We start from the raw sequence: 56,665 nt of genomic DNA on the forward strand, positions 1-56,665 counted from the left end.
AGGGGGAATATATGATGCCTGCATCGAACATCGTGATCGCCTGCCTGCTGTTATCAATTTGATTATATTTGGTAGTCCCTCTCTTTTTCGAAAGCGGGAGGTGAAATGGAACGTCAATTGCTGAATTCTTTCAAGGGGAGTGACAATGCATGAATGTGTTAAACCGCCGGCAAGCCTTGCAGCGAGCGTTGCTCAATGGAAAAAACAAACAGGATGCTTATCATCCGTTTCCATGGTACGAATCGATGAGAAAGGATGCGCCTGTTTCCTTTGATGAAGAAAACCAAGTGTGGAGCGTTTTTCTTTATGATGATGTCAAAAAAGTCATTGGGGATAAAGAGCTGTTTTCCAGTTATATGCCGCAGCAGTCGAGTTCTATTGGAAATTCCATCATTAACATGGACCCACCGAGGCATACGCAAATCCGTTCTGTAGTGAATAAAGCCTTCACGCCGCGTGTGATGAAACAATGGGAACCGAGAATTCAGGAAATCACAGATGAACTGATTCAAAAATTTCAGGGGCGAAGGGAGTTTGACATTGTTCACGATTTTTCATATCCGTTACCGGTTATCGTGATATCTGAGCTGCTCGGAGTGCCTTCGGAGCATATGGATCAGTTTAAAACATGGTCTGATCTTCTGGTCAGCACGCCGAAGGATAAAAGTGAAGAAGCTGAAAAAGCTTTTTTAGAAGAACGAAACAAGTGCGAGGAAGAACTGGCCGTGTTTTTTGCCAACATCATTGAAGAAAAGCGGAACAAACCGGCACAGGACATCATTTCAATTTTAGTGGAAGCGGAAGAAACAGGCGAGAAGCTGTCCGGAGAAGAGCTGGTTCCGTTTTGCACGCTGCTGCTGGTGGCTGGGAATGAAACCACGACAAACCTGATTTCAAATGCGATGTACAGCATATTAGAAACGCCGGATGTGTATGATGAACTTCGCAGCCATCCTGAACTAGTGCCTCAGGCTGTTGAGGAGGCCCTGCGTTTCAGGGCGCCTGCACCGGTTTTGAGGCGAATTGCCAAACGGGATACGGAGATCGGGGGACACCTCATTAAAGAAGGTGATATGGTTCTGGCTTTTGTGGCATCTGCAAATCGTGATGAAACGAAGTTTGACAGGGCACACCTGTTTGATATTCACCGCCATCCTAATCCGCATATCGCGTTTGGACACGGCATCCATTTTTGTCTTGGGGCACCGCTTGCCCGTCTTGAAGCAAAGATCGCGTTAACGTCTTTGATTTCTGCTTTTCCTCATATGGAAAGCGTCAGTATCACTCCGATTGAAAACAGCGTGATATACGGATTAAAGAGCTTCCGTGTGAAAATTTAATAGATAAGGAGACTGGAGATTCATGAAAAAGCACCATATTTCGATGATCAATATCCCGGCGTACGGGCATGTCAATCCTACGCTTGCATTAGTGGAAAAGCTTTGTGAGAAAGGGCATCGTGTCACGTATGCGACGACTGAGGAGTTTGCGCCCGCTGTTCAGCAAGCCGGTGGAGAAGCATTGATCTATCATACATCCTTGAATATTGATCCTAAGCAAATCAGGGAGATGATGGAAAAGAATGACGCGACGCTCAGTCTTTTGAAAGAATCACTCAGCATTCTGCCGCAGCTTGAGGATTTATATAAGGATGATCAGCCTGATCTGATCATTTATGATTTTGTCGCGCTGGCTGGAAAATTGTTTGCTGACAAGCTTAATGTGCCGGTCATTAAGCTCTGTTCGTCATATGCCCAAAATGAATCCTTTCAGCTCGGAAATGAAGACATGCTGAAAAAAATAAGAGAAGCAGAGGCTGAATTTAAAGCTTACTTGGAGCAAGAGCAATTGCCGGCTGTTTCATTTGAACAATTAGCTGTGCCGGAAGCATTAAATATTGTCTTTATGCCGAAATCCTTTCAGATTCAGCATGAGACGTTCGATGACCGTTTCTGTTTTGTCGGCCCATCCCTTGGAAAACGGACGGAACAAGATAGTTTGAAAATTGAAAAGGGTGATCACCCGCTTATGCTGATTTCATTGGGAACGGCGTTTAACGCCTGGCCGGAATTTTACAAGATGTGCATCGAGGCATTTCGAGGTTCTTCATGGCAAGTGATCATGTCCGTCGGGAAAACGATTGATCCTGAAGGCTTGGATGATATCCCTGCTAACTTTACCATTCGCCAAAGTGTGCCCCAGCTTGAGGTATTGGCGAAAGCCGATTTGTTTATTTCTCATGGCGGAATGAACAGTACGATGGAAGCGATGAATGCCGGTGTGCCGCTTGTCGTCATTCCGCAAATGTATGAGCAGGAGCTCACTGCTAAGCGTGTCGATGAATTAGGCCTTGGTGTTTATTTGCCGAAAGAGGACGTTAGTGTTTCCAAGCTACAGGAAGCAGTGCAGGCCGTATCCAATGATCAAGAGGTGCTCAGCCGCGTCAAGAATATGCAAAAGGATGTAAAAGAAGCAGGCGGAGCGGAGCGTGCAGCAGCTGAGATTGAAGCGTTTATGAAAAAATCCGCTGTACCGCAATAAATCACAAAAACCGAAATCAAAAATTAGATTTCGGTTTTTTGTTAAATATTTTTTTTCATCCCGCATCTCCGGCATTCTCTAAGAAATTTTCCGCCTTTTACAGAGCTTTTGAACAGTGTGTAATCACAGTTATCGCAGCGCCCGCTGCGGACGTCCGGATATTCATTGAATTCGTAAACGATCGATGTATCGTAGCCTTTTGTTTCATATTCTTCTTTTTTTGTTTCCATGGCGATCCCCCGTTAGCAAACGTATCTGCTGTCTATATTACAGCAAGCTTCAGGTGTATTCAAATGGATTTTAGAGGCTTGGGTTTATCTTGATTTCTCCCTTGGTTTGCGCCACAATAGCTTTATTAAACTTGTATACATAAAAAGCCTATGCAAAGAGGAGAGAAACGGGTATGGGAAAAGGGTTACATGGAAAGCGCGTGGCAATCGGGGGCTCCCGAAAAACGGAAGAAATCAGCACGATCATTGAAAAACAGGGCGGAACTCCTGTCATCCGGCCTCTCCAAGGCACGGTTTACTTAGCAGAGAAGCAGGTGGAGCCGGATTTGCGGACGTTTGTGGAGGAAAAAGCTGACTGGGTCATTTTCACGACAGGCATCGGCACGGAGACTCTTGTCGATATGGCAGAGAAAATCGGTCTGAAAGATGAGTTTCTGCAGGCCATTCGCCAAGCGAAAGCGGCATGCCGGGGATACAAAACGCTGGCTGCGCTGAAAAAGCTTGGGATCACCCCGGAAGCTTCGGATGAAGACGGGACAACAAGAGGTTTAATCCGTTCCTTGGAATCTCACGACTTTTCAGGAAAAACAGTCATGGTGCAGCTTCATGGAGAAAAAGCACCGGTCCTCATGGCATTTCTTGAAGAAAAGGGCGCGTCTGTCCTGCCGATTCTGCCTTATCAGCACATCCCGCCAGAGGAGGAAACGGTGGAGCGGTTATGCCGGGAGCTGATGAACGGTGAGATCGACGCCGTTTGTTTTACAACGGCAATTCAGGTTCGTTCCCTGTTTGATTTTGCCAAGGGGCACGGCTATATTAATGAAGTGAAGGCTGTATTCGAAGAGCGCGCCATCGCTGCGGCTGTCGGAAAAGTGACTGCTGAAGCACTGCGGGAAGAAGGCATCACGAGACTGCTTGCGCCGGAGATTGAGCGGATGGGCGCGATGATTGTTGAGCTGTCCAAGTATTATGAAGAAAAGGAATAACCAGTACAAAAAGCCGCTTTCCAAGGGAAAAGCGGCTTTTGTCTGTCATCCATTCTGCTTCAGCTGCTGATGCGCGGTGAATAATGACGGGTATGTCAGCACGCTTAAAATCACACATGTCAGCGCCGCTGACGCCATCGTTGTAAACACGATTAAGAGCTGAAAGCGAACCGCCTGAATCGGGTCCGCGCCCGCTAAAATCTGGCCTGTCATCATGCCTGGAAGCTGAACAAGCCCCAGTGTTTTCTGGCTTTCCAGCGTCGGGATCATACTCATTTTCATCGCAGAAGTAAGAATACGCTGTATAGATTGCTTCGGTGTGCCTCCAAGAGACAATATTAATTGAATTTCTTCTTTGCGAACTTCGACTTCTGAGCTGAGCCGGTTTAAAAACAGACTCGAGAGCACCATTGAATTTCCGATGACCATTCCGCTGATCGGAATGACATATCGGGCCGTAAGCGGGATGATATGAAGAGACAGCAGAATTCCCTGCGTTACAATTTCTACAATCGCTAACGCGGCGAACACTCTCCAAAACGAGCCGATTGTATTTTTCTTTCGTTTGATGACATTTTGCGCCGCCACCGCCAGCATTAACAGCACCATCAGCAGGATAAAAACGGGATGGTCTCCGCGGAAAATCAGCGACAGTACATAACCGATGATAAGCAGCTGTACCGCGGCCCGGATGGTGGCGATGATCATGTCTTTTTCTACGCCTGCTTTAAAGGATTTTGATAAAAACAAGGCGATCAAAACAAAGATCATCGTTAAAGAGAGGGAAAGGTAATCCATTACCGAGTGCCTCCCTTCAAAAAGTCTCTCGCTGCTTCATGTTGCGGATTGGAGAAAAATGTTTCGGTTGCTGCAGTTTCCAGAAGCCGTCCATCCGCCATAAACCAAATGGTATCGGCAACTCGTTTTGCCTGCTCCATATTATGAGTCACCCACATGACCGTCCATTTTTTCTCTTGATGCTGACGTTTGATCAGCTTTTCAATTTCAAGAGCAGAAACCGGGTCCAAGGCCGACGTGATTTCGTCTAATAATAGAATAGAGGAAGGATTTGCGAGCGTTCTGGCTAGTGACAGCCTTTGCCGCTGTCCGCCCGATAAGTCCTTGGCGCTTCTGTCTAACAGCTCTGGCGGGAGCCCTGTAAAAGAAGCAAGCTCTTCAGGGGAGTACAGCTGTGATTGGTGAAGCCTTTGGACCAGACTTAGATTATCACGCACTGTCCCGTCGAGGACGGGCGCCGATTGAAATGCGAGGGCTGCCGTTCGCCTCAGCTCATTGACATTCCATTCTCGGACTTCCTTTCCGTATATATTTACTTCGCCGCTGTCAGGCGTTCTCATTAAATTGCACATGGACAGGAGGGTGCTTTTGCCTGAACCGGAAGGACCTAAAACGGCCACGATTGTGCCCTGTTGAATGTCTCCGGTGACATCCTGCAATACATCATAGGTTTGTCCGTCTTGTTCATAGCTTTTTTTGACTGATCTGAAGGAGATGGCTGGTTTGTATTGTGTTTGATTGTTTGCTTCCATTACAATAATCACCTTTCAGTAAAGTAGGCTTATACTATATTTAACTATAACGTGAAACAGATGCCTTTTGGTAGCAAAAATAAAGGAGAACAGGCTTTCACCCGTTCTCCGGCAGATGCTACGCGGTCAGATTTGACTGTGTTTTCTTTTTCGGTTTTCCCGGCTGTGAAGCGAAGGTATGTAACACCATCCCCGCTATAATAATGAATAAACCGGCAAATGATAAAAGCGATGGGAAAACGCCTGACAGCAGAACAATTTCACCAAGCAGCGCGAAAATCACTTCACCGGATTGAGTTGCTTCAACGGCTGCGAGATTTTGCGGATTGTCTCTGACCATATCAGTGGCCCAGAAAAATAAAACGGTCGCAATGATGCCTGAGCTGACGGCCACGATAAAGGATTGAACGGTTTGGCCAGCTGTCGGAAGGCCGTCTGACCACCAGCCGCAAGCTGCTACTATAAGCCAGAATGGAAGGCTTGCCAAGGTCATCCCCAGCACACGCTGAAATGTATCAAGCCGGCCCCCGTATTCTTCGAGCATTCTCCGGTTTCCTAGCGGATAAGCAAAAGCCGCAATGACAACCGGCAGCACACTGAAAAGCAGCATCTTCCCAGAAAGCGATTCTGCATGCTGAAGCTGTATCAGTGCCGCTCCGATCAGGATGATCACGGAAGTGCCAAGTGAAACAAGGGGAATCTTTTGCCGAACGAGCTGCGGCCCGTCCGGCATGTCTTTTTTGACATAGAAAAATGGAGATAACAGAACACCGGCTACAATTGTGATTTGCCAGGTCCCGGCTACGAGCCAACCTGGACCGTATGCAGCTGCAAATGTGATCGGCGCGTAAAAAAGCACGAAGCCGACAAAGCTCCATTTAATCCAAAAGAACGGCTTTTTCCGCATCTCTTGTAAGAGAGGGGCGAATGTCCCTCTCATGATGACTATCAAACATAAAAACGGAACCATAAAAATAAAGCGCAGCGAAGAGCTCCAAAGCCAGCTGCCTCCGGATAACTCCATCGCTCTGTTTAAAATAAAGGTAACGGCGAAAAAGAGTGAAGCCAATATTCCGATAACGATTGCTTTCATGATATCCCTCATTCTGGCATTATTTTTTTATACTATACTATTCGATATCGCACAGATCAATGGAGTCGTGAGAAAATAAGCATGTTTTGCGAACCGCTAAGTGTGGAAGACAAAAAATGGAGGTGAGATTGTTGGAAGCAAGGACACAGACGTACTTCTTTCAGGATGACGGCAGGATTCCGAATCACCCTGATTTTCCGCTTGTTGTGTATCAAAACGCACTCAAGGACACCGGTCAGGCAGAGCGGATCGTCAACCGGCATGGCTGGTCTAACAGCTGGTCAGGGAGTGTTTTTCCATACCATCATTATCACAGCAATACGCATGAAGTCCTGATTGCAGTTAGGGGAGAGGCTGTGATTCAATTTGGGGGAGAAAAAGGGGCCGCCATTCCTTTCAAATCCGGCGACGCAGTCGTGATTCCAGCTGGAGTCGGCCATAAAAAGCTAAGCTCAAGCGCCGATTTTACCGTCGTTGGCGCCTATCCGGGAGGCGTTCATTATGATATGAAGACGGGAGAGCCGAATGAATGGGAGGAAGCGATGAAACAGATCAAGCAGGTGTCATTGCCGGCGAAAGATCCGATCACAGGAAAAAGAGAACCTCTATTGGGAATATGGGTAAAGTGAAGGGGAGAAAATTGCTGGATTGTCAATAACTAGTGTCGCAGAAATGTTATGACATGGGCTCCATATAAATTAATTTCATAATCGAAGCAATTGACGTTCAAATTTTGTTCAAAAAGTGTTATCATATAGAAGGTAATCGAATTGGAGTTTTTTGTGTTTGCTATTTTCAGAGAGAGTAAAGGATTTTTGACTTATTCAATTGTTTATTTTTGAGATAAAAATAATACTGAATATGGCAAGATGAAAAACTGGGTAGTAAACATTTATTTTTGTAAATGATTGTGCATGAATTCACAATCCTTATTCTTATGCTTTCATGCATGAGACCAGGGAGAGGCACTACCCTTTCCAAAAAAATCTGCAAACTGCTTATAGTAAAGGAGAATTGGATATGCCAGAAACAATCGATCAAACAAATGCGTCTGTCAGCCAAAGCCAGCAAGATCTTATTGATCAGCTGTTAAAGCCGGAAGTTCAAGAATCACTGACCGTTTTAGTTGACCAGCTTCCGAAGCTGACTGAGTTAGTGAATATTTTAACGAAGTCTTATGATTTCGCTCAGTCTGTAGCAACTGACGAAGTGCTAAAAAGCGACACTGTCGGTGCTATCACTGAAATTCTTGAGCCTGTAAAAGAAACAGCGAAAGAAGTAGCTGCGACTGCAATCGAAGCGAAAGACCGCGCGGATGCAAGCAACGAAACGATTGGTCTTTTCGGCCTGTTGCGCATGCTGAAAGATCCTCAAGCTCAAAAGCTGTTCCGTTTTGCTAACAGCTACCTTGAAGTCATGAACGAACGCGAAAACCAAAAATAATCTCAGATTCAAATTGATATAAAGGACGGAGGATATACGATGTCAAAACATATTGTCATTCTAGGCGCTGGTTATGGCGGAGTTCTTTCTGCTCTAACAGTTCGCAAACATTACACAAAAGAACAAGCACGCGTGACTGTGGTAAACAAATACCCAACTCACCAAATCATTACGGAATTACACCGTCTTGCAGCAGGCAACGTGTCTGAAAAAGCGGTTGCAATGCCATTAGAAAAACTTTTTAAAGGCAAAGACATTGATCTTAAAATCGCGGAAGTAAGCTCTTTCTCTGTTGATAAAAAAGAAGTTGCGCTTGCTGACGGTTCTACATTATCTTACGATGCGCTTGTTGTAGGTCTTGGTTCTGTAACAGCTTACTTCGGCATCCCAGGTCTTGAAGAAAACAGCATGGTATTGAAATCTGCTGCTGATGCGAACAAAGTCTTCCAACATGTTGAAGATCGTGTGCGCGAGTACTCTCAAACGAAAAACGAAGCTGATGCAACAATCCTTATCGGCGGAGGCGGCTTAACAGGTGTTGAGCTTGTCGGTGAGCTTGCTGATATCATGCCGAACCTTGCGAAAAAATACGGCGTAGACCATAAAGAAATCAAATTGAAACTGGTTGAAGCAGGTCCGAAAATCCTTCCTGTTCTTCCGGATGATCTTATCGAACGTGCGACTGCAAGCCTTGAAAAACGCGGCGTTGAGTTCTTAACTGGTCTTCCTGTTACAAATGTAGAAGGAAACGTGATTGATCTGAAAGACGGATCTAAAGTTGTTGCCAACACATTTGTTTGGACTGGCGGCGTACAAGGTAACCCATTAGTCGGTGAATCAGGTCTTGAAGTGAATCGCGGACGCGCGACAGTAAATGACTTCCTGCAATCTACATCTCATGAAGATGTATTCGTTGCCGGTGACAGCGCAGTTTACTTCGCTCCAGACGGCCGTCCATACCCGCCAACTGCACAAATCGCATGGCAAATGGGTGAGCTGATCGGTTACAACCTATTCGCTTACTTAGAAGGCAAAACGCTTGAAACATTCAAGCCAGTAAACTCTGGTACACTTGCAAGCCTCGGACGCAAAGACGCGGTTGCCATCATTGGTGCTAATTCTACACCGCTTAAAGGTCTTCCTGCTTCCTTGATGAAAGAAGCAAGTAACGTACGCTACTTAACACACATTAAAGGACTTTTCAGCCTGGCTTACTAATCCTTTTTGTGGACTCGGGCATTGCCAAAAGCGTTCCTTTCGGAATGCTTTCCGGCAATGTCTTTTTTTTGTTTTTCTGCTAACGTTAACATTTCATTTTCAAAAAAGAGATTGATCCTAGAGGAATATAAAGGTAAAATAAAATTAAATCAAAATGTTAACGTTAACATTTTGAAATAGAATGAAAGACGGTGAGGACATGGAACCCTTTATGGGCGAGAATTTTTTGCTGAAAAATGAAACCGCTGTCAGCCTCTATCACAATTATGCGAAAGACATGCCGATTATTGATTACCACTGCCACTTAAGCCCGAAAGAAATCTATGAAAATAAGACATTTCAAAACATTACGGAAGCTTGGCTGTATGGAGACCATTACAAATGGCGCATCATGAGAGCCAATGGGATTGAAGAGACATACATTACCGGCGAAGCGACAGATGAGGAGAAATTTATGGCTTGGGCGAAAACCGTGCCGATGGCGATTGGCAATCCGCTCTACAATTGGACTCACTTAGAACTGCAGCGTTTTTTTGGCATTTATGAGATTTTAAATGAGCAATCCGCGCCGGCTATATGGAAACGGACGAATGAACTGCTTCAAGGAGAAGGCTTCGGGGCAAGGGATTTAATCGTAAAATCAAATGTAAAGGTCGTTTGCACAACTGATGATCCTGTCGATTCTCTTGAATACCATCTATTATTAAAAGAAGACAAAGATTTTCCTGTCAGCGTGCTGCCTGGATTTCGGCCGGATAAGGGACTTGAGATCAATCGTGAAGGCTTTCCTGATTGGGTGCAGGCACTTGAAGATGCCACAGCCATATCGATTACAACCTACGATGAATTTCTAAAGGCACTGGAAAAACGGGTGCGATTCTTCCACTCAGCCGGCGGCAGAGTGTCTGATCACGCGATAGATTCGATGGTATTTGCCGAAACGACAAAAGAGGAAGCGGGACGGATTTTTTCTGACAGATTACAAGGAACAGAGGTTTCTTATGAAGATGAGAAGAAATTTAAGACGTATACGCTTCAGTTTCTTTGCGGTTTGTATGCGGAGCTCGATTGGGCGATGCAGTTTCATATCAACGCTTTAAGAAACACGAATACAAAAATGATGAAGAGACTTGGACCTGATACAGGCTATGATTCTATGAATGATGAAGAAATTGCTAAGCCTTTATATAAGCTGCTGAACTCAGTTGAGATGAAGAACAAGCTGCCGAAAACGATTTTATATTCACTTAATCCAAATGATAACTATGTCATCGCCAGCATGATCAACAGTTTTCAGGACGGTGTCACCCCGGGAAAAATACAATTCGGTACAGCCTGGTGGTTTAACGATACAAAAGACGGGATGCTCGAGCAAATGAAAGCGTTGTCAAACGTCGGGCTTTTCAGCCGCTTTATCGGCATGCTCACCGATTCCAGAAGTTTTCTTTCCTATACGCGCCACGAATATTTCAGGCGGATCGTCTGCAATTTGATCGGGGAATGGGTGGAAAACGGCGAAGTGCCGCATGATATGGAGCTTCTGGGAAGCATTGTTCAGGGAATTTGCTATGACAATGCGAAACACTACTTTCAATTTCAAGAAGAGAAAGCAAACGTGTAACCAAATGTCCGCTCAGCAACACGATCATGCGTCATCCTGAGCGGACCACTACCCGAAAATTCTTAAGACACAGAGGTGAAAGATGCGAACTGAACTGGCAAATAAGGTTGTGTCGGTCGAAACGGAGAAAAGGCTTTCGTTGAAAGAGAAAATTTCCTATGGATTTGGTGATTTTGGCAACGGTTTTATGTTTGATCTCGGCCAGATTTATTTATTAAAGTATTTTACTGATGTAGCGGGAATCCCGGCTGCGATGGCCGGCGGCATTTTTTTAGTCAGCAAGCTGTTTGCGGCGATAACAGATCCAATTGTCGGCTCATCTATTGATTATCGCAAAAATATCGGCAAACGGGGGAAATTCAGGCCTTATCTATTAATCGGCAGCATCGTGCTTGCGGTGCTTACTGTTCTTATTTTTCTGTCTCCCAATGTATCAACGACCGGAAAACTCATTTATGCATATGCATCCTATATGATTTGGGGCATCGGCTATTCATTTGTGAATATTCCGTATGGCTCATTAGGGGCAGCGATGACTCAAAATTCTGAGGATCGGACCTCTATTTCGACTTTCCGCCAAATCGGATCACTTGGGGCTTTGTTTATCACAAGTGTGGCCGTGATGCCGCTGCTCGTCAAGTTTGATAATCCGAAGGTCGGCTACCCGGTGGTCATGGGCTTGTTCGCCGCACTTGGTGTGATTTGGTTTTATATTTGCTACCGCAATTGCAAAGAGCGCATTGTCATATCGGAAGCGCCAAAAGAAAAATTAACACTCTCATCTGTCGTCAAAACATTTATCTCGAATAAACCGCTGTTAACCCTTGTCCTGATGACGATTTTTTCAATTTCCGCATACAACATTAAATCCGCCATGCTAGTCTATTTCGCACAATATAACCTGGGCAATGTTGAATTAATGGCTTATATGAACTTTATTATTATCGGTTCTTCCTTTTTGGGCGTCGTATTTCTGCCAAAGCTCGTCAAGATGTTTGGAAAGAAACGAACGGCAATGATCGGCTTCGGCATCAGTGTAGCCGCGGATCTCATCAACTTTATGCTGCCATCAAACGTTTATGTGTTTACGATTCTAGCCAGTATCGCCTTTATCGGAATCAGTATTCCAAATGGCATCACGTGGGCGCTTGTCTCCGATATTATTGACTATGGCGAATGGAAATCCGGTGAACGGAAAGAAGCAACGACATATTCACTTTTTAATTTCTCCAGAAAGCTTGCTCAGTCATTGTCCGGTTTTCTCTCGGGAATCGGTTTGGGGCTTATCGGCTATGTGCCGAATGCAGTCCAGACAGCACAGGCGCTGATCGGAATCAAAGCGCTTCTGCTTCTGTATCCGGCCATTGCTTTGGCATTAGCGATGATCATTATCGGCTTTCTTTATAAACTCACAGACCAGCAGCATGCACAGATTGTTCAGGATCTTCATCAAAAGAGCTGACAACGTAATATAAAGAATATTTAAAATAATTTGTAAATATGATGTGTTTGTAAGGGTTTTCGCTTAGGGGTGCCCAAAGAACTGAAAAGAAAGAAAGGAGGCACTTTATTGAAAACGGTAACAATACCGGCTGAAGAAGCAAAGGAACTCGTTCGGGTCAAGCTGATCGGTGCCCATTTGAATGAACAAGATGCTGAAAAAGTAGCAGATGTCCTCGTGCACGCCGATTTACGCACTGTACATTCGCATGGGGTGCTGCGAACAGAGCACTATGTGAACAGGCTAAGGGCGGGAGGGATCAATCCCGAAGCACATCCTGATTTTAAAGAAACGGGGCCTGTGACCGGCGTGCTTGACGGAGATGATGGTTTCGGCCATGTAATTTGTGATATGGCGATGGACCGTGCAATTGACATGGCGAAGAAAAACGGAGTCGGCATGGTCACGGCCGTAAACAGCAGCCATTGCGGAGCGCTAAGCTATTTTGTGCAAAAAGCAGCTGAAGAAAAGCTGATCGGAATGGCAATGACACATACGGACAGTATCGTTGTTCCATTTGGGGGGAGGTCTCCTTTTTTAGGGACAAATCCGATTGCTTACGGTGTTCCGGCTAAGCATAAGAAACCGTTTATCTTAGATATGGCGACATCCAAAGTGGCCTTTGGGAAGATTTTGCATGCCCGTGAAGAGGGCAAAGACATTCCTGAGGGATGGGGGGTCGATGAAAACGGAGAAGCAGTAACCGATCCTTACAAGGTCGTCTCACTTTCAACCTTCGGCGGCCCAAAAGGCTATGGACTATCTATTGTGGTAGATGTGTTTTCCGGATTGCTGGCGGGCGCGGCTTTTGGCCCTCATATCGCCAAAATGTACAGCGGCCTTGATCAAAAAAGAAAGCTGGGACATTACGTTTGCGCGATCAATCCGTCCTTTTTTACCGACCGGGATACGTTTTTAGAGCAGATGGATGCCATGCTCGATGAACTGCAGCAGTCACCGCCGGCTGCTGGAGTCGAGAGAGTGTATGTGCCCGGCGAGATCGAGCAGCTGCATGAAGAAAGAAATAAGGAACACGGAATATCAATTGCTCGAAGCGTGTATGAATTCTTAAAAAGCAGGTGAGAAAAATGAAAGCGGTTCAAGTGCGAAAAGCGTATGATCTGGTGACTGTGGAGATGAAGAAGCCGGTTCTTTCAAAGGATGATGAAGTGCTCGTGAAAGTCAAGCGAGTCGGGATTTGCGGCTCAGACATGCACATTTATCATGGCACGAATCCGCTCGCCACCCTCCCGAGAGTCATCGGACACGAGGTAACGGGACAAGTAGAGGAAGTTGGGGCGAATGTACAGAGCCTTAAAACCGGTGACCACGTTGTGATTGAGCCGATTTCTTATTGCGGAACGTGTTACGCCTGCCGCAAAGGGCGCCCGAATGTTTGTGCCAAGCTTTCTGTGTTTGGCGTACATGAGGATGGCGGCATGCGGGAATATGTAGTGCTTCCGGAAAGGCAGCTTCACGTTGTATCAAAGGACTTGCCTTGGGAAGAAGCGGTCATGGCCGAGCCTTACACGATAGGCGCCCAGGCAGTGTGGAGGGGCCAGGTGGAAAAAGGTGATACCGTTCTGATTCAGGGAGCGGGGCCCATCGGGATCTGTGTGTTGAAAATGGCTAAGCTGGCGGGCGCTGCCGTCATGATGACTGACTTGAATAACGAGCGGCTGGCATTTGCGAAAGAAAACGGTGCCGACGCTGTCGTGAATGCCCAAACAGAAAATGTTGCTGAGCGGGTCCGGGAATGGACTGGGAATGAAGGAGCCAATGTGGTCATTGATGCGGTTTGTCTGCCGGCGACTTTTGAGCTTTCAGTTGAGGTCGTTTCTCCCGCGGGACATGTGGTGGTGCTTGGATTTGATGAAAAAGCGGCACAAATTTCTCAGCTGCCGATTACAAAAAAAGAAGTCACGATAACCGGATCGAGATTGCAGACCAATCAGTTTCCCAAGGTGGTAGAGCTTTTGAATAAAGGACGGTTAGCGCATAACGGGCTGGTGACCCATACATTTTCAGTAGATGACGTCCATCACGCATTTCAGTTTATCAAGGAGCATCCAGATCAGGTGCGAAAAGCCGTTATCACGTTTGATTAATCCACTGAATCCGGAGGTGTACACATGAATATGACATTTCGATGGTATGGCCGAGGCAACGATACAGTCACACTGGAACACGTGAAGCAAATTCCCGGAGTCAAAGGCATCGTCTGGGCTCTCCATCAAAAACCTGTCGGCGATGTATGGGAAAAAGAAGAAATCAGAGCCGAGACCGAATATATTCAATCCTATGGTTTTCATACTGAAGTTGTAGAAAGCGTGAATGTTCATGAAGCGATTAAACTCGGTAACGAAGAACGCGGCCGGTATATTGAAAACTACAAACAAACCATCCGCAATCTTGCCGAATTTGGCGTGAAAGTGATCTGCTATAATTTTATGCCGGTTTTTGATTGGACACGCACGGACATGTTTCGTCCACTGGAAGATGGATCAACCGCTCTGTTTTTTGAAAAGGCCAAGGTGGAGAGCCTTGAGCCCCAAGAGCTGATTCGGACGGTGGAGCAAGCATCTGACATGACACTGCCGGGGTGGGAGCCCGAAAAATTAGCTCGGATCAAAGAGCTGTTTGCAGCCTACAGAACGGTCGATGAAGAACAGCTATGGGACAATCTATCATTCTTTTTGCAGGAAATTCTTCCGGTTGCAGAAAGTCACGGTGTTCAAATGGCCCTTCATCCGGATGACCCGCCATGGCCGATCTTCGGGCTGCCGCGTATTATCACAGGGGAGGCAAGCTATAGGAGGCTAAGGGCGATATCGGATTCACCGTCTAATTGCATCACTCTTTGTACAGGTTCAATGGGAGCCAATCCCGCTAATGACATGGTGGAGATTGCTAAGACGTATGCCGGCATCGCTCCATTTTCACATATTCGCAATGTGAAAATTTTTGAGAATGGCGATTTTATTGAAACATCTCATCTGACGAAAGACGGTTCGATCAACATTCAAGGCGTGATGGAAGAACTGCGTAAGCAGGATTACAAAGGATATGTCAGACCGGATCATGGGCGCCATCTTTGGGGTGAGCAATGCCGCCCGGGATATGGCCTATACGATCGGGCACTTGGCATCATGTATTTGAACGGGCTGTGGGACGCCTATGAAGCAATGGCAAAAAAAGAGGTGGAAGTATGATCCCGCTGCATGAGAACCTGGCTGGTAAAACGGCTGTCATCACTGGTGGCAGCGGCGTGCTTTGTTCAGCGATGGCCCGGGAGCTTGCCCGCCATGGCATGAAGGTGGCGATATTGAATCGGACGGCTGAAAAAGGCCAAGCGGTCGTGAAGCAGATTATGGCGGCTGGCGGCACAGCTTGCTCTGTTTCTGCGGATGTGCTGGACAGGAGGTCACTTGTGCAGGCAAAGGAGGACATCCTCGGCCGATTTGGCTCTGTCGAACTGTTAATTAACGGGGCTGGCGGCAATCATCCTGACGCGATAACCGATGTGGAGACATATGTAGAAGCAGGAGAAGGCCAATCCTTTTTTGATATGGATGAGGGGGGCTTTTCAACTGTATTCTCTACCAACTTCACCGGTGCGTTTCTGGCCTCTCAAGTGTTTGGAAAAGAGCTGCTGAAGGCTGATTCACCGGCGATTATCAATCTATCTTCAATGAGTGCTTATTCACCTATGACGAAGGTTCCGGCATACAGTGCCGCCAAAGCATCGATCAATAACTTTACGATGTGGATGGCCGTTCATTTTGCTGAAACCGGACTGCGGGTCAATGCGATTGCCCCAGGCTTTTTTCTGACAAAACAAAATCATGATCTGCTGATCAATCGAGACGGAACCTTAACCGGACGTTCTAACAAAATTATTGCGGGAACACCGATGAAGCGTTTTGGAAAACCAGAGGACCTGCTCGGCACACTTCTTTGGCTGGCGGATGAATCCTATTCCGGTTTTGTCACCGGGGTCACTGTTCCTGTCGATGGAGGATTTATGGCTTATTCAGGCGTGTAACGAAAGCAGCGCAACAGAAGCTGAACCAACATAGGGGTGAGGTTGAGATGTTCTCAAAAGATAAGCTTCCCGTTATCCTTTTTTTGTTCCTGGCAGGAGTGATTAATTACCTGGATCGCTCGGCACTTTCCATTGCAGCTCCTTTTATTCAAGATGATCTCACATTATCTGCCACGCAAATGGGCTTGATTTTCAGCAGTTTTTCGATTGGTTATGCCATTTTTAACTTTCTTGGGGGCGTGGCATCTGACCGCTACGGGGCAAAGATGACCTTGTTTGTCGCCATGGTCGTTTGGTCGCTGTTCAGCGGAGCAGTCGCCCTCGCCTTTGGTTTTGTCAGCCTGCTGATTATACGCATCCTCTTCGGAATGGGAGAAGGCCCGCTGTCTGCGACCATCAACAAAATGGTGAATAACTGGTTCCCGCCGACCCAGCGGGCGTCCGTTGTCGGTGTGACCAACAGCGGAACGCCGCTCGGGGGAGCCATTTCCGGCCCGATCGTCGGCATGATCGCAATCGCGTTCAGCTGGAAGGTATCCTTCGTTCTCATTATGATTATTGGATTAATATGGGCAGTGCTCTGGTTCAAGTTTGTCAAAGAGAAGCCGCCAGTAGCGATGGGGGATGCACCGGCAATCAAAGCAGAAATGCCTCCTAGAGAAAAAATTCCGCTCACCTTTTACCTGAAGCAAAAAACAGTCCTGTTTACGGCGTTTGCTTTTTTCGCTTACAACTACATCCTCTTCTTCTTTTTGACGTGGTTTCCGAGCTACCTTGTTGAAGAGCGGGGACTAAGTGTTGAATCGATGAGTGTCATCACGGTCATTCCGTGGATTTTAGGCTTTATCGGCCTTGCAGCGGGGGGATTTGTTTCCGACTATGTGTACAAAAAAACAGCCCGAAAAGGTGTGCTGTTCTCGCGCAAGGTTGTGCTTGTCTCATGTTTGTTTTCCTCAGCGGTCCTGATTGGTTTGGCCGGGCTTGTGACAACTACTGCGAGCGCTGTCACACTTGTCGCTTTATCAGTGTTCTTTCTCTATTTGACAGGCGCTATCTATTGGGCTGTCATTCAAGATGTGGTTGATCAAAACAATGTCGGTTCTGTAGGCGGATTCATGCATTTCCTTGCTAACACGGCAGGAATTATAGGCCCGGCTTTAACCGGCTTTATTGTTGACCGAACGGGCACGTTTTCTGGAGCATTTTTGCTTGCCGGAGGGTTAGCTGTCTTTGCTTCACTAGCTGTTATTCGTTTTGTCCGTCCGATCATCGGCAAACCAGCAGGAACAGAAGCGGAGAATCCGGTGTCTTATTAATCTGGAAATATAGTGGGAGAGGCGGTATGTTTGATGATACAATATACAGTAACTAATCGCAGCCGGTATGATAAGGAAGGGAATTAGATGGTAACCATAAAAGATATCGCAAAACTCGCAAACGTATCCCACACAACCGTTTCCAGAGCACTCAACAACAGTCCTTACATTAAAGAACATACGAAAAAAAAAATACTAGAGCTCGCAGCACAGCTCAACTATACACCGAATGTAAACGCGAAAAGCCTGGCGATGCAAAAGTCACATACGATCGGGCTTTTCTTTACAAGCATCACAAACGGAACTTCACACAGCTTCTTTGCTGACACAATCAAAGGCGTAAATCAAGCCATAAGTGAGGATTACAATCTCTATGTGCGCGGCATCGATGATCTGAAAAACTATGACTCCGTTACGCCGATGAGATATGACGGCATCATTTTAATGAGCCAAAGTGACATTGATAATTCTTTTATTTATCATATTCGAGAAAAAAACATCCCGCTTGTGGTACTGAATCGCGATATTGATGACCGCAGCATCACGAATATTTTGTCCAATGACAAAGAAGGCTCTCAGGAAGCTGTAGAATACTTCATTAAGAACGGACATCAAGATATCGCCATCATCGAGGGAATCGAAGGCTTTAAATCCTCCCAGCAGCGTAAGGAAGGCTACTTAGCCGCACTGATTCATCATCATATTCCGATCAAACATGAATACAGTGTCAAAGGGCAATACGATATGGAAAGCGGCTTTCAAGCGATGGAGCGGCTGCTGGCACTGCCGAATCCTCCAACTGCTGTCTTTTGTTCGAATGATGACATGGCAATCGGAGCGATGAATGCGATATTCGCAAAGGGCCTGCGCGTTCCTGATGATATTTCAGTGATCGGTTTTGATGATATTGGATTTTCACAATACATTACGCCAAGGCTTTCAACAGTGAAGCGTCCAGTAGAGAAAATCAGCGTGCTTGGCGCGCAAAAACTATTGACGCTGATCAGCGAGCCGGAAACAAAAGCAAAAAAAATCTTGGAGAACACAGAATTCATGGTGCGTGATTCAGTCAGACGATTGACGACGTGATGGCCCGTTTTCAGCGGGCATTCTTTATACAGAAAAATGTTAACGTGTGCATAAATGAGAGAGGGAGGCAATGAAGATGCAGAAGCTAAATAAAAGTGTGTACGATCACTATACTCAGTATCCGGAAAAAATTCTCCAATTCGGAGAAGGGAACTTTCTTCGAGGATTTGTCGATTGGCAGATTGATCAATTGAATCAACACACTGATTTTAATGGGAGCGTCGCAGTTGTGCAGCCAAGAGGGTCAGAAAAAATCAAAAGGTTAAATCAGCAAGATGGTTTATACACGCTTTTTTTACAGGGAATGAAAAACGGAGAAGCGGTAAACGAGCATATGATTATCAACTCAATCAGCCGCGGAATTGATCTGTTTTCTGATTATGAAGCTTACAAAGAATTGGCTTCAAGTGAAGAGCTGCGGTTTATCATTTCCAACACCACTGAGGCAGGTATCGTATGTGATGAAAAAGATCGTTTAGAGGATAGGCCGCAAAAAACATTCCCTGGGAAATTAACGGCATTTCTCTACTTTCGCTATCAAGCTTTTAAAGGAGATCAGACTAAAGGCTGTGTCTTGATCCCATGTGAGCTGATCGAGAATAATGGCGAAAAGCTGAAGGAAACGATTCTTCATTATGCAGATCTATGGAAGCTGGAAGAAGGGTTTACACAGTGGATTCATGATGCCAACACGTTTTGTAATAGTTTAGTAGACCGCATTGTCCCGGGCTTTCCTGTCGACAGCATTGATGAGATTACTGCAGATCTGGGCTATCAAGATGAACTGATAGTTGTGGGAGAGCAGTATTATTTATGGGTTATCGAGGGGCCGGATTGGATTGGGGAAGAACTGCCTTTTGCAGCTGCCGGGCTCCATACAAAGATTGTCAGCGACCTGACCCCTTACAGGATTAAAAAAGTGAGAATTTTAAATGGCGCTCATACGGCAATGACGCCAGTTGCTTTATTATACGGCTTAAAAACTGTGCGGGATGCTGTCGAGCATCCGGAAGTGGGGCAGTTTATTAGAGAGATGATCGGTGACGACATTCTTCCTGTTTTAAAAATGGAAGGGCTTTCTCAATATGCTGATGATGTGCTGAATCGTTTCAAAAACCCGTATATTAAGCATTATCTAGAAAGCATTGCATTGAACTCCGTTTCCAAATTCAAAACGAGAAACCTGCCGACCATTCAGGAATATGCTGAACAGAAGGGACAGCTTCCTGAACGCTTGGTGTTTTCTTTCAGCGCTCTTTTGTATTTTTATCAGGGAAACGAGAAATTGCAGGATGATCCGGCTGTTCTTCAATTTTTCAAAGAGGTGTGGCATCAGGAGAATGGAGACATGCTCCGTATCGCCTCAAGGGTGTTAGGCGAAGAGCGGCTGTGGGGGGCAGATCTGAACGAGATACCGAGGCTGACTGAGAGAGTCGCTGATTACTTGAATCATATTCATGAGCTGGGAATGCAGCGGGCTCTTGAACAATGCTGCACACAAAGGGGAGAGGTACGATGAAGTCATTTATAAAGATTCATAAACAAGATAATGTCCTTCTTGCTCTGCGGGATATTGAGAAGGGAGAGCGGCTGAATGCGGATGGCATGTCGATTGAAGTGAAGGATGATATAAAAAGAGGCCACAAGATTGCGCTTCAGCCTATCAAAGAAAACGACAGCATCATCAAATACGGGTTTCCAATCGGGCATGCATCACAAGATATATCCATCGGAGAGCATATTCATGTCCATAATACAAAAACAAACCTGTCTGATATCCAAACATACAGCTATACACCGAGATTTGATGAAAATCCGTACTCAAATGAGAACCGGACGTTTAAAGGATTTAAAAGAGAAAACGGAGCTGCCGGTGTACGCAATGAATTGTGGATTGTGCCAACTGTCGGCTGCGTCAATGGGATAGCTGAAAAAATGCTCCAGCGTTTTGTCAGAGAAACGGGGGATATCGCTCCATTCGATAACGTGCTCGTGTTAAAACACCAATACGGATGCTCGCAGCTTGGCGACGACCACGAAAATACGAAGCAAATCCTGCTGAATGCCATTCGCCATCCAAATGCCGGCGGTGTCTTGGTGTTAGGGCTTGGCTGTGAAAACAATGAGCTGGCAGGAATGAAGGAAGCACTGCAGGACGTGAACCTGAATCGGGTGAAATTTCTCGAATCCCAGTCTGTGACCGACGAAATGGAGGCAGGCGTTGCTTTGCTGAAGGAGATTCATGAAGCGGCCAAAGGGGATAGGCGAGAAGACATTCCGCTGTCCGAACTGAAAATCGGGCTGAAATGCGGAGGTTCGGACGGTTTTTCCGGTATAACGGCAAACCCGCTGCTTGGCCATTTTTCAGATTATATCATCGCTCAGGGAGGGAGCACGGTGCTGACGGAAGTCCCGGAAATGTTCGGTGCGGAAACCATCCTGATGCAGCGGGCTGCCAATGAAGAAGTGTTTCATAAAATTGTCGATTTAATCAATGATTTCAAACAATATTTTATAAAACATGATCAGCCGGTGTACGAAAATCCTTCACCGGGCAATAAAGCAGGAGGTATTTCTACGCTTGAGGATAAATCGCTGGGCTGCACGCAAAAAGCGGGGATTTCTCCTGTCGCGGATGTCTTGAAATACGGCGAAGTGCTCAAGACAAAAGGGCTGACGCTTTTGAGCGCGCCTGGCAATGATTTGATCGCTTCCTCCGCATTGGCGGCGGCGGGCTGCCAAATTGTCCTCTTTACAACGGGGAGAGGCACGCCGTTCGGCACCTTTGTCCCGACAGTGAAGGTAGCGACAAACACTCAGCTGTACGAGGCGAAACCGCATTGGATTGATTTTAACGCAGGTCTTTTAGCGGAGGATGATGTGCATGAGGAATTTGTGCTGCGGGAGTTTATCCACTATATGATTGAAGTGGCCAGCGGTCAGCTTGTGAACCATGAAAAAAATGATTTCAGAGAACTTGCCATTTTTAAATCGGGTGTGACGTTATAATGAAAAAGGCTATCCTCCGGAGGATAGCCTTTTTCATTAGATCAATTTTAAGCCACTGACCAAAATGATGGACGCCATAATAAATTGCAGCGGACGCGGGGAGAATCGAGGCGAGAGATGGCTCCCGATAAGCACGCCGGGAATCGAACCGATCAGCAGGTTAGCTGCCAGCATGTAATCCACGCTTCCGAAGCTTGCGTTCAAAATGCCTGCTGCCGTAACGAGAAGAAAAGCATGCGCGATATCTGTTCCGACAATCTGTGACGCTTTCATGTTGAATAAGTAGATCATGGCAATTGCAAATAATGACCCGGAACCGATGGATGTTAATCCGACAATAAATCCAAACACAACACCAATAAAAATCGTCAGCGCCCGCTTATTTTCAAGCGGCATCAGCTGCCAGCGGTTCGGGCGAAGCTTTCTATCCAAAAACAAACGAACGATGATTGAAATGGCAACTAGCGTTAACACATAGCCAAGAGCGTGCTTAATAATTTCTTCCTGATGCTGATGAAAGGCGGGGAACAAATGCAGTATGCCAATGGCTAGCGACGCACTCGGAATACTGCCGATGGCTAAGTATTTTACTAATTTAAAGTTAATTGTTTTCTGCCGCCAATGGGAGGCAACGCCAAACAGCTTTGTGATCGAGTTATATACAAGATCCGTACCGACCGCGATGGAAGGATTAATTCCAAGCACAATTAAAAGAGGAGTTAATAAGGCCGCTCCGCCCACTCCCGTCAATCCGACTAAGGCTCCGACAAACAAACCCATCAATATGATGCTTACACTCATGATAAAGGCCTCCTGAAAACCCGACTATTTTTATCAGATTATATATGATTAGATCGCGTTAATCAATTAAATTTTTTGAATTTTTGCACGGTTAGCTGCTTGGGATTTTGGTTTGCTCAATATCTTTATTCATTTGACCTATAATGAGTGTCTGGACGAAATCTGGAAGTGAGCCGGAGGCATAAAAAAAGATACCCCTAAACAGGTATCTTTTTTCTCGTTTACGTTACATGCGCTGCTGATAGAAAGGAAGCTCTGTGTGGCCCATTTCCCGCACATAAACGAACAGGTTGCCTTTATGATGAATTTCATGCTCCATTGCTAGCTGAAGCAGGGCGCTGCCTGTGACTTTTCTGCCGAAAGCGGCTGTCAGATCAATTTCTCTGTCCAGTTGCTCTTCAGTCAGCTGTTCAAGGATAGCGGCCGTTTTTTCTGTATAAGTTTTTGCCAGAACATTGAGATCTGTTTCTGTTTCTTCCTGCTTGTTTTGAAATGGTGAAGCATTGCCTTCTTTAATGACATTTGCGAACAAGTGGAAAGACGTAAGAATGTGTTTGACCAGCTCTTCCGCTGACATTGACGTTTCAGCCGGTTTGTAGCCGTAATGGTCTTTGCTGATTTTTTCAGCAAGCTCATTGGTCACGTTTCGATGGGATAAAAAATGGCTGACAATTTGATTGGATTGGCTCAATATGATCTCCTCCATATGTAAAAATGAATGGTGCAATGAAATCCTATATCAACGGTTATCAATTCACAAGTAATATGCTGTGGGATGAAACAAAATGCTATGTCAATCGTATATATAACGTTCACAAAATATGAAATGGAGTATAAACATGACAAACATACCTTTCATTTATCAGTACGAAGAAAAAGAGAATGAAAGAGCTGCAGCGGGCTACGGCACTTTCGGTTACCTTATCACACGGATTGAAGAAACGCTTTATGATCAATACGGTATATTCTATGAGCTCTATGCCAGTGATGACCCGAACACGGAATACTGGGAGCTTCTTGTAGAAGATGTCCGCAGCGGTTCATTGGAGCCTGAGCATGTGGCATATATATTTGAAAAGCTTGAAAAGAAAACCTTTGCTTACGATGAAGATGAAAAAGAACCGGATTATACCGTCCATAAGTCTATAAGAAACAGTGTATACGCGTATCCTGAAAAGGGAGTTGCTTTTGCCAGAATTCCTTATTTTCAAGATGGGAGCATCATGAGTTTTGATTGTCTGTTTGCGGTTAACGATGAAAAGATGCGTGCATTTCTGGAGGGAGTCAGACCGCGTCTCTGGGAAAAAAGCAAGCGGAAAGTGACCGTTTTTACGGATGGAGATGGAGGAACTTCAAGAGAGCAGGAAGCGATTGTCAGAGAGGTTCAGCGGAGTCAGGTAATCATGAATCCGCTATTGAAAAAAGAGATATACAGATCAATTGATCAGTTTTTTCATAGTGATAAATCGTTTTATCAAACGTATGACATTCCGTACAAGCGCGGCATTCTGTTATATGGACCTCCTGGAAACGGAAAGACGACATTAGTGAAGTCGATCGCAGGCAGTATCGATGCACCTGTTGCCTATTGGCAAATTACTGAATTTACGTCGAGCGAGACAATAGAAGAAGTCTTTCAGGCAGCGAGACGCCTCGCTCCTGCAGTTCTCGTCATCGAGGATATAGATTCGATGCCGGAAGATGTGCGATCCTTTTTTCTCAATACGTTGGACGGCGCGACATCAAAAGAGGGGCTATTTCTCATCGGCACGACAAACTATCCCGAAGAGATCGATCCAGGTTTGATGAATCGTGCAGGACGATTTGACCGTGCCTATGAAATCGGGCTTCCGGATAAGGAGCTGCGGCTGGAATATATGAAAATGAGAGGCTTTGACATCTTTTTGAGTGAAGAAGAAATAAAAAACGCCTCAAAGCTTACAGAAGGCTTTTCCTTTGCACAGCTGGGAGAATTATATGTATCTTCAGCGCTTCAATGGCACCAAGAAGGGAATCATCATATTGAAACCATGGTGAAAGACATGACAGGAGAGCAAAGAAAAAGCCGGCAAGGAAGCTGGATGGAAAAAAACAAAGTCGGTTTTCACTAAAAGAAAGCACGGGTTTTTGAAAAACCCGCGCTTTTTTGTTGCGGTTAGCCGAAATTCGACAATTGCGGTCTTTTTGCGTTCTTCTTTTTCTTGTAAATATGATAAAATATGACATATCTCGGGTAACTCAAAAGGGGGGATTAATTGAGGATGAAGCAGACGATTCCGTCCTCTTATGTCGGGCTTAAAATTAATGAATGGTATACCCATATCCGGCAGTTCCACGTTGCTGAAGCCGAACGGGTCAAGCTCGAAGTAGAAAGAGAAATCGAGGATATGGAAGAAGATCAAGACTTGCTGCTGTATTATTCTTTAATGGAGTTCAGACATCGTGTCATGCTGGATTACATTAAGCCTTTTGGAGAGGACACGTCGCAGCTAGAGTTTTCAGAATTATTAGAAGACATTGAAGGGAATCAGTACAAGCTGACAGGGCTTCTCGAGTATTACTTTAATTTTTTTCGAGGAATGTATGAATTTAAGCAGAAAATGTTTGTCAGTGCCATGATGTATTATAAACGGGCAGAAAAGAATCTTGCCCTCGTCTCGGATGATATTGAGAAGGCCGAGTTTGCTTTTAAGATGGCCGAGATTTTTTACAATTTAAAGCAAACCTATGTTTCGATGAGCTACGCCGTTCAGGCATTAGAAACGTACCAAATGTATGAAACGTACACCGTCCGCAGAATCCAATGTGAATTCGTTATTGCAGGAAATTATGATGATATGCAGTATCCAGAAAGAGCATTGCCCCACTTAGAACTGGCTTTAGATCTTGCAAAGAAAGAAGGCAATCCCCGCCTGATCAGTTCTGCCCTGTACAATCTCGGCAACTGCTATGAGAAAATGGGTGAACTGCAAAAGGCAGCCGAATACTTTGAGAAATCTGTTTCTATTTGCAAGTCGGAAAAGTTCGATAATCTTCCGCATTCTATCTACTCTTTAACACAGGTTCTGTATAAACAAAAAAATGATGCCGAAGCGCAAAAACAGTATCGTGAAGGATTGGAAATCGCCCGTCAATACAGTGATGAATTATTTGTGGAGCTTTTTCAATTTTTACATGCGTTATATGGAAAAAACATTGACACAGAATCAGTCTCACACACCTTTCAATTTCTTGAAGAACATATGCTGTATCCTTATATTGAAGAGCTGGCGCATGATGCTGCCCAATTCTATATAGAAAACGGACAGCCCGAAAAAGCACTTTCATTTTATGAGAAAATGGTGCACGCACAAAAACAAATCCAGAGAGGAGATTGTTTATATGAAATCTAAATGGATGTCAGGTTTGTTGCTCGTTGCGATCGGGTTTAGCTTTACTCAGGTAATGGTCCATGCAGGAGAAACAGCAGACGCAGAGGGGAAAACATTCCATATTGCGGCACGCAATCAAACATGATGATGACAAAAAAGACCCTCAGGGGTCTTTTTTATTTTAGCTTCCATTCTTTTATGGTCAGCTCAGAAGATCCGCTTGCCACCAGAGGATCTGCATGTCCGATTTCCGCCGCTTCTTCCAGAGAAGCTGTTTCGATGACGTAGGCTCCGCCTGTGGCGTCGCTGAATGGCCCGAACATTTTTAAGCGCTTTTCTGCCTGTAAGCGATCCAAAAATTCATAGTGGCCGGCTACATGCTCCTGATTGAATTGATGTTCTCGTTGTCAGCATTAAGTACGTATTCATCTCATATCCCTCCTATTGAACTTCAGTTTAACACAATTATTCATATACCGGTGACGGATGATATGAGCTTTTCGTCCTACGAATGCCACCTATTTATGAAAAAGAAAAAGGAGAGATGATAGGTGAGCATTCAAGTGAAGAAAAATTTGGTTTCTGAAGCGAAATACGCGCTGAAGTGCCCCAATGCGATGTCCGCTGAATACATTACCATTCACAACACGGCAAATGATGCGTCAGCGGCTAATGAAATCAGCTATATGATTGGGAACACCAGCTCGACAAGCTTTCACTTTGCGGTGGATGATAAAGAGGTGATTCAGGGTCTGCCGCTAAACCGAAACGCCTGGCACACGGGTGACGGCACTAACGGTACAGGAAACCGCAAATCAATCGGCGTCGAGATTTGCTACAGCAAATCGGGAGGTCCAAAATATGAGGCCGCCGAAGCCTTGGCGATTTCTTTCGTGGCTCAGCTTTTGAAAGAGCGCGGCTGGGGAATAGACCGAGTGAGAAAGCATCAGGACTGGAGCGGAAAGTACTGCCCACACCGTATTTTATCAGAGGGGCGCTGGGATCAAGTGAAGGCGGCAATTGAGAAGGAGTTAAACGGAGCCGTGTCAGCGAAAAAGGTTTCAGTCTCTTCTTCGTCGTCTGAATACCATGTGAAAAAAGGCGATACACTGTCGGGGATTGCCGCATCACATGGTGTCAGTGTGAAAACGCTGCAAAGCATAAATCATATCACCGACCCTGATCACATCAAAGTCGGACAGGTGATTAAACTGTCTCAGGCGGCAACTTCTTCTAAAAGCCATGCCGCGTCTTCCTATCCGCTCCCATCGGGAGTGATCAAAGTGACAAGCCCGCTAACGAAAGGGACAAACGTAAAGCAGGTGCAGACTGCTTTAGCTGCCCTTTATTTTTACCCTGATAAAGGAGCGAAAAATCACGGCGTTGACGGCGTTTATGGCCCGAAAACAGCAAATGCCGTGAAACGTTTTCAGTCTGTCAGCGGATTAACGGCAGATGGCATTTACGGTCCGAAAACGAAAGCGAAAATAGAGGAAAAGCTGTAATCAACAAACGGAAGCAGCCAAGCTTCCGTTTTCTTCTTACATACAAACTGCGGCAAGAGCCTTTTGAATATCATAAATGCTATCGTCTTTTTTAAACTGCTTTGAGACAGCGGGAAGTTCTGCGCCGGAGATCCAAATTTTCAACTCTGAATCAAGATCAAAGCGGCCGGCAGTCTCCACGCTGAATCTAGAAATGCTTTTGTACGGAATCGATTGAAATTCCGTTTTCTTTCCTGTGATTCCCTGCTTATCTACAAGAATAAGCCGCTTGTCAGTAAAGACAATTAAATCGCGAACCAATTTAAACGCGGCACCGACATTCTCACCATCGAGTAAAATATGAGCCAGCTCTTCTTTCACCGCAGCCGTTGACAGTGTTGACGCATTGCCAAGTAATCCTTCAATAAATCCCATGATATACCTCCTAATACGTATTCTATCAAATCATACTATAAAAAAGGTTTTCATACATAGGCGAGTAGAGTAAACTGGTGCTGACTGGTAAAGGAGAGCATTCAAAATGAAAGATATGTATGACAGCTTTGCAGCCCTTTCTGCTTCTGAATCGGAGTACCGGATTATTTATGAGGAGAAAAACGAAAGTGAGCTTATCGTCCTCGGTGTCCACGGCGGCAGAATTGAGCCTGGCGTCAGTGAGCTGGTGCGGGCATTTTCCGATCAATGTTCCATTTATTTGTTTGAAGGTGTGAAGCAGCGAAACAACCGTTCCTTGCACCTGACAAGCACTCGTTTTGACGAGCCGCTGGCTTTAGAAAAAGTGAATGCCCACCATTACGCATTAGCATTTCATGGGTATCATGATCCTAAAACTCCGCATACATTGGTCGGAGGCGCGGACCGTAAAAAAGCCAAGCGCATTTGTGAGCAGCTGAATGAAGCTGGCTTCAGCGCCGAGCTCACGAGTGAGAAAGACCGGCTGGCAGGTGTCCATCCGAAAAATATTGTCAATCGGACGAAGAGGGAAATGGGACTGCAATTGGAAGTAAGCACGGCACAGCGAAAGGCGTTATTCCGCAATTTTGGCTGCCGTGATGAAAGTTACACACAAAACGATCTGTTTTATCGATATGTGGAAGCCATTAAGCTTGGCTTTTATGAATAAATATAACGGGACCTGCACGATCGGCCTATTCCTTCATACGCTGGGGTTGTGCGAAAGTGTAGGGAGGAATGAATATGTTTTATCATATAAAAGAGCTTCAATATCAAGCAAAGCCAGCACGTCCTGATCCTGTCTATGCAAAAAAACTTCAAGAAATACTGGGCGGCCAATTCGGTGAGATCAGTGTCATGATGCAATATTTGTTCCAAGGCTTTAACTGCAGGGCGGACGCCAAATATAAAGATTTGTTATGTGACGTAGGTACTGAAGAGATTGCACACGTAGAAATGTTGGCGACGATGATTTCCAGGCTTCTGGATAATGCACCAGCCGATGTACAGGAGGATGCTTATAAAAGCAATCCCGCCATTGCAGCAGTTATGTCAGGAATGAATCCTCAGCATGCGATTGTGTCCGGTTTGGGTGCAATGCCAGCAGATAGTGAGGGCTATCCTTGGAATGCCAAATACATTATTTCAAGCGGGAATTTGCTGGCGGATTTTCGCGCAAACTTAAATGCGGAATCTCAAGGACGCCTTCAGGTGACTCGGCTGTATGCGATGACCGATGATCCAGGGGTAAGGGATATGCTGTCATTTTTGATTGCAAGGGATACTTATCATCAAAATATGTGGTATGCGGCTATTAAAGAGCTGGAAGAAAGAGAACGGGATATTGTCGTTCCAACAACATTCCCGCGTGAGCTCGAAAAGCGGGAAGTGGCCTATGACCTGTTTAACTTTTCCAGAGGAGATGAAAGCTCACAGGGGAGATGGGCTCATGGCGAAGCCTTTGACGGCCGGGGAGAATTCCGGTATATTCCGGCCCCGATTGCATTCGGGCCTGCGCCTCATCTTAAACCGGCGCCAATGTGGGTGCATAATACGATGCCCCCAATGTCAAAATGCTAGTTTTTCTGCCGGGCTGAGGATATATATTCCCAGCCCGTTTTTGATCAGCTGTATTTGCCGATATGATATAACGCTTTTTCTTCAGCGACCTGCAAGTGCTGCTGATCGCCTTCCTCGTACACAATTGGCCGCTTGTGTGATAATAAGTAAGCGAGCCTCTTCTGAAATTGAATACCTGCTTTACGCCGTTCAAACATTTCAAGCCTTTTTTCAGCAAATTCCTTTGTTACCCGGAATACCCCCGCGATTGTGGCAAGCGCCTGGCTTCTCCATTGCGGCAGTTCCATCTGCAACAGCATAAAGGTTGGCACACAGAAGTGGTACATAAATTGATTCGCCTGAAATTCCTGCAGTTCCCTGAAGAGCTTGTTCATCTGAAAATGATTGCCTGCATGCTTTAACACGTGGCACAGTTCATGGCCAAAATCTTCCCATTGCTCTTCCCGTGATTTTCTCTGATTCAATACGATACTATACATGCCGTCGTATTTGACCATCATGCTCCCCATATCCTCAAAATGAACCCAAATATCCAGATCCTTTGCGATTTTCAGCATGTCAATGTGATGGGGGGAGGTGATGCCCAGCCGACTGTATAAATTTTTTACGTATTCCTCCAGATGTGATAGGTAATCGCCCAATTGAATACTCCCTTTCGAACGTGTGTTCTGTTTTTAGCGAGAAAGAAAAGCCCTTATAGGACTGAAAAGTGTGTTGAAATCTTTCCCTTTTCTTAAAAAAATAAACACTTTTTTCTTTATATCGGTCTATTTTTCATATGTTTTAGAGAACAGAGTAATATTTATTTATTTTTTGGTTTCCGATTTTTCTCTTTTTCTTTTAAATAGTTGATAAATTCAATGGCTTGCTGTTTGCTTTCTGGGGAAAAATCCTGCATATCACGGTATGCTACTTGCAAGTCCGGATCTGAGAACATATCGTCATCGGATTTTTTGTCTTTCCCTGTTAATAAGTAATCAGTCGTTACTTGAAAGTAATCAGCCAGCTTTTGGAGTGTGTCGTAATCAGGTTCGCTTCGCCCGTTTTCATAGTGGGAATATCGTGCCCTTGACACACCGATGTGAGATGCGATTTCTTCCTGTGTCCTTTTCCCTCTGAGACTCTTCAATCTGCTGCCTATCATACTATGACCTCTCTTTTTTAAACTCCCTAAGTTACTTATGATTATAGATACAATCTGTATCAAAATAAAGTTATGATAAAAAAAGTATCAAAAATAACTTGATGATACAGATCGTATCGTTTATACTTGGTAACAGTTGATACGAAATGTATCTAAAACAGATCAGGAGAGTGATCACATGTATCCAATCCAAATTGTTTTTAGTGAAAATCCCATAGATCAACGCCATCTCGGACAATCCGGCGGCACCATATCGTTTACGGCATGCGGCCTTCCGGTGTTCCACTTTGAAACGCAAGAACAGTTTCAAACATACATGATGTTAAAAGGAGAAGCGGCGTACAATGAAAACCGATAAAAGCTATCCTTTTCCTACGTATTCAGGGTTATTGAATTCAGAACATTATGACAAAATCGGTCCGGCGCTATGGCTGTTTCTCTGGTTCATCAGCGCAACAACAAAAGAAATTGAAAAAGACGGCGTATGCTGGGGAATCGTACTTGGCCATAAGCCGTTAAAAGCGAGAGAAATGGCGGCTGTTTTCGGGGTGAGTGAGAAAACCGTCAGAAGATGGCTGGAGCTTCTCGAAACCCATGAGTACATAAAGGCTGTCCGCGCGCCATACGGACTGATGATTTCTGTAAAGCATTCCAAAAAATTCAGTTTCAGATCGGACAAAATTGCACACCGGAGCATAAAGGAGCGGCCATTTTCGCCGCAGGCACCGGACACAGACGTCCGCTCAGATAAAGATAACACAAATATAAATACTGCTGCTGATGATGCAGTGGATTACATTGCGAAGCGGTTTACACAATTACGTTCGGCTCAAGAAGGACGCACCGTGTATCCTTCCTCCAGAGATTATCAAGCCATCGCCCGTATTGTTGCCATTGGCGTTCCTGTAACACAAACAATCAAATGGCTTGAGGAATGCTTTCAAGCCTTTGAAAACCGGCGGACCGCCGCTTCAGAAACAATCAAGGCCTTTCGCTACTGCTCAAAATTCATTGAAGACCGTTTTTTAGCGCAGCAGGCGAAAAACAATGCCGCAATTCAACATGAGAGGATGGAAAGACATGACAAAACGAACAATCGAGCAAATTTTAGAGGAGCTGCGAAGAGGGAGACGTCCATTACTGGCGGACAAACCGGCCGAATCAGACGCAAGCCGGTATGATTGCCCGCGATGCAAGGATCAGGGAGGCTATCTCATCCGGCAGAACGGCCTGGAAGTCTGGACAATGTGCAGCTGCATGGCAGAACGGAAAGTGAAGCGGCTGCTCGGTGCCAGCGAGATTACCCACGCCTTCAGACAACTGGGCTTCAGAGAATTCCGCACGGAGGGAAAGCCGCAGGCCATAAAAGACGCGTTTGAATGCGCAAAAGAGTATGTGGCCGATTATGAACAAATCAAGGAGAGCCGGAAAAACAGCATCGCCCTTTTAGGACAGCCCGGATCAGGGAAAACGCACCTTTTGACCGCTGTTGCCAATGAATTAATGAGAACACGCCATGTGCCGGTCATTTATTTTCCGTTCGTGGAAGGCTTTACCGATCTGAAAAATGACTTTGACCTTTTGGAAGCGAAGCTGAGCCGGATGAAGCAAGCAGATGTACTGTTCATAGATGACCTGTTTAAACCGGTTAACGGCAAACCGCGCGCCACAGATTGGCAATTAGAGCAAATGTATTCGGTACTTAACTACCGCTACTTAAATCATAAACCAATTTTGCTTTCAAGCGAGCTGACGATTGAAACACTTGTACGGGTCGATGAAGCGCTCGGCACGAGAATCTACGAAATGTGCAGCGACTATTTAGTGATTATCAAAGGAGCAGCGTACGAGCTGAATCATAGATTGGAGGGTGTCAGATAATGTGCAAGCTTTGTCAAACAAAGAAAGTCATTGTGGAGCATACCGAAATTGGAGCCGTTTTTCATCCATGTCCGAACTGCCGGTCCGGCACTGATTTAACGCCGGTCATTCGAAAGCTGGAGCAAATGTTGACAGCGGAAAAAGCGAGGCTGAATGTCCATGATTAAACAGCTGACTGCTCTTATCGCTTTGCTGTTTCGGGCAAAGCGAACAGAAAAAAACATTGAACAATGGTATAAGGATGACGGGAAGTGAAAGTGTTGGCAAAAACAAAACAAGCAGAGAAAAGCCCTGCACCGTGGCGTGCTGTCCCGTGCGGGGATACGAAACCGATCTATATTTATTCAGCGTACAGTGAAGAAGAAAAAGAAAAATTCCCATATTCAAACGGCCGGCTGATCGCCGCTGTATTTGACCTCAGCTCTTATTCGCAAAAAAGCAATGCCGCCTTGATGGCGGCTGCACCTGAACTGCTGGAAGCGGCTAAAGCAGCTCTTGATTTTCTGAAAGGGAATTCTGTTCATTCAAAGGAGCGCATTATTCAGCTATTAGAAAAAGCCAATACAAGCGCTGCACCGGAAAGGGAGGAAAAGAAACATGATCAATCCTAAAAAACTGCTAGATATTGATTCTATCACGCTGGAGAGCCAGCTGGAGGACGGAAAAATCCGCGTGATCATTGTGGATGGCATCAAGCAAGAAGCATGGATCACAGAAGCGCCGGAGCATGGAAAAACGCTCGTCGAAACGAGAAAGGGAGACCTTGCCCGCGTGGAGTTTGAAATCGGCTACAAATTAAATTAAAGCGAAAACAGAATACGTCCAAGACGGAAAGCCTGCGGACACTGATCAACTGCACAGCATTTGTGCGTTGATTGGTGTCCGTTTTTTATTGCCAAAAATGAGGAGGATCATAGAATGCAAGACTTACTATTTGAATATAAACGCACGCTAAAACAAACAAGAATACAATATAAACCGCTCGCTGAAGCAGATGAATCCGTGCTTTCAGCTGAGGAGCTGAAAGATAAAAAGATCATTAGAAATATCATCACGGATCTTGAATATATAACAGAATGGCTTGAAAAAGGAAGACAGCCTGGCATCAGACGGGCGATTGACCGGCGTGATGCCTACCAGCGGCTGATGATCAAGGACCCGAGAATCATCGAATCATTTTCAAGCACAATGATGGTTGAGCCGGACGGGCAGGTATCAGAAGAAGACAGAGAGAGAATCCAAGAAGCGTTATCCCTGTTAACGGACAGAGAAAAAGAAATGTTTTTGCTGCATAAGGTAGAGTGCTTTTCTTATGAACGGATCGCTGATCTTCTCGGTGTGAAAAAATCAACTGTGCAAACGACCATCAAACGGGCAATCGTAAAGATGCAAAGACAGCAGGAAGAAATGAATCGATCGCTTGCCTGAAAGCTTGTCATACGTTTGCCACCTATAAGTGAATAGAGCATGACACATAAGCGGCTGGCACGATCAGCCGCTTTTATGAATAGACATCCATGCTGGAGGTGGCGGTGATGCCGTAGCATGAAAACACAACAGCGCGAACAAGCATTAGCAATCTATCAACAACATCAAGGAAAGATCACAAATCGGGCGATCGCGGACACAATCGGCGTTTCCGCGAAAACAATCGGCATCTGGAAAAAACAAGACAAATGGAAAGAAGCCATGTTTTCTGAAACCAGAAACGAACAAACACAGCGCCGGATAGACAATGAGGAATTAAATGAACGCCAGCGGCTGTTTTGCCTGTATTACGTCAAAAGCTTCAATGCCACACAGTCAGCAATTAAAGCGGGCTATTCTCCGGACAGCGCCCATGTGACGGGCAGCCGGCTGTTAAAGAATGAAAAGGTCGCTGCTGAAATCAGACGCATTAAAAAAGAAATGGTCAGTGAAATGTTTATTGAAGCGATGGACGTGCTGCAGGTTTATATCAAGATCGCTTTTGCGGATATTACGGACTATGTGACTTTCGGAAAAAAAGAGGTCCAGGCTGTCGGGAAATCGGGACCGCTGTTTGATGAAGATGATAACCCGATTATGAAGGAAATCAGCTTTGTCGATGTCAAAGATTCCGGGCTCGTTGACGGCACCATTGTGACGGAAGCGAAGCTTGGCAAAGAGGGCATCGCCATCAAGCTTGCCGATAAAATGAAGGCGCTTGAGAAGCTGTCCTTATATTTTGATTTGTTTCCGGATCAATTTAAACAAAAAATTGAAAACGAAAAATTAAAGCTTGCAAAACAAAAAGCGGAGAAAACAGATGACAGCCAAGAGCCGATTGAAATCATGATCAAACGAAAAGAGGCCAAGCCATGATTGTAAAAGAAATCAACCCTCATTTCGAAGATTATGTGTTCAATTGGGAGCAGACGTACCAGTTTCTCGTCGGCGGCTACGGCTCATCCAAAAGCTATCATACCGCATTGAAAATCGTGTTAAAGCTGTTGAAGGAAAAACGGACGGCCCTTGTCATCCGCGAGGTGTTCGATACCCATCGGGATTCGACCTTTGCCTTGTTTCAAGAGGTGATTGAAGAGCTCGGCCTCACAAAGGCTGTGGCATCCCTTTCTTCCCCGCTGCAGCTGCGGTTTCAAAACGGCAGCCGGATCATGTTCAAAGGAATGGACAATCCGGCAAAATTGAAGTCAGTTCATAACATTTCATTAATATGGATTGAAGAGTGCTCAGAGGTGAAGTATGAAGGCTTTAAGGAATTAATCGGACGTCTTCGCCACCCTGAGCTGAAGCTTCATATGATCTGCACCACTAATCCCGTCGGCACCTCCAATTGGACGTACCGGCATTTTTTTCGGGATGAACGCAATAAACGGTTTGTGCTTGATGACAGCGAACTTTACGAAAAGCGGACGATTGTTAAGGGAGATACGTATTATCATCATTCCACAGCGAATGACAACCTCTTTCTCCCGAAAAGCTATGTGAAACAGCTCGACGGGCTCAAGGTGTATGATCCTGACCTGTACCGAATTGCCCGTAAAGGACGATTCGGCGTCAACGGGATCAGAGTGCTGCCGCAGTTCGAGGTGCTCCCGCATGGCCAAGTAAAAGAACGCATCGCAGCCATCAGCAAGCCGATATTTCGCACAGGCATGGATTTTGGATTCGAGGAATCCTACAATGCCGTCGTCCGGCTCGCTGTCGACCCTGAAAAAAAATACCTCTACATTTATTGGGAGTATTATCAAAACAAAATGACAGATGACAGGACGGCTGAGGAGCTTCGTGAGTTTATTGACACACAGGAATTGATCAAAGCCGACTCTGCTGAGCCGAAAAGCATCCAATATTTCCGCCAGCAGGGTTTTCGGATGGTCGGAGCCAGAAAGTTTCCCGGCTCCAGACTTCAATACACCAAAAAGGTGAAACGATTCAAAAAAATCTTCTGTTCGGACCGCTGTGAAAATGTCATCTATGAGCTCAAGACGCTAACGTATGCTAAAGATAAAAACGGCGCGCTGTTAGAGGATGAATTTACGATTGACCCGCATACGCTTTCTGCCATTTGGTATGCGCTAGATGACTATGAGGTTGCTGATATGAAAGAGACAGCACACAAACGAATCCGGCCCAACCGGGAAAGGAGGAGGTCATAAATGATGCACAATCAAACAGTCAGAGCGACTGTGTTCAAAGCCAATGCCGCCGTTCCTCAGACAAAGCAAATCTATGAAGATGACTTTTCTGAGCTGTACGGAGAGGATATTATCGCACCGCCCTACAACATCATCGAGCTTAAGACCATTGCTGAATATTCGACGATTCTTCAGCAATGCATTGATGCGTACAGAGTGAATATTACAGGTTTTGGATTCGATGTTGAGTACACGTTTGATGTTAACGCAAGTGACGTTGATCAGACGAAAAAGAAAAGAGCGGAAAAAGAATGGGCTAGACTTGAAGCCTTCTATAAATGTCTTCACTTTGACGAATCAGCCGAAATGATTTTAGGCTATGCCATCGAAGACAGAGAAAAAACAGGCAACGGTTTTATGGAAGTGCTTCGCGACGGGATGGGAAAACCGGCCGGCATTGAATATTTAGATGTGAAAAATATGCGTGTATGCGGAGCCGGTGAACCTGTTGAGGTCTCATTTGTATATGAAGAAAACGGGAAAATGAAAAGGATCAAAAGGCAAAAACGCTTCCGAAAATATGTGCAGATGATCAATGGAAAGAAAGTATTTTTCAAGGAATACGGCGATCCGCGAAAAATGGACATGCGCACGGGTGAATATGTAAACACATTAGCAGAAAAGCATCAAGCGAATGAAGCCATTCACCTCAAAATCGGAAGCGGCGTGTACGGCGTGCCCCGCTGGGTCGGCAATATCGTCAACTTATACGGAGCCCGAAAAGCGGAAGAGCTCAATTTTATGTATTTTAAGCAGGGCCGTCACGTACCCGCTGCAATCACAGTGGAAAACGGGATGCTGTCGGAAACTTCTTACCGAGAGCTGCAAGAGTATATGAATGATCTTGAAGGCGTGGAAAACGCGCATAAATTTCTTCTGATTGAAGCGGAAGGAATCGCAAAAGAGAAGGATCTCCATGGAGGCGAGGATATTACGCCAGTGTCCGTGGAAATCAAATCCTTGGCGGAAATTCTGCAAAATGACGCCTTGTTTCTTGAATATGATGAAAAAAGCAGAAATAAGCTGCGCTCGGCGTTCCGCCTCCCGCCGCTGTATACAGGCGAGGCTCAGGAATACAACCGGGCGACAGCTGATACGGCTAGAAAAATTACGGAGGAGCAGGTCTTTCAGCCGGAGCGAAAAACGCTCGTGAATAAACTGAACACGCTGCTTTTGCCGGAGCTGAATATTCATGATGTCAGGCTGACATTAAAAGGACCGGACTTTCGTGATCCGCTTGAGATTGCGAAAGTGCTCGGTCCTTTTATTACAGCCGGAGCGGTCTCGCCGAATGATTTACGCGACCTTGCCGGACGGGTGCTTGGAAAAACGCTGGAGGAGTGGCCTGAGGAAATTTATAAACGGCCTGCAGGACAGGATGCGGAAAAGACAAACCTGACTGCGCTCATGCAGGAGCTGAAAGAAAGCATCGAAGACATCAAAACGTCCTGAAGGGAGGTGAATCAAGCAGGTGGCGCGGGAATTAAGAAATGCCAAAATCAGCTTTGTCAGCTATGTGGACAAGGCGGCTAACCAGACAGAATTTTTCTTTACGAAGTCAGCCGGACCTCCGTCATTTGAAAAAAAGGTTCGGCTGTTTACAAAAAGTGAGCAGGATGAACAAAAGCTCGTGTACGGAATCGTGTATGAGCCTGATGTTCCTGATGCCCACGGCGATTTTATGACCGCTGAGGAAATTGAAAAAGCGGCGCACGGCTTTCTCGCGGAGGCACGGGAGATTGATATCAATCACAGCTTTGAGGGCGGAACCGGCGTCGTGGTCGAGTCATATGTGGCGCCCGATGATTTTATGATCGGGTCAAAGCAGATTGCAAAGGGTTCGTGGGTGCTCGTGACGAGAGCGTCTGACGAGGTGTGGGAACAGATTAAGGCTGGAATCATCACCGGCTACAGCATGGCGGGCACTGCTGATGTGTATGAGGAAGAACCGGTTGAAAAGGCGGGATTTTTCAGTGTGTTCAAGCAGATGCTGGCTGACAAAACAGGGAAGGAGACTGAAGAAATGAGAAAAGAAGACATGAAAGAATCATTCGAGCATGCGCTTTACCCTCTGCTCAAACGGCTTGAGCGGATTGAAAAAAACACAGACACGGAGGAAAAGCCGGAGCAGACGGGTGATGACGAGCGTCTGAAAAAGCTCGTTGAGGACCTGCTCGCCCCGCTGATTGAACGAATCGAGGCTTTGGAAAAAGCGCGAGGCGCGTCTAAGCAGACAGCGGACGATGCGGGCGGCAATACAGAGCAAGTTAAAAAATCAATCTGGAGCGGACTGCTGTAAACCAGTCAAAGAGGAGGAAATCAATTGAGAAATCAAGAGATCATTCGGAAAGCGGAAATGTCGCTTTCTGCTTTAAAAAGCGGGGGGCTTATGAATCCTGCGCAAGCATCGGCTTTTATCCGCATGGTGCAAAACACGCCGACCATTTTTAGTGAATCCCGCGTGATTCAAATGGAAAATGACTCGCAAAAATTTGAGAAAATCGGGTTCGGCCAGCGTATTCTGCGGGCTGCTCAAGAAGGAAAAGCACTATCAAACGACGAGCTGACAGTTCCAACGACAAGCACTGTCCAGCTGAACACGAAAGAAGTCATTGCGGAAATCAACATTACGTATGACACACTCGAAAACAATATTGAAAAAGACGGCCTACAGCAGACGATCATGCAAATTTTAGCAGAGCGCGCAGCCGTTGATATTGAAGAGCTGATTGTAAACGGCGATACAGCATCAGCTGATCCGTATCTGGCACAGCTGGACGGCATCCGCAAACAAGCGGTGTCCCACATCGTTGACATGAACGGTGAAGAACTGTCCAGAGCGACATTCAAGAAAGGCTTAAAGGCTGTTCCGCCGAAATATTTGCGTATTCCTCAAGAATTCAGATTCTATACGTCTCACGGCTTAGAAGTTGAATGGAAGGACCGTGTGGCAGACCGCCAGACAAACCTTGGGGACCTGGCTGTTCAGGGTGGTTTATCAACAGCATTCGGCGTACCGGTTAAAGGGGTATCCAATATTCAGCCGTACACAGTCGGTGAGGGAGATGCGCAATATGACGCTTCTGATATCATTCTCACACATCCGAAAAATATCATTCTCGGCTTCTCCCGCAATATCCGAATTGAAGTCGACAAAGACATCCGCTCCCGTAAATTCATTATTGTCTTAACGGCCAAGCTGGACAGCAAGTTCGAAGAAGAGGATGCCTGTGCGAAATTAATTAACGTAAAAGAATAATAGAAACGAGGTGGTCAGCTCATGCTCATTGAACCATCTGACGTAGCCTCCTATTCGGTCTATGCTCGGGTGAAAAACAGGCCGGAAGAATTGCTGGCGCAGGATATCATTGAGGCGGAAGCGGAAGCGGCTCTCATCACGGGCCACTGCTTTGAAGACAGCGTTTATGATCCGCTGCCCAACAAGGCGAAATTGGCTTTGCTGAAGCTTGCCCAGTATTTTGCGCTTGTAAATAGCGATGAATCAGCATCATCAAGCTATCAGTCTGAAAAAATGGGGGATTATTCGTACACGATTTCTGGAGAAGACGGCATTCAGCGGCCAGAGGTGTATCATTTGCTCGAAGAGTTTATCATACCGGGCTACGTCCCTGAATCTTCCAGACTGAAGGTGAGGTCTTTATGAGTTATCAGCAGATGCTCATTCACCGCTGCGACATTTATCATGAAGCGGCGCAAGCGCCGTCTGCAGGCCGATTCGGGATTCCGGCAGCCAAGCTGCAGCCGGTGATTTCATATCCGGACACACCCGATGAACAAGGTGTCCCTTGCTATTTTTCTGAAAAAAACCAGCAGCTGACCCAGGAGGAGCCGGATCAAACTGTATATCACAGCTTTCTCGTCCATTTTCCGTTGTCAGCGGACATCCGCGTGAACGATAAAATCATTTGGGAGAATCATAAATATATACTAAAGCTGCCGAAAAAGATCAGACATCATCATTGGGAAGTCATCGCGGTCAGGGATGAAAGCCTATGAAAATAGCGGGACTGAAACAGCTAAACACGTCATTAAAAAAAGCGGCATCAGGCGGCTTTTCACGTCAGGCATCCCGGTGGCTTGAGGAGTGCGGGCAAGATTTTCTGGAGATCGTCCAATCTGAACTCATCAGCACACAAACGATTGATACAGAAAAACTGCTCAGCTCGTTCGAGAAAGGCGCCGAAGACAATCTCTGGATTGTGCAAAGCGGCGGGCTATCGCTTGAGGTGGGTACACAGCTTGATTACGCCTCATTTCTTAATGACGGCCATTGGACGTCAAAACAAGATGTGAGATGGGTGCCGGGGCATTTCCAAGGCTCGCGGTTTATTTATGATCCCGCGGCTTCAACGGGAATGGCGCTCAAGAAAAAATGGATCCCGGGCACGAGCTACTGGGATCATGCGCTGCTTTTATATGAACAGCTGTTTGAAAAATCGCTGGAAAGCAAATTGCGCCATTGGCTGAAGAAGCTGTAAAGGAGGAGCAGGATGAACAGCGAAACAGGATCGATCATGGCGTTTTTGTACAGCCGGTGGTCTGTTCCCATTTATGAACGTGAGCTGCCTGATCAATTTCAGGTGCCGTCGTTATACGTCCCATCGCCATCTGTTTTCGAGGAAACAGATACGGTCTCCACATTTAAAAAAACCTACAGTCTCAATGTGAAGCTGTTTCATCATGACTCCGTTCAGGCGCTGGATGAAGCGGACAGGCTCGCGGATGCCATCAGAGAAGTGAGAAATATGGTTCCGCTGCTCAGTGAATCCGGTGAGAAGACGGGGGATATGGTTCGCGTTACCCGAATTGAGACAAGGGTAGGAGACAGGGGCGAGGCGGTCATGGTGATCAGGTGGAGCAGCCGATATTATTATCACAAAACAGAACAGCCTGTCTTACAGGATATCGACATGAACAGCGGGGTGAAATAAGCGGTGGCAAAGAACAAACAACAGAAGAAGGCTGTACATACGGAGAGCCGGGAAGCTCTTTTTGATACAGCGGATTTGATTAAGCACGCGAAGGAGCTGTTTGGCGTTAAGCCGGATATCCTTCAGGGGGCTTTATTTGGCGTGGATCAAACACGTATGACGAAATCAGAAGCCAGTCAATTGATTCAAACATTTCTAACCAAGGAGGTCATGTCATCATGAATGGCGGAACATTTACAACAGGCAAAGAAAAAGAACGTGCAGGCATTTATTTTAACTTTAAAACGACAGCGCAGGAGCGGGTGTCACTCGGTGAACGGGGGACAGTCGCACTTCCGGTTGCATCAAGCTGGGGCGAAGCGAAAACGTTCGTCTCCATTTCCAGCGTTGAGGATCTCAACAAAAAAGTGGGCCTCAGCATTGATGATCCATCTTTATTGCTTTTGCGTGAAGCAAAGAAAAATGCGAAAACGGTATTGATGTACCGTCTAACCGAAGGTGTCCGAGCGTCTGCTGATATTGCTGAAGGCGTCAAAGCCACTGCGGTATATGGCGGAACAAAAGGAAATGACATTATCATCCGCATTAATCCAAATGTGCTGGATGCTGCTTCTTTTGATGTAACAACGTATATGGATGAATCAGAGGTTGATAAACAAACCGTCAAAAAGGCTGAAGAATTAACAGCTAACGGCTATGTCACCTTTACTGGAACAGGCGATCTTTCTTCGACGATTCCGCTCACTGGATCAGAAGGAGACACTTCAGCTGAGACATTGAATGCATCTGCAGGAATCCGTTTATCCGGCGGTACGGATAAAGCTCCTGTCAACTCCGACTATACAGATTTCTTAGCCGCGGCTGAAACGGAGAACTTTGATGTGATTGTGCTGCCTGTTGCGGAAGGTGATCAGCTGAAGGCGACATTTGCTGCTTTCATTAAGCGTCTTCGCGACGGCCAAGGACAAAAAGTGCAAGGGGTCACAGCCAATTATGCAGGTGACTATGAAGGCATCATCAACGTAACGGAAGGTGTGCTGCTGGAAGATGGCACGGAAGTTACGCCAGACAAAGCAACGGCTTGGGTAGCTGGAGCGAGTGCAGGAGCAACCTTTAATCAATCACTTACATTTGTAGAGTACGAAGGCGCCGTTGATGTGTTACACCGCCTTGACCACGATACGATTGTTGAACGCCTGGGCAAAGGAGAATTTTTATTCACATTCGACGCCCGCGATAAATCTGTCAGCGTAGAAAAGGACATTAACTCACTCGTTACGTTCACAGCTGAGAAAAACAAAAAATTTGCGAAAAACAAAATCGTACGTGTCCTGGACGCTGTGAATAATGATTTAACACGCGAACTGAAAGCCTTAATTAAATCAAGAAAAGGCAGCGGAAGCGATATTCCGGCGTCTGAAGACGGACTTCAATATGTGAAAACGATGATCACGCAATATATGACAACTCTTCAGGATGCTGGCGGCATCACTGGCTTTGATTCTGATGAAGATATCACAATTTCAATGAATGAAGACCGTGACGGCTTCTTGATTGACCTGGCTGTACAGCCTGTCGACGCAGCAGAAAAATTCTACTTTAATGTGGAGGTAAACTAATATGGCATTAAAAGCACAGAACACAATCTCAGGAAAAGAAGGCCGCTTATTTCTCGATGGTGAAGAAATGGCGCACATCAAAACATTTGAAGCAAATGTGGAGAAAAACAAGTCTGAAGTAAACATTATGGGCCGCCGCATGACAGGCCATAAAACAACAGGGGCAAACGGAACTGGAACAGCAACGTTTTATAAAGTCACATCAAAATTCGTGATTCTGATGATGGACTATGTCAAAAAAGGCAGTGATCCTTACTTTACGCTGCAAGCTGTGCTGGATGATAAGTCCTCCGGACGAGGCACAGAGCGAGTCACGCTGTACGACGTCAACTTTGACTCTGCCAAAATCGCAAGCCTTGATGTCGATTCAGAAGCGCTAGAGGAAGAAGTTCCATTTACATTCGAAGACTTCGACGTGCCTGAAAAGCTTTCTGACACGTTTTAATCAAAGCTGAACGAGCCATACGCAGACCTTTCTCAGAAAGGTCTGTTTTTTACATGATGAAATCTATTAAAAGAGATAAGGGAGTTTTTTACATGAGCGAGAAGAACGAAAACGTATATGATCTTTCCTTTTTTATGCCGGGAAAAACAATTGAAGCTGAGGAAATCAAAGTGCCGATCTCAAAGCGTTTTGTTGATAAAAAAGGGAATATCGTGCCATTTATTTTTAAAGCGATTACGACGGAGCGCATTGATGAATTGGAAAAAGAAACAACAACGTATAAAAATGTCAAAGGCAGAGGCCGTGTAAAGGATTTAGACAGCCAGCGCTTTTATGCCCGAATCGCAGTTGAATCAACCGTTTACCCTGACTTCCGTTCAAAAGATCTTCGAGAAGCTTACAAAACGGCTGACCCGGTAGAAGTTGCGAAACGTGTCCTGTCTGTAGGAGGCGAATACGCAAACTGGCTCAACAAAGCGATTGAGATTAATGGATTCGAAGATGAATTAGAGGATCTGGAAGAAGAAGTAAAAAACTAATCAAGGATGGGCATAAAGAAGCCGTGTACCTCTACTATGCGATGCACGAGCTTCATTATTCTCCATCAGATTTATTAAAACTGTATGAAGCGCCCAGAAACTTTAAGGCGCTTTTGTATGGACTGATTGGATATAAGCTGGATCTCCTTGAAAAACAAGCAAAGAAGGGAGGGGCATCGTAATTGGCAAAGCTGACAGCAAGATTTGATATGGAAGACCGTGTAAGCAAAAAATTAAGAAAGATACAAAATGGATTTAGAGCGCTTGAAAAATATAGAAAAATGGCGCAGCGAAAAAGCGCTATCGATATACGAAAAGATAGTAAAACTATATTAAGAACTATTGACCGCATACAAAAATCTCTAAAGAAAAAGCTTGGTTCTCAAATGATTTCCATCTCAGCTGAGGATAACGCCAGCACTGTCATTCAGCAGGTTCAAACTCAATTGCAGGGATTGCCGGCATCCGTATCTATTAAAATCGGCGCTAGTGATCAAGCAACAGAAAGATTTGAACGATTAAGAGAGCTCGTTGCAGGTTTTAAAGGTTTTACGATCACGTTGAGTGCAGAAGATCAAGTTTCGCCGGCTGTGCAAAAAATAAAGCGTTATATGGAAACCGCACTTAAAAATGGTTACTCTGTTACAATACGCGTGATTGATCACGTCATGAAAACAGTCGGTCGCATTTCAGCCGGTATTGATGCCTTAACAGGAACAGACAACAAATTGGAGCTGGCTATTAATGACAAGGTGTCAGATAAGCTAGATTCATTGCAGAAAAGAATTGACAGCATGAGAAGCTCAGGTTCACCCGATAAAGCAACCCCTTCAGCTGGAGGAAATACAGGTGATATTGCAAGCATGTTTGATCCAGAAACGATTTTGACAGCACTGGACAAATTTGCTGCATCATTCATGGAAAAAGTGGATGAGATCGCCACAAAATTCAGCCCGGAAACAATCCTGACAGAGCTGGACAAGTTCACAACATCATTTATGAGTAAGGTGGATGAGATCGCCACAAAATTCAGCCCGGAAACAATCTTGACAGAGCTGGATAAATTTACAACATCGTTCATGAATAAGGTGGATGAGATCGCCACAAAATTCAGCCCGGAAACAATCCTGACAGAGCTGGACAAGTTCACAACATCATTTATGAGTAAGGTGGATGAGATCGCCACAAAATTCAGCCCGGAAACAATCCTGACAGAGCTGGACAAATTCACAACATCATTTATGAGTAAGGTGGATGCAATTGCGACAAAGTTCAGTCCAGAAACGATTTTGGCACAGCTGGATAAGTTTACAACATCGTTCATGAGCAAGGTGGATGCAATTGCGACAAAGTTCAGCCCAGAAACGATTCTGGCACAGCTGGATAAGTTTACAACATCGTTCATGAGCAAGGTGGATGCAATTGCGACAAAGTTCAGCCCAGAAACGATTCTGGCACAGCTGGATAAGTTTACAACATCGTTCATGAGCAAGGTGGATGCAATTGCGACAAAGTTCAGCCCAGAAACGATTCTGGCACAGTTGGATAAGTTTACAACATCGTTCATGAGTAAGGTGGACGCAATCGCTACGAAGTTCAGTCCGGAGACGCTTCTAAAACAGCTGGACAAGTTTACAGGCTCATTTATGAAGAAAGTAGACGAAATTGCAAGTAAATTCAGTCCTGAAGCCATTTTTAAGCAGCTGGACAAATTCACAGGCTCATTTATGAAGAAAGTAGACGAAATTGCAAGTAAATTCAGTCCTGAAGCTATTTTTAAGCAGCTGGACAAATTCACAGGCTCATTTATGAAAAAAGTAGACGAAATTGCAAGTAAATTCAGTCCTGAAGCCATTTTTAAGCAGCTGGACAAATTCACAGGCTCATTTATGAAGAAAGTAGACGAAATCGTAAGCAAATTCAGTCCTGAAGCCATTTTTAAGCAGCTGGACAAATTTACAGAGTCCTTTATGAAAAAAGTAGATGATATTGTAAGCAAATTTAGCCCGGAAACCATTTTTAACGAACTAGACAAGTTTACAGAATCCTTTATGAAAAAAGTGGACGATGTCGTGAGCAAATTTAGTCCGGACGCGATTATCACTAAAGCAGAAGACTTTGTAACAAATATTGTTGACAAAATCTCAGAAAAATTCAATTTCCTGAACCCGGATAAAATCGCCAATAAAGCGGAAAAGTTTTTTGATAATATTATCTCAAAAATCGCGAAAAAATTTGAGAAATTCAGCCCTGATAAAATTATTGAAAAAGTGGGAGAGTTTTTTGAAAAGATTATAAAAGGCATTGCTGAAAAGCTAGGGAATCTGGATATTGGAGGACTGCTTGGCGGCAAATCCAGCGGAAGCAAAGGCAAACAAAAAGCCTCAAAAGCCAATACAAAGAACTCTACTTCTAACAACTCAAACCGCACTAAAAAACCTTCTATGAATCAAAAAGCGTCAGGTTCTAAATCGAAGAAGTCAGGCGGCAAATGGGGCGGGGCTTGCGGATGCTGCTGTGCCGGAATCAGTACAGGCAAAAGCAAAAAAGTCAAAAATAGAAACGGTTCATCAAACAAAGGCAATAATACAAATCCTGTGAATACGCCTAAATCGGCAAAAGCAGCTAAAGGCACATCAGGCAAAGGTTTTTCAGGCCTGCTGAAAACATTGGGAGAATCAAAAGGTTTGAAGGGCGGACTGAAGGGCTTAAAAGGAGCCGCAAAAGGAATACCGGGATTAGGCGAAATTTTGTCTCTTACTGACCTAGCCGGAATCAACAAGGATAATGCCGGTGAAAAGGTAGGTTCAGCCGGCGGAGGTTTGGCAGGAGCAGCTGCCGGAGCGGCTATTGGAAGCGTTGTGCCGGGAGTCGGAACCGCTATTGGCGGTGTTGTAGGAGGAATTGCCGGCACTTTCGGTGGTGAAAGTTTAGGGAAGGCAATTGATGCCGGCGCTCTAAATGATACATGGAACAGCATTACAGAGGGTGCGCAAAATGCCTGGTCTGCCATTCAGGGTACTTGGGGAACTGTATCAACATGGTTTACGGACAATGTTTGGACACCAGTGTCATCCGCGGTTATGGGGGTGGCTACAAGTATATGGTCAAACCTCGTAAACGCATGGACAACGATACAAACAATTTTCAGTACCGTATCAACATGGTTTATGGACAATGTTTGGACACCGGTGTCATCCGCGGTTGTTGGTGTGGCCACAGCCATATGGTCTAAAATTGTAAACGCATGGACGACGATTAAAAATGTGTTCAGTACAGTTGCTTCATGGTTTATGAGCAATGTGTGGGGGCCAGTCAAATCCGCTGTTATCGGAGCGGCAACCACAATCTGGGATAAAATGACCGGCGCTTGGACTAAAATTAAGAGTGTGTTCAGTACGGTATCAGGATGGTTCATGGATACAGTCTGGAACCCGGTGAAAAATACAGTCTTAGATGTAGGCAAGGGAATATCCGATGCTTTCAAAAAAGCTTTAGACACCGTCAAGAACATTTGGAAGGGTCTGAGCGGCTGGTTTAAAAAGAATATTCAAGAACCTCTTACAAAGGTCGGAGAAACCATTTCAGATGCTTTTTCTAAAGCGTTCGGCTGGGTGAAGCAAATTTGGGATAAAGCTGGCGGCGTAGCTAGTAAAGTGATTAATTTTGTAACCGGCGGCGGAGATCCGAATAAAGGTAAGGATCCGGATAAAAATGCCACAGGCGGCTACATCACCAAACCAACCATCTCTTGGATCGGTGAAGCCGGCAAGGAATTCGTTATCCCGGTTGATAACAACCGAGGCCGGGGGAAGATGCTTCTTTCACAAGCGGCGTCTAAGCTGGGTATGCAAGTCGTAGACGACATGGGAGCCGCCTCGTCTTCTGGTGGAAATCCGGTATCATCTGTTTCAGCAGGAGGAGCCGCTTCCAGTCCGTTAGCAGGATCAGCCTCTCCATCAATGGACACTGCAAATCTTACAGGCCAAGCGTCCACACTCGGACAGCAATTTTCAGAAGGCTTTGGTAAAGGCATCAGCAATCAGCCAGTCAAAATGGAAGATTGGAAAAAGAAAAACATCAATACGCCATTTACACAAATGATTTCTTCTTCACCAAATTACGGAAAACAAATGGTGAGCGGCTATGCCAAGGGTCAAAACGGCACTGCAACCGGAACAGATGGCTTTTTGCAATCCAAAGTTAAAACGCCGTTCCAAGCTACTGTGAACAAATCGTCCTCATGGGGCACAGGAACGGTCAAAGGCTTTGCACAAGGGCAAAACTCAACTCAAACAGGGACAGCACAGTATGTCAGCACACATGTTGACAAACCGTTCCTGCGTTCAAAAGACACATCCAACAGCTGGGGTTCAGGCATGGTTGGAAACTTTGTGACAGGCATGAATTCTAAATCCAGTGAAGTAAAACAAGCTGCAAAGGATATGGCGAAGAGAGTGGAACAGGCTTTTCGTGAGGAATTAGATATCCATTCACCTTCCCGCGTCATGATGAGCCTGGGGCGTTTTGCTTCAATCGGTGTTGTCAAAGGTCTTGGATCAGTAGATGTAAAGAAATATGCTGAAAAACAAGCTGGATCACTGGCTGCTGCTTATTCAGGGATGGGCGCTATGAGCGGGAATGTGAAACAGTGGATTATGGCTGCTCTCATGGCCACAAAGACACCGATGAGCTGGCTTCCGGGACTAATGACAATTGCACAGCATGAATCCGGAGGCAACCCGAACGCAATCAACCTGTGGGACAGCAACGCAAAAGCGGGGCATCCGTCACAAGGGCTCATGCAGACGATCCCAAGCACCTTTAATGATCATAAAGCACCAGGTATGGGTAACATTAAAAACCCGATTCACAACGCAGCTGCTGCGATCGGCTACATTAAAAGCAGATATGGGTCAATCCACAATGTACCGGGGATTAAAAGCTTGAATCATGGCGGACCGTATGTTGGATATGCCAACGGCGGGCTGATTACAAAAGAACAAATTGCCCGTGTCGGTGAAGGAAACAAGCGGGAATGGATCATTCCGGAGGAGCGGGGCATACGCGGTCGCTACCTCCTTCAGAAAGCGGCGCAAGCTCTTGGTATGGAAGTGACAGATCCATCTCAATCCCAGCAGTCTGAGCTTTCTTCAGGACAAGTTTCAGCCGTTACCTCTGGAACCCGGCAGACGATACACACAGTCGGAACGAAAAAAATTAAGATTGAGTTTAACGGCGATCAGCATTTCCATAATGAACAGGATGCTGACAGCCTAGTAGCAAAAATCAAGCAGGCATTACTTGATGAATTACAAAAAGACATTAACACCGGATCAAAGGGGGTCGTGGCTTTTGACTAAGTCTGTCTATGAATTTTGGATATCACAGGGAAAAGAAAAGCTGCGATTCCCTATTCTTCCTGAAGCGATTGACATAGCGAATAGTGTACAAAATGACTCAGTAAAGATAACAGGACTTGGTGAACTAACGTTTATTGAAGAACCCGGAGCGAAAGAAATTTCATTTTCTTCTTTTTTTCCAAAAAAGTATACGCCGATAGCTGAATATCAAAATCTCCCGTCTCCGGAAAATGCCATTGCGAAAATTGAAAAATGGATGAAAGCTAAAAAATCTGTCCAATTTTTAATTACGGGAACAAAAATCAATATGACATGCAGCATTGAAAGCCTTAAATACAGTGAAGGAGACAATGAGATAGGAGATAGGGATTTTGATATTGTACTAAAAGAATACAAAACCGCTTCCCCCCGAAAAATCAAGCAGAAGAAAAAAACAAAGGCAAAACGGCCGTCGAAGGCATCTCCGAAAACCTATACAGTGAAAAAGGGAGACACGCTGTGGGACATTGCCGGCAGGTTTTACGGGAACAGCACGCAATGGCGCAAAATTTGGAACGCCAATAAAACAGCAATGATTAAACGAAGCAAACGAAATATCAGGCAGCCGGGCCACTGGATTTTTCCCGGCCAAAAATTAAAGATACCGCAATGAAACAGGTGATGTATGATGATTGAACTGTTCGTCATTAAAGACACAGAGTGGCTTGAGCTGGTTGCAGAAAGCGTATCGCTGGAAGGCCACCGTTATCAGGCGCCGCGCTCCATTGAAGCGACCATCGTCATCAAACAGGGCGATCAGACGTATTACAGCGTCACTGAAGGAGATACGGTCTTATTTAAGTGGAAGGGAAAAGAGCTTTTTCGGGGCATTGTTTTTGCAAGAACCCCGGACGAGCATACGCTTGCTTTCAGCGCATACGATATGCTTCAGTACCTGGTCAAAAATCAGGATGTTTACGTGTTTTCCAATCAGCGCGCTGATCAGATGATCAAAAGGATCGCCAATGATTTTCAAATACCGACGACCTCGATTGCGAACACAGGCCATACGATTAAAAGCCTTGTTATTAAAAATGATACGACCCTGTATGACATCATACTAAAAGCGTTGAAACAGACGAAAAGCCAGACGGGACGACATTATCAGCTGTATTCGGAAAAAGGAAAGCTCGGTCTGCGCGCTTGGCCAGATCCGTCAGAGGTATGGGTGCTAGAAACAGGCGTCAACATCACGGGCTACCAATTCAGCACTTCTATAAACGACACTGCCACACGGGTGGTGCTCCGCCGGCAGAAGGACAATAAGACGTATAAAGCCTCTGCCAAGGACAGTTCAGGCGTAAACAAATACGGTGTGCTTCAATATACGGAAACGGTCACTGATGACATCAACCAGGCACAGCTTCAGCAGCGGGCAGATGTGCGCCTTGCTGAAAAAAAGGGCGTGAAAAAAGAACTGAAAAATATTCAGGCAGTCGGCATCCCAGAAGTGCAAAGCGGTTTGCCTGTCTATATTTCCATACCGGAGGCCGGGATCAAGAAAACCTACTGGGTGGATACGGACCGGCACGAGTTTAAAGGAACGAAACATACGATGACCATTGATGTTGTCGAAAAGAATACGATGCCGGAAGGAGTTTCCTGATGAGATTGAGTGAGGCTATTAAACATTTGGCCGTTGGCGCAGTTGACGCTGAGTCTCCGGTGGAGCTGCTGCCGGCTGAGGTGGTTTCGGTTTCTCCAGTTGAAATCAAATTAAAAGAAAACAGCAAACTGATCATACCGGCTGACGCCATCATCATCCCAAAACGAATGCAGTCCGGAGGAGAAGATGCACTCGAGCCGGGGGATCGCGTCATGACCGCGGCTCTGACTGGCGGGCAATCGTTTTTTATTTTAGATAAAGTATAGACAAACCGCTTCGTATGAAGGGGTTTTTATTTAGCTTGTAAAAAGGAGTGGGCATCATGGCCCTGACACCAGAAGTGGAGTTTGAGGATATCGAAGATGACAGCGAAGTCATTGAAACCTCTAAAACATACAAAATAGATTTTGAAAACGGAAGAATTACAAATGAACTGATTACCGGACTTGAAGCGATCAGACAGTTCGTGTATATCGCCTTACAAACAGAACGATATGCGTACTCCGTATACAGTCATAATGTCGGAAATGAGCTTCAGGACGTGCTTGCAGATCATGAGACGACTGATGCCTACAAAAAAATGGAGATTCCGAGGCTGATAGAAGAGGCACTGGTTTATGACGACCGGATATCTGCTGTAACCGATTTTGAGATAGAAAAACAAGGCGATGCGTTTCATGTTTCCTTTTTGGTGGAGACAGATGAAGGGACGCTTGAGATTGAGGAGGTGATCGGCGAAGATGTTTGAAGATCAGACCTTTGAAGAGATTATGGAGCGTATGCTGAACAGCATCTCCGCAGATATTGACACAAGAGAAGGCAGCGTCATTTATAATGCCTTAGCTCCGGCGGCAGCCGAGCTTGCGAAGTCATATATATGGCTGGATACAGTGCTTGAGCTAGTCTTCTCTGATACCGCGCAAGGCGAATTTTTAGACCGGCGTGCAGCGGAAGCTGGGATTGAACGGACAGCCGCGACAAAGGCGGTCAGAGCGGGAGAGTTTACGTCTGGGATTACCATTCCTGTGGGCTCCCGCTTCTATGTGGATAATCTTTATTTTCAATATACGGCGGACGGGACGCTCATCTGTGAAACACCTGGTGAAGCAGGAAACGCCAATCTGACCGGACGCAATTTACTGTCGCTGGATACCATTCCCGGATTAGAAACAGCCATTGTCAAAGAAATCCTGATCCCGGGGCGAGAGGAAGAAGGAGATGACAGCTTAAGAGAACGGTATTTTACAAGGGTTAGGCGCGAGGCTGTCAGCGCTAACAAAATGCACTATAAAGAGTGGGCTGAAGAAGTGGACGGTGTTGGAAAAGCAAAGATCTTCCCGCTTTGGAACGGAGACGGCACGGTCAAAATTGTCGTCACGAATGCGAATCTTGAGCCGGCTTCCAGTATCTTAATTCAAAAAGTGAAAGATTATATCGACCCTGAACCAGGACAAGGGGAGGGGCAGGCGCCAATCGGAGCCGTTGTCACAGTAGAAAGCGCCGTTTGGAAGGAAGTTGAGATTTCTGCCGAAGTGCTGCCTGAGATCAATCACTCAATTGATGAAGTGAAGTCAGAAATTGAAGAGGGCGTTTTAAATCTCTTTAAAAAAATGGCGTTCGAAGACAACGTCATCCGCCTTTCTCAAATTAACAATATCGTCTATAATTCACCGTCAGTCAGTGATTATTCCAACATTAAAATCAACGGCACCTCCGAAAATTTGGTGCTGAGCGACGTGGAAATTCCTAAGCTTGGGCAGGTGAAGATCATTGAGCAAACAAGATGACATGACAGCGTATCTGCCTCCGTTTCTCACCAGCCTTAAAGAAATGGCTGAGCTGCTGAAAGCGGAAGCGCCTGAGTTTGATAAACAGAATAACAGCATATTTGATCTGACGGATCAGCTATTTGTACCGACAGCGACATGGGGGCTCAGCCGCTGGGAAAAGATTTTAAACGTGCCGCGGGAATCAGGTGACACCGATGAAATCAGACGATTGCGGCTCATTTCTAAAATGTCGAACATCCCGCCAATCACCTACAGGGCCATTGAGCAGGCCGTGAATCGTTTCTTAAAAAAACCGTCTGCACAGATCCGCCTGCTGCCCGGCGAATACCGATTTAACGTAGATATCAATGTTGATGACCTTCAGCACATGAATGAACTGATCGAAGTCATCGAAAACATGAAGCCCGCTCATTTGGCGTATACGCTCAGAGGCGGATTAAATGAGACGATTCAAATCAAAGATACAGTTATCCTGAATCACCGCAGATACCGAACAGCCAGTGAGCTGAAAGTCGGTTATTCTGTCACCCTTAACAACAATGAGGTGGTTTTAACTTGATTTCAACCATATACAGAGAACGTACAGCTGCTGATCTAAAAAGCAGAATTGCTCACGTGCTGCTTAACGGACAAAAAACAGAAATAGTAGAGCTCTCCATTGACGGAGCGACAGTCACCGTTCTGACAAAACGTGAGGAAGACATCAAGCATATCGAAACGGTACAAATTTTTGACGAACTGGGCAACATCATTACAGAAAGAAAAACAGACCTGGACGTCAGCGAAAACAGAACACTCGATTTCAGATTTACTTTTGAGGTGGTGTAAACATGGCATACGAAGAAAAAACAGACTGGCTTCCGGATGACCCAATCAACGAAGATGACGTCAACCGCTGGGAAAAAGGAATAAAAGACGCCCACACAGACCTGGCCGCCCACAAAAACGACATGAACAACCCCCATAACACAACAAAGGCACAAGTCGGGCTGGGGAATTTGGATAATGTTCAGCAGGCGGCGAAGAAGGATTTTGAACTGCATGTGCAAGATCAGGTGCGGCATATTACAGAGAAAGAGCGGGAGAAATGGAACGGCGGTCAGTTATCTAAGATTACGAAAGATGATGGTTCAGTCTTTATCAGTATTGATAATGGACAAGACTTTAACGAGGTAGCTGCTCAACAAAAGAGATCATTTACTTTTCACACAGCAAAAACAAGCGTGAATACACCCCCGCAACCTACTAATGGCATTTATTTGTACTCTTCTGAAAATGATGGGGAAGCAATCGCCATGACAAATGACGGAGGAATTTGGAGAAAAACATTAACCAGCGGTGAGTGGTCCGAATGGGTATCTTTCGAGACAGAAGCTGGATCTAAGAGTAAGGCTGAACAGGCTGAGAAAAATGCTAAAAATTATATAGACAATCATACTGATAATAGCAGTATTCATATCACCAATGATGAGCGTGTGAAATGGAACGGAGCTCAACTGACAAAGTTAACGAAAGATAACGGCAGAAGAACCTGGGTACCTGATGGGACTGATATTCTATCATTATCAACGGGATTTTATTATGGAGTAGGAAAGAATTTAGTAAACAATCCAGTTGATGATAATAATGCTTGGTATAACTACGACGTGATAGAGGGTGAAAGCGGCAGAAAAACAATTGTTGCTTACCAAAGCTTTGAAGTCACCATGTGGATTGGAATGGTGCATACTGACGGGGAATTCAGAGGATGGAAACGTCTGGTCACATCAGAAGAATTGAATAGTGAAAATATCAATAAAATTGCCGATGAGTCTCTTTATCAAGATGCATCATACTCAGGAAACAACTATCCTATTGGTATTACCACTGTCGGAATTCTTCAGGGGTCTACAGGATATCCCCATGAGTACGGTGAAGTGCTGAATATAAAATCTAGTAAATACCGTTTTGCTCAAATTTTCTTTTATGCCGGTAACACAGGCCAAAAGAAAGTATTTATTCGTCATTGGTACGATACTGTAGGCTGGACTGAGTTTATTACCATTCCTTCATCAGATGAGCTAGAATCTGTTTTAAATACAGCAAAGCTTTATACGGACAGTCATGCAAATAACATGGAAATCCATGTCACGCAGAACGATAAAACTAAATGGAATAACAGCCAGATTTTCAAATTGACTCAAGATGATGGAACGTTGGGAAAATTCTACAATGAAGATTTAAATAATATAACAAAAACAGGATTTTATTATATTTATTCTTCGACCACGGAATTAAATGCTCCAATTAATAGAAATGGGTATTTGCTTGTCTATAATGTTGAAACTTATCCTTATCAAGAGTTTACTTCTTATTCGGGATATTCAGATTCAATTCCAGACAATAGAAGAAAATTTATCAGAAATAAAAAGCAAGATTCAGAAGAGTGGACTCCATGGATGGAGATCGAATATTCACAAGGAGCACAAGCAAAAGCAGATAAAGCCTTAGCTGATGCAAAAAACTATGTTGACACAAATTATACAAATCAAAAATTAACCAAACTTACAGGGTCTAATGCAATTCAAGATGCAAGAACTGGAGGGGATGAGTATCCTCAGGGATTAACTTTAATAGATATAGGTCAAGGAAATAATACCGGTTACCCACTTCGTTATGGCTTCGTGAAAAATGAGAAATACAGTGATTTTAGATTTGCTCAATATTTTTATGGGACTGGAAATGAATCTGGCAGTTATATTGATAGTACCGGTACATGGATACGTCACTGGTGGAGTGGTTCAGGCTGGACAGCTTGGCATAAAATTTCTGGATTCGCTCATGCGTATATCCGAACTACAGGTATTCAGTATCTTGATAAAGCAGCCCATACAAAAATTCAGTTCAATCGCAAAATTAAAGATAGTCACAATGCTTTTGACACAAAAAATAGTAGATTCGTTGCTCCTAATGATGGAATGTTTTTAGTAGGAGTTGGGCTGTATATGATAAATACACCGGCTTACATCAATTTTCATTTGAAACTCTATCTAAATGGATCATTGTATAAACCAATTGACCATAAGAGAGGGGACTTTGTTGATAAGGAAAATGAAATGAACCTTGACTTAAATGGTAATGTAACCGTTCCTATGAACAAAGGTGACTATATAGAGATCTATTGCTATTGCAACTATCATGGTACTGATAGAAGAGGTGTATCCGATTATAACGAAGTATACAATTATATAGACATTCAAGAACTTGGAGGGCTTAACTATCCTACAGTATAAGTATAGGAGGAAAAACGATGATCGCAGAAGCAATCATGTATAAATACCCTAATACAGATCCAACAAAAGATTTTATCGTTCAAAATGACGGGGAAGGGTCTTATATAGCTGAATGGAACCTGCGCGCCCCAATCCCAACCCAAAAAGAACTCGAATCCTGGTGGGAAGAGCTGCAAAAAAACCCACCGTATGAGCCGCCTGATCAGGTGGAGCTTCTCGCTCAGGAATTGTCACAAGAAAAGCTGGCTCGTAAGCAGCTAGAAGAGCTGAACAAAACGTTAGGGAGCGAACTGGCAGATATAAAGCTTGCATTACTTTCCTTGAAAGGAGGCCATGCTGAATGAATTATTGGGTGCTTGCCCTCTATTATGAGTGGGCGACAACGGATATGGTGAAACAGGCCATCGCGTATCAAGACTGTTCAATTGAGGATTTGGCAGAGGGTGTGAACAAAAAGCTAATTACATCTGACCAGTATAAAGAAATTACCGGTAAAGCCATGTAAGGCTTTTTTATTTTGCCTGTTTTTAGATCAAAAGGAGGATGAAGATGGTGAAGTATCAATATGAATTTCCTCTCGATAAGACTGGAAAAGCCGGAGCTGTAAAGCCCTATAGAGGAGAAAAAAATGATTTTGTGACACCTGTTTTGAACTTGTCAGGTGTTGCGGAGATTTTAACAAACGCTGCCTTAAAGGCGACTGAGGCATACAGTCAGCTCGGGCAAGACAGGCTGGGCGCAGTTCTGGTTTCGAAAGTGAAGGGATGGGCGTATGCAGATCGTGAAGGTACGCTCTTTATAGAAGAAAGCGACAATAACAATGCTTGGACAACGACAGCAGCAGTTAATGTCGCAGCGGGTGTCCTGACAGCGACAGACTGGGTGTACCTTTCTAAACGCTATTACCGCTTCCGTTATGTGAATGGGAATCTTCAGCAATCTGAGTTTGTTTTATACCAATCAGTCGGTGCGGGAGAAATGG

General features: G+C 45.2%; 64 protein-coding genes and 1 pseudogene (1 of these 65 cut by a window edge). 55 read left to right on the plus strand and 10 right to left on the minus strand.

Annotated features, from left to right (window positions below):
• Positions 1 to 149 precede the first annotated feature (149 nt).
• Positions 150 to 1,340 carry a monooxygenase YjiB gene (gene yjiB, locus GYO_RS28940; protein WP_014113436.1) on the plus strand — a complete coding sequence of 397 codons (1,191 nt, stop codon included), beginning with the start codon at positions 150 to 152 and terminating at the stop codon, positions 1,338 to 1,340.
• Between the two features lie 22 nt (positions 1,341 to 1,362).
• A complete protein-coding gene (locus GYO_RS28945) occupies positions 1,363 to 2,541 on the plus strand; it encodes a glycosyltransferase (protein WP_014113437.1) in 1,179 nt (392 codons plus the stop codon).
• 41 nt (positions 2,542 to 2,582) lie between these two features.
• On the opposite strand, the gene GYO_RS28950 is transcribed toward GYO_RS28945, so the two are convergent.
• Positions 2,583 to 2,771, minus strand: coding sequence for a DUF8096 family protein (locus GYO_RS28950; protein ID WP_014113438.1), 189 nt, complete (start codon positions 2,769 to 2,771; stop codon positions 2,583 to 2,585).
• A 173-nt stretch (positions 2,772 to 2,944) separates the two neighbouring features.
• Here GYO_RS28950 and GYO_RS28955 point away from each other — a divergent pair, with 173 nt between their 5' ends.
• Positions 2,945 to 3,757 (plus strand): uroporphyrinogen-III synthase, encoded by an 813-nt coding sequence (locus GYO_RS28955; protein WP_014113439.1) that lies wholly within the window; start codon positions 2,945 to 2,947, stop codon positions 3,755 to 3,757.
• Between the two features lie 45 nt (positions 3,758 to 3,802).
• Here GYO_RS28955 and GYO_RS28960 read toward each other — a convergent pair whose 3' ends face one another.
• From GYO_RS28960 to GYO_RS28970, 3 genes are all read right to left on the minus strand, one after another.
• Positions 3,803 to 4,555 carry an ABC transporter permease gene (locus GYO_RS28960; protein ID WP_014113440.1) on the minus strand — a complete coding sequence of 251 codons (753 nt, stop codon included), beginning with the start codon at positions 4,553 to 4,555 and terminating at the stop codon, positions 3,803 to 3,805.
• Complete coding sequence (locus GYO_RS28965; protein ID WP_014113441.1) at positions 4,555 to 5,307, minus strand: ABC transporter ATP-binding protein; 753 nt, start codon at positions 5,305 to 5,307, stop codon at positions 4,555 to 4,557. Before GYO_RS28965 ends, GYO_RS28960 begins: the two co-directional genes overlap by 1 nt.
• Before the next feature lie 118 nt (positions 5,308 to 5,425).
• The gene (locus GYO_RS28970; protein WP_014113442.1) at positions 5,426 to 6,400 is read right to left on the minus strand and encodes a DMT family transporter; all 975 of its coding nucleotides are present in this window, start codon (positions 6,398 to 6,400) and stop codon (positions 5,426 to 5,428) included.
• 131 nt (positions 6,401 to 6,531) lie between these two features.
• Between GYO_RS28970 and GYO_RS28975 the strand changes: the two genes are divergently transcribed.
• The 13 genes from GYO_RS28975 to GYO_RS29035 all read left to right on the plus strand — a co-directional run bounded on the left by GYO_RS28975 (position 6,532) and on the right by GYO_RS29035 (position 21,642).
• Entirely contained in the window at positions 6,532 to 7,029 is a 498-nt protein-coding gene (locus GYO_RS28975) for a cupin domain-containing protein (protein WP_014113443.1), read from the plus strand.
• A gap of 391 nt (positions 7,030 to 7,420) precedes the next feature.
• Positions 7,421 to 7,843 carry a DUF1641 domain-containing protein gene (locus GYO_RS28980; protein ID WP_003239166.1) on the plus strand — a complete coding sequence of 141 codons (423 nt, stop codon included), beginning with the start codon at positions 7,421 to 7,423 and terminating at the stop codon, positions 7,841 to 7,843.
• 39 nt (positions 7,844 to 7,882) lie between these two features.
• The gene (locus GYO_RS28985) at positions 7,883 to 9,061 is read left to right on the plus strand and encodes an NAD(P)/FAD-dependent oxidoreductase (RefSeq protein WP_003239165.1); all 1,179 of its coding nucleotides are present in this window, start codon (positions 7,883 to 7,885) and stop codon (positions 9,059 to 9,061) included.
• 199 nt (positions 9,062 to 9,260) lie between these two features.
• Positions 9,261 to 10,682: a glucuronate isomerase gene (uxaC, locus tag GYO_RS28990; protein WP_041520922.1), complete on the plus strand. Its 1,422-nt coding sequence runs from the start codon at positions 9,261 to 9,263 to the stop codon at positions 10,680 to 10,682.
• 82 nt (positions 10,683 to 10,764) lie between these two features.
• Positions 10,765 to 12,144, plus strand: a complete 1,380-nt coding sequence (locus GYO_RS28995) for an MFS transporter (protein ID WP_014113446.1) — start codon at positions 10,765 to 10,767, stop codon at positions 12,142 to 12,144.
• A 108-nt stretch (positions 12,145 to 12,252) separates the two neighbouring features.
• Entirely contained in the window at positions 12,253 to 13,266 is a 1,014-nt protein-coding gene (gene allD, locus GYO_RS29000) for an ureidoglycolate dehydrogenase (protein WP_014113447.1), read from the plus strand.
• 5 nt (positions 13,267 to 13,271) lie between these two features.
• On the plus strand, positions 13,272 to 14,291 hold the full coding sequence (locus tag GYO_RS29005; protein WP_014113448.1) for a zinc-binding alcohol dehydrogenase family protein: 1,020 nt from the start codon (positions 13,272 to 13,274) through the stop codon (positions 14,289 to 14,291).
• A gap of 24 nt (positions 14,292 to 14,315) precedes the next feature.
• On the plus strand, positions 14,316 to 15,395 hold the full coding sequence (gene uxuA, locus GYO_RS29010; protein WP_014113449.1) for a mannonate dehydratase: 1,080 nt from the start codon (positions 14,316 to 14,318) through the stop codon (positions 15,393 to 15,395).
• Positions 15,392 to 16,228 carry an SDR family oxidoreductase gene (locus tag GYO_RS29015; protein WP_014113450.1) on the plus strand — a complete coding sequence of 279 codons (837 nt, stop codon included), beginning with the start codon at positions 15,392 to 15,394 and terminating at the stop codon, positions 16,226 to 16,228. Before uxuA ends, GYO_RS29015 begins: the two co-directional genes overlap by 4 nt.
• Before the next feature lie 47 nt (positions 16,229 to 16,275).
• Positions 16,276 to 17,544, plus strand: coding sequence for an MFS transporter (locus tag GYO_RS29020; RefSeq protein ID WP_014113451.1), 1,269 nt, complete (start codon positions 16,276 to 16,278; stop codon positions 17,542 to 17,544).
• Between the two features lie 87 nt (positions 17,545 to 17,631).
• The gene (locus GYO_RS29025) at positions 17,632 to 18,633 is read left to right on the plus strand and encodes a LacI family DNA-binding transcriptional regulator (RefSeq protein ID WP_014113452.1); all 1,002 of its coding nucleotides are present in this window, start codon (positions 17,632 to 17,634) and stop codon (positions 18,631 to 18,633) included.
• 76 nt (positions 18,634 to 18,709) lie between these two features.
• Positions 18,710 to 20,152 (plus strand): tagaturonate reductase, encoded by a 1,443-nt coding sequence (locus GYO_RS29030; RefSeq protein ID WP_014113453.1) that lies wholly within the window; start codon positions 18,710 to 18,712, stop codon positions 20,150 to 20,152.
• Complete coding sequence (locus GYO_RS29035) at positions 20,149 to 21,642, plus strand: UxaA family hydrolase (RefSeq protein WP_014113454.1); 1,494 nt, start codon at positions 20,149 to 20,151, stop codon at positions 21,640 to 21,642. Before GYO_RS29030 ends, GYO_RS29035 begins: the two co-directional genes overlap by 4 nt.
• Positions 21,643 to 21,678: 36 nt before the next feature.
• Here the strand turns inward: GYO_RS29035 and GYO_RS29040 are convergent, their stop codons facing one another.
• Both GYO_RS29040 and GYO_RS29045 read right to left on the minus strand, forming a co-directional pair.
• Complete coding sequence (locus GYO_RS29040) at positions 21,679 to 22,443, minus strand: sulfite exporter TauE/SafE family protein (protein ID WP_014113455.1); 765 nt, start codon at positions 22,441 to 22,443, stop codon at positions 21,679 to 21,681.
• 226 nt (positions 22,444 to 22,669) lie between these two features.
• Positions 22,670 to 23,134: a DinB family protein gene (locus GYO_RS29045; RefSeq protein WP_014113456.1), complete on the minus strand. Its 465-nt coding sequence runs from the start codon at positions 23,132 to 23,134 to the stop codon at positions 22,670 to 22,672.
• A 148-nt stretch (positions 23,135 to 23,282) separates the two neighbouring features.
• Between GYO_RS29045 and yjoB the strand changes: the two genes are divergently transcribed.
• From yjoB to phrA, 3 genes are all read left to right on the plus strand, one after another.
• Positions 23,283 to 24,554: an ATPase YjoB gene (gene yjoB / locus GYO_RS29050; protein ID WP_014113457.1), complete on the plus strand. Its 1,272-nt coding sequence runs from the start codon at positions 23,283 to 23,285 to the stop codon at positions 24,552 to 24,554.
• Positions 24,555 to 24,698: 144 nt separating this feature from the next.
• A complete protein-coding gene (rapA, locus tag GYO_RS29055) occupies positions 24,699 to 25,835 on the plus strand; it encodes a response regulator aspartate phosphatase RapA (RefSeq protein WP_079288553.1) in 1,137 nt (378 codons plus the stop codon).
• The gene (gene phrA, locus GYO_RS29060; protein ID WP_014113458.1) at positions 25,825 to 25,959 is read left to right on the plus strand and encodes a phosphatase RapA inhibitor PhrA; all 135 of its coding nucleotides are present in this window, start codon (positions 25,825 to 25,827) and stop codon (positions 25,957 to 25,959) included. The genes rapA and phrA overlap by 11 nt, the downstream gene beginning before the upstream one ends.
• Positions 25,960 to 25,990: 31 nt before the next feature.
• Here phrA and GYO_RS29065 read toward each other — a convergent pair.
• Positions 25,991 to 26,243: pseudogene (locus tag GYO_RS29065) on the minus strand (YciI family protein).
• A gap of 122 nt (positions 26,244 to 26,365) precedes the next feature.
• Here GYO_RS29065 and GYO_RS29070 point away from each other — a divergent pair.
• Positions 26,366 to 27,319, plus strand: a complete 954-nt coding sequence (locus tag GYO_RS29070; RefSeq protein WP_014113461.1) for an N-acetylmuramoyl-L-alanine amidase — start codon at positions 26,366 to 26,368, stop codon at positions 27,317 to 27,319.
• A gap of 36 nt (positions 27,320 to 27,355) precedes the next feature.
• On the opposite strand, the gene GYO_RS29075 is transcribed toward GYO_RS29070, so the two are convergent.
• Positions 27,356 to 27,733 (minus strand): PH domain-containing protein, encoded by a 378-nt coding sequence (locus GYO_RS29075; RefSeq protein ID WP_014113462.1) that lies wholly within the window; start codon positions 27,731 to 27,733, stop codon positions 27,356 to 27,358.
• Between the two features lie 106 nt (positions 27,734 to 27,839).
• Here GYO_RS29075 and GYO_RS29080 point away from each other — a divergent pair, with 106 nt between their 5' ends.
• On the plus strand, positions 27,840 to 28,442 hold the full coding sequence (locus GYO_RS29080) for a poly-gamma-glutamate hydrolase family protein (protein WP_014113463.1): 603 nt from the start codon (positions 27,840 to 27,842) through the stop codon (positions 28,440 to 28,442).
• A 74-nt stretch (positions 28,443 to 28,516) separates the two neighbouring features.
• Positions 28,517 to 29,353 carry a manganese catalase gene (locus GYO_RS29085; protein WP_014113464.1) on the plus strand — a complete coding sequence of 279 codons (837 nt, stop codon included), beginning with the start codon at positions 28,517 to 28,519 and terminating at the stop codon, positions 29,351 to 29,353.
• Positions 29,354 to 29,397: 44 nt separating this feature from the next.
• Here GYO_RS29085 and GYO_RS29090 read toward each other — a convergent pair whose 3' ends face one another.
• Together GYO_RS29090 and xre are read right to left on the minus strand one after the other, a co-directional pair.
• Complete coding sequence (locus tag GYO_RS29090) at positions 29,398 to 29,994, minus strand: ImmA/IrrE family metallo-endopeptidase (RefSeq protein ID WP_014113465.1); 597 nt, start codon at positions 29,992 to 29,994, stop codon at positions 29,398 to 29,400.
• A gap of 161 nt (positions 29,995 to 30,155) precedes the next feature.
• Positions 30,156 to 30,497 carry an HTH-type transcriptional regulator Xre gene (gene xre / locus GYO_RS29095; RefSeq protein WP_003220555.1) on the minus strand — a complete coding sequence of 114 codons (342 nt, stop codon included), beginning with the start codon at positions 30,495 to 30,497 and terminating at the stop codon, positions 30,156 to 30,158.
• 178 nt (positions 30,498 to 30,675) lie between these two features.
• Between xre and GYO_RS29100 the strand changes: the two genes are divergently transcribed.
• The 33 genes from GYO_RS29100 to xepA all read left to right on the plus strand — a co-directional run.
• Complete coding sequence (locus tag GYO_RS29100) at positions 30,676 to 30,855, plus strand: YjzJ family protein (RefSeq protein WP_003220557.1); 180 nt, start codon at positions 30,676 to 30,678, stop codon at positions 30,853 to 30,855.
• Positions 30,842 to 31,678, plus strand: a complete 837-nt coding sequence (locus GYO_RS29105) for a hypothetical protein (protein ID WP_014113466.1) — start codon at positions 30,842 to 30,844, stop codon at positions 31,676 to 31,678. Before GYO_RS29100 ends, GYO_RS29105 begins: the two co-directional genes overlap by 14 nt.
• Positions 31,578 to 32,378, plus strand: a complete 801-nt coding sequence (locus GYO_RS29110; RefSeq protein ID WP_072182446.1) for an ATP-binding protein — start codon at positions 31,578 to 31,580, stop codon at positions 32,376 to 32,378. Before GYO_RS29105 ends, GYO_RS29110 begins: the two co-directional genes overlap by 101 nt.
• Positions 32,378 to 32,545 carry a hypothetical protein gene (locus GYO_RS29115; protein WP_014113468.1) on the plus strand — a complete coding sequence of 56 codons (168 nt, stop codon included), beginning with the start codon at positions 32,378 to 32,380 and terminating at the stop codon, positions 32,543 to 32,545. Before GYO_RS29110 ends, GYO_RS29115 begins: the two co-directional genes overlap by 1 nt.
• 84 nt (positions 32,546 to 32,629) lie before the next feature.
• Entirely contained in the window at positions 32,630 to 32,989 is a 360-nt protein-coding gene (locus tag GYO_RS29125) for an XkdD/Y8K6 family phage-associated protein (RefSeq protein ID WP_014113469.1), read from the plus strand.
• The gene (gene xtrA / locus GYO_RS29130) at positions 32,976 to 33,182 is read left to right on the plus strand and encodes a phage-like element PBSX protein XtrA (protein ID WP_014113470.1); all 207 of its coding nucleotides are present in this window, start codon (positions 32,976 to 32,978) and stop codon (positions 33,180 to 33,182) included. Before GYO_RS29125 ends, xtrA begins: the two co-directional genes overlap by 14 nt.
• Before the next feature lie 114 nt (positions 33,183 to 33,296).
• Positions 33,297 to 33,806: a sigma-70 family RNA polymerase sigma factor gene (locus tag GYO_RS29135; protein WP_014113471.1), complete on the plus strand. Its 510-nt coding sequence runs from the start codon at positions 33,297 to 33,299 to the stop codon at positions 33,804 to 33,806.
• Positions 33,807 to 33,923: 117 nt separating this feature from the next.
• Entirely contained in the window at positions 33,924 to 34,721 is a 798-nt protein-coding gene (gene xtmA, locus GYO_RS29140) for a phage terminase small subunit (RefSeq protein ID WP_014113472.1), read from the plus strand.
• A complete protein-coding gene (locus GYO_RS29145) occupies positions 34,718 to 36,019 on the plus strand; it encodes a PBSX family phage terminase large subunit (protein WP_014113473.1) in 1,302 nt (433 codons plus the stop codon). Before xtmA ends, GYO_RS29145 begins: the two co-directional genes overlap by 4 nt.
• A 3-nt stretch (positions 36,020 to 36,022) precedes the next feature.
• Positions 36,023 to 37,510, plus strand: a complete 1,488-nt coding sequence (locus GYO_RS29150; protein WP_072182470.1) for a phage portal protein — start codon at positions 36,023 to 36,025, stop codon at positions 37,508 to 37,510.
• 19 nt (positions 37,511 to 37,529) lie between these two features.
• Entirely contained in the window at positions 37,530 to 38,357 is an 828-nt protein-coding gene (locus GYO_RS29155) for an XkdF-like putative serine protease domain-containing protein (protein ID WP_014113475.1), read from the plus strand.
• 24 nt (positions 38,358 to 38,381) lie between these two features.
• Positions 38,382 to 39,317: a phage major capsid protein gene (locus GYO_RS29160; RefSeq protein WP_003220578.1), complete on the plus strand. Its 936-nt coding sequence runs from the start codon at positions 38,382 to 38,384 to the stop codon at positions 39,315 to 39,317.
• Positions 39,318 to 39,338: 21 nt separating this feature from the next.
• Complete coding sequence (yqbG, locus tag GYO_RS29165; protein WP_014113476.1) at positions 39,339 to 39,722, plus strand: protein YqbG; 384 nt, start codon at positions 39,339 to 39,341, stop codon at positions 39,720 to 39,722.
• Positions 39,719 to 40,075, plus strand: coding sequence for a YqbH/XkdH family protein (locus GYO_RS29170; RefSeq protein ID WP_014113477.1), 357 nt, complete (start codon positions 39,719 to 39,721; stop codon positions 40,073 to 40,075). Before yqbG ends, GYO_RS29170 begins: the two co-directional genes overlap by 4 nt.
• A complete protein-coding gene (locus GYO_RS29175) occupies positions 40,072 to 40,557 on the plus strand; it encodes an HK97 gp10 family phage protein (protein ID WP_014113478.1) in 486 nt (161 codons plus the stop codon). The genes GYO_RS29170 and GYO_RS29175 overlap by 4 nt, the downstream gene beginning before the upstream one ends.
• 12 nt (positions 40,558 to 40,569) lie before the next feature.
• Positions 40,570 to 41,010 (plus strand): phage tail terminator family protein, encoded by a 441-nt coding sequence (locus GYO_RS29180; protein ID WP_014113479.1) that lies wholly within the window; start codon positions 40,570 to 40,572, stop codon positions 41,008 to 41,010.
• Positions 41,011 to 41,013: 3 nt separating this feature from the next.
• On the plus strand, positions 41,014 to 41,232 hold the full coding sequence (locus tag GYO_RS29185; protein ID WP_014113480.1) for a YqzN/YkzM domain-containing protein: 219 nt from the start codon (positions 41,014 to 41,016) through the stop codon (positions 41,230 to 41,232).
• A complete protein-coding gene (locus tag GYO_RS29190) occupies positions 41,229 to 42,629 on the plus strand; it encodes a phage tail sheath family protein (RefSeq protein ID WP_003220591.1) in 1,401 nt (466 codons plus the stop codon). Before GYO_RS29185 ends, GYO_RS29190 begins: the two co-directional genes overlap by 4 nt.
• A 1-nt stretch (position 42,630) precedes the next feature.
• Positions 42,631 to 43,074 (plus strand): phage tail tube protein, encoded by a 444-nt coding sequence (locus tag GYO_RS29195; protein WP_003220592.1) that lies wholly within the window; start codon positions 42,631 to 42,633, stop codon positions 43,072 to 43,074.
• A 92-nt stretch (positions 43,075 to 43,166) separates the two neighbouring features.
• Positions 43,167 to 43,613 carry a phage tail assembly chaperone gene (locus GYO_RS29200; RefSeq protein ID WP_014113481.1) on the plus strand — a complete coding sequence of 149 codons (447 nt, stop codon included), beginning with the start codon at positions 43,167 to 43,169 and terminating at the stop codon, positions 43,611 to 43,613.
• Between the two features lie 41 nt (positions 43,614 to 43,654).
• A complete protein-coding gene (locus GYO_RS29205; protein WP_080010069.1) occupies positions 43,655 to 43,795 on the plus strand; it encodes a hypothetical protein in 141 nt (46 codons plus the stop codon).
• 681 nt (positions 43,796 to 44,476) lie between these two features.
• Positions 44,477 to 48,976, plus strand: a complete 4,500-nt coding sequence (locus tag GYO_RS29210; RefSeq protein WP_374188609.1) for a transglycosylase SLT domain-containing protein — start codon at positions 44,477 to 44,479, stop codon at positions 48,974 to 48,976.
• Positions 48,969 to 49,628, plus strand: coding sequence for a LysM peptidoglycan-binding domain-containing protein (locus GYO_RS29215; protein ID WP_014113484.1), 660 nt, complete (start codon positions 48,969 to 48,971; stop codon positions 49,626 to 49,628). The genes GYO_RS29210 and GYO_RS29215 overlap by 8 nt, the downstream gene beginning before the upstream one ends.
• A gap of 15 nt (positions 49,629 to 49,643) precedes the next feature.
• Positions 49,644 to 50,621, plus strand: coding sequence for an XkdQ/YqbQ family protein (locus GYO_RS29220; RefSeq protein WP_014113485.1), 978 nt, complete (start codon positions 49,644 to 49,646; stop codon positions 50,619 to 50,621).
• Positions 50,621 to 50,887: a DUF2577 family protein gene (locus GYO_RS29225; RefSeq protein WP_014113486.1), complete on the plus strand. Its 267-nt coding sequence runs from the start codon at positions 50,621 to 50,623 to the stop codon at positions 50,885 to 50,887. The genes GYO_RS29220 and GYO_RS29225 overlap by 1 nt, the downstream gene beginning before the upstream one ends.
• Before the next feature lie 56 nt (positions 50,888 to 50,943).
• Positions 50,944 to 51,369 carry a DUF2634 domain-containing protein gene (locus GYO_RS29230; protein ID WP_014113487.1) on the plus strand — a complete coding sequence of 142 codons (426 nt, stop codon included), beginning with the start codon at positions 50,944 to 50,946 and terminating at the stop codon, positions 51,367 to 51,369.
• Positions 51,362 to 52,408 (plus strand): baseplate J/gp47 family protein, encoded by a 1,047-nt coding sequence (locus GYO_RS29235; protein WP_014113488.1) that lies wholly within the window; start codon positions 51,362 to 51,364, stop codon positions 52,406 to 52,408. Before GYO_RS29230 ends, GYO_RS29235 begins: the two co-directional genes overlap by 8 nt.
• On the plus strand, positions 52,392 to 52,970 hold the full coding sequence (locus GYO_RS29240) for a YmfQ family protein (protein ID WP_014113489.1): 579 nt from the start codon (positions 52,392 to 52,394) through the stop codon (positions 52,968 to 52,970). Before GYO_RS29235 ends, GYO_RS29240 begins: the two co-directional genes overlap by 17 nt.
• Entirely contained in the window at positions 52,967 to 53,239 is a 273-nt protein-coding gene (locus GYO_RS29245) for a hypothetical protein (RefSeq protein ID WP_014113490.1), read from the plus strand. The genes GYO_RS29240 and GYO_RS29245 overlap by 4 nt, the downstream gene beginning before the upstream one ends.
• Before the next feature lie 2 nt (positions 53,240 to 53,241).
• On the plus strand, positions 53,242 to 55,683 hold the full coding sequence (locus GYO_RS44315) for a pyocin knob domain-containing protein (RefSeq protein ID WP_014113491.1): 2,442 nt from the start codon (positions 53,242 to 53,244) through the stop codon (positions 55,681 to 55,683).
• A 17-nt stretch (positions 55,684 to 55,700) separates the two neighbouring features.
• On the plus strand, positions 55,701 to 56,027 hold the full coding sequence (locus tag GYO_RS29255; RefSeq protein ID WP_014113492.1) for an XkdW family protein: 327 nt from the start codon (positions 55,701 to 55,703) through the stop codon (positions 56,025 to 56,027).
• On the plus strand, positions 56,024 to 56,188 hold the full coding sequence (locus GYO_RS29260) for an XkdX family protein (RefSeq protein ID WP_014113493.1): 165 nt from the start codon (positions 56,024 to 56,026) through the stop codon (positions 56,186 to 56,188). The genes GYO_RS29255 and GYO_RS29260 overlap by 4 nt, the downstream gene beginning before the upstream one ends.
• 44 nt (positions 56,189 to 56,232) lie before the next feature.
• Positions 56,233 to 56,665, plus strand: partial view of a phage-like element PBSX protein XepA gene (gene xepA / locus GYO_RS29265; protein WP_014113494.1) — the 5' portion only. Its footprint extends 407 nt past the window's final position; 433 of the gene's 840 nt are visible here — the first part of the coding sequence; the start codon lies at positions 56,233 to 56,235; its stop codon lies beyond the right edge, outside the window.

It is taken from the genome of Bacillus spizizenii TU-B-10 (assembly GCF_000227465.1).
Lineage (GTDB): Bacteria > Bacillota > Bacilli > Bacillales > Bacillaceae > Bacillus > Bacillus spizizenii.

Excerpts from the sequence above, each read along its gene's own strand:
- uxaC (WP_041520922.1), top strand. The coding sequence starts at position 9,261 with ATGGAACCCTTTATGGGCGAGAATTTTTTGCTGAAAAATGAAACCGCT.
- GYO_RS29110 (WP_072182446.1), top strand. The coding sequence starts at position 31,578 with ATGACAAAACGAACAATCGAGCAAATTTTAGAGGAGCTGCGAAGAGGG.
- GYO_RS29085 (WP_014113464.1), top strand. The coding sequence starts at position 28,517 with ATGTTTTATCATATAAAAGAGCTTCAATATCAAGCAAAGCCAGCACGT.
- GYO_RS44315 (WP_014113491.1), top strand. The coding sequence starts at position 53,242 with ATGGCATACGAAGAAAAAACAGACTGGCTTCCGGATGACCCAATCAAC.
- GYO_RS29200 (WP_014113481.1), top strand. The coding sequence starts at position 43,167 with ATGAGCGAGAAGAACGAAAACGTATATGATCTTTCCTTTTTTATGCCG.
- xre (WP_003220555.1), bottom strand. The coding sequence starts at position 30,497 with ATGATAGGCAGCAGATTGAAGAGTCTCAGAGGGAAAAGGACACAGGAA.
- GYO_RS29075 (WP_014113462.1), bottom strand. The coding sequence starts at position 27,733 with ATGGGATTTATTGAAGGATTACTTGGCAATGCGTCAACACTGTCAACG.
- GYO_RS29180 (WP_014113479.1), top strand. The coding sequence starts at position 40,570 with ATGAACAGCGAAACAGGATCGATCATGGCGTTTTTGTACAGCCGGTGG.
- GYO_RS29190 (WP_003220591.1), top strand. The coding sequence starts at position 41,229 with ATGAATGGCGGAACATTTACAACAGGCAAAGAAAAAGAACGTGCAGGC.
- GYO_RS29015 (WP_014113450.1), top strand. The coding sequence starts at position 15,392 with ATGATCCCGCTGCATGAGAACCTGGCTGGTAAAACGGCTGTCATCACT.
- GYO_RS29115 (WP_014113468.1), top strand. The coding sequence starts at position 32,378 with ATGTGCAAGCTTTGTCAAACAAAGAAAGTCATTGTGGAGCATACCGAA.
- GYO_RS29025 (WP_014113452.1), top strand. The coding sequence starts at position 17,632 with ATGGTAACCATAAAAGATATCGCAAAACTCGCAAACGTATCCCACACA.
- GYO_RS29035 (WP_014113454.1), top strand. The coding sequence starts at position 20,149 with ATGAAGTCATTTATAAAGATTCATAAACAAGATAATGTCCTTCTTGCT.
- GYO_RS29135 (WP_014113471.1), top strand. The coding sequence starts at position 33,297 with ATGCAAGACTTACTATTTGAATATAAACGCACGCTAAAACAAACAAGA.
- GYO_RS29170 (WP_014113477.1), top strand. The coding sequence starts at position 39,719 with ATGAGTTATCAGCAGATGCTCATTCACCGCTGCGACATTTATCATGAA.
- GYO_RS29260 (WP_014113493.1), top strand. The coding sequence starts at position 56,024 with ATGAATTATTGGGTGCTTGCCCTCTATTATGAGTGGGCGACAACGGAT.
- GYO_RS29195 (WP_003220592.1), top strand. The coding sequence starts at position 42,631 with ATGGCATTAAAAGCACAGAACACAATCTCAGGAAAAGAAGGCCGCTTA.
- GYO_RS28970 (WP_014113442.1), bottom strand. The coding sequence starts at position 6,400 with ATGAAAGCAATCGTTATCGGAATATTGGCTTCACTCTTTTTCGCCGTT.
- GYO_RS29105 (WP_014113466.1), top strand. The coding sequence starts at position 30,842 with ATGAAAACCGATAAAAGCTATCCTTTTCCTACGTATTCAGGGTTATTG.
- GYO_RS29235 (WP_014113488.1), top strand. The coding sequence starts at position 51,362 with ATGTTTGAAGATCAGACCTTTGAAGAGATTATGGAGCGTATGCTGAAC.
- GYO_RS29255 (WP_014113492.1), top strand. The coding sequence starts at position 55,701 with ATGATCGCAGAAGCAATCATGTATAAATACCCTAATACAGATCCAACA.
- GYO_RS29005 (WP_014113448.1), top strand. The coding sequence starts at position 13,272 with ATGAAAGCGGTTCAAGTGCGAAAAGCGTATGATCTGGTGACTGTGGAG.
- GYO_RS29175 (WP_014113478.1), top strand. The coding sequence starts at position 40,072 with ATGAAAATAGCGGGACTGAAACAGCTAAACACGTCATTAAAAAAAGCG.
- GYO_RS28955 (WP_014113439.1), top strand. The coding sequence starts at position 2,945 with ATGGGAAAAGGGTTACATGGAAAGCGCGTGGCAATCGGGGGCTCCCGA.
- GYO_RS28980 (WP_003239166.1), top strand. The coding sequence starts at position 7,421 with ATGCCAGAAACAATCGATCAAACAAATGCGTCTGTCAGCCAAAGCCAG.
- GYO_RS29100 (WP_003220557.1), top strand. The coding sequence starts at position 30,676 with ATGTATCCAATCCAAATTGTTTTTAGTGAAAATCCCATAGATCAACGC.
- phrA (WP_014113458.1), top strand. The coding sequence starts at position 25,825 with ATGAAATCTAAATGGATGTCAGGTTTGTTGCTCGTTGCGATCGGGTTT.
- GYO_RS28950 (WP_014113438.1), bottom strand. The coding sequence starts at position 2,771 with ATGGAAACAAAAAAAGAAGAATATGAAACAAAAGGCTACGATACATCG.
- yqbG (WP_014113476.1), top strand. The coding sequence starts at position 39,339 with ATGCTCATTGAACCATCTGACGTAGCCTCCTATTCGGTCTATGCTCGG.
- GYO_RS29020 (WP_014113451.1), top strand. The coding sequence starts at position 16,276 with ATGTTCTCAAAAGATAAGCTTCCCGTTATCCTTTTTTTGTTCCTGGCA.
- GYO_RS29080 (WP_014113463.1), top strand. The coding sequence starts at position 27,840 with ATGAAAGATATGTATGACAGCTTTGCAGCCCTTTCTGCTTCTGAATCG.
- GYO_RS28965 (WP_014113441.1), bottom strand. The coding sequence starts at position 5,307 with ATGGAAGCAAACAATCAAACACAATACAAACCAGCCATCTCCTTCAGA.
- GYO_RS29030 (WP_014113453.1), top strand. The coding sequence starts at position 18,710 with ATGCAGAAGCTAAATAAAAGTGTGTACGATCACTATACTCAGTATCCG.
- GYO_RS28985 (WP_003239165.1), top strand. The coding sequence starts at position 7,883 with ATGTCAAAACATATTGTCATTCTAGGCGCTGGTTATGGCGGAGTTCTT.
- GYO_RS29230 (WP_014113487.1), top strand. The coding sequence starts at position 50,944 with ATGGCCCTGACACCAGAAGTGGAGTTTGAGGATATCGAAGATGACAGC.
- GYO_RS29220 (WP_014113485.1), top strand. The coding sequence starts at position 49,644 with ATGATTGAACTGTTCGTCATTAAAGACACAGAGTGGCTTGAGCTGGTT.
- GYO_RS28995 (WP_014113446.1), top strand. The coding sequence starts at position 10,765 with ATGCGAACTGAACTGGCAAATAAGGTTGTGTCGGTCGAAACGGAGAAA.
- xtmA (WP_014113472.1), top strand. The coding sequence starts at position 33,924 with ATGAAAACACAACAGCGCGAACAAGCATTAGCAATCTATCAACAACAT.
- GYO_RS29040 (WP_014113455.1), bottom strand. The coding sequence starts at position 22,443 with ATGAGTGTAAGCATCATATTGATGGGTTTGTTTGTCGGAGCCTTAGTC.
- GYO_RS29150 (WP_072182470.1), top strand. The coding sequence starts at position 36,023 with ATGCACAATCAAACAGTCAGAGCGACTGTGTTCAAAGCCAATGCCGCC.
- GYO_RS28960 (WP_014113440.1), bottom strand. The coding sequence starts at position 4,555 with ATGGATTACCTTTCCCTCTCTTTAACGATGATCTTTGTTTTGATCGCC.
- yjiB (WP_014113436.1), top strand. The coding sequence starts at position 150 with ATGAATGTGTTAAACCGCCGGCAAGCCTTGCAGCGAGCGTTGCTCAAT.
- GYO_RS28945 (WP_014113437.1), top strand. The coding sequence starts at position 1,363 with ATGAAAAAGCACCATATTTCGATGATCAATATCCCGGCGTACGGGCAT.
- yjoB (WP_014113457.1), top strand. The coding sequence starts at position 23,283 with ATGACAAACATACCTTTCATTTATCAGTACGAAGAAAAAGAGAATGAA.
- GYO_RS29145 (WP_014113473.1), top strand. The coding sequence starts at position 34,718 with ATGATTGTAAAAGAAATCAACCCTCATTTCGAAGATTATGTGTTCAAT.
- uxuA (WP_014113449.1), top strand. The coding sequence starts at position 14,316 with ATGAATATGACATTTCGATGGTATGGCCGAGGCAACGATACAGTCACA.
- GYO_RS29210 (WP_374188609.1), top strand. The coding sequence starts at position 44,477 with ATGTTTGATCCAGAAACGATTTTGACAGCACTGGACAAATTTGCTGCA.
- GYO_RS29225 (WP_014113486.1), top strand. The coding sequence starts at position 50,621 with ATGAGATTGAGTGAGGCTATTAAACATTTGGCCGTTGGCGCAGTTGAC.
- GYO_RS29205 (WP_080010069.1), top strand. The coding sequence starts at position 43,655 with ATGCACGAGCTTCATTATTCTCCATCAGATTTATTAAAACTGTATGAA.
- xtrA (WP_014113470.1), top strand. The coding sequence starts at position 32,976 with ATGATCAATCCTAAAAAACTGCTAGATATTGATTCTATCACGCTGGAG.